The organism is Thermoanaerobacter siderophilus SR4 (assembly GCF_000262445.1).
GTDB lineage: Bacteria > Bacillota > Thermoanaerobacteria > Thermoanaerobacterales > Thermoanaerobacteraceae > Thermoanaerobacter > Thermoanaerobacter ethanolicus.
This window is the reverse complement of sequence record NZ_CM001486.1, coordinates 2,499,124-2,540,159: the sequence shown is the minus strand read 5'-3', so window position 1 is coordinate 2,540,159 and position 41,036 is coordinate 2,499,124. Positions and strand designations below refer to the sequence as shown.

General features: G+C 33.7%; 35 protein-coding genes, 2 tRNA genes, 7 pseudogenes and 1 riboswitch (1 of these 45 running past the window's edge). Of the genes and pseudogenes, 38 read left to right on the top strand and 6 right to left on the bottom strand.

What is annotated here, in order from left to right; all coding sequences use genetic code 11:
- The first annotated feature begins 236 nt into the window (after positions 1-236).
- The 8 genes and pseudogenes from nadD (at position 237) to asnB (ending at position 8,396) form a co-directional block, all read left to right on the top strand.
- A complete protein-coding gene (gene nadD / locus THESIDRAFT1_RS12645; RefSeq protein ID WP_003869551.1) occupies positions 237-872 on the top strand; it encodes a nicotinate-nucleotide adenylyltransferase in 636 nt (211 codons plus the stop codon).
- Positions 862-1,446, top strand: coding sequence for a bis(5'-nucleosyl)-tetraphosphatase (symmetrical) YqeK (gene yqeK / locus THESIDRAFT1_RS12640; protein WP_006570566.1), 585 nt, complete (start codon positions 862-864; stop codon positions 1,444-1,446). Before nadD ends, yqeK begins: the two co-directional genes overlap by 11 nt.
- Positions 1,443-2,630, top strand: a complete 1,188-nt coding sequence (locus THESIDRAFT1_RS12635) for an LCP family protein (protein WP_006570565.1) — start codon at positions 1,443-1,445, stop codon at positions 2,628-2,630. Before yqeK ends, THESIDRAFT1_RS12635 begins: the two co-directional genes overlap by 4 nt.
- A gap of 16 nt (positions 2,631-2,646) precedes the next feature.
- Positions 2,647-2,999, top strand: a pseudogene (gene rsfS, locus THESIDRAFT1_RS12630) (ribosome silencing factor).
- A 108-nt stretch (positions 3,000-3,107) separates the two neighbouring features.
- Positions 3,108-3,758 carry a helix-turn-helix transcriptional regulator gene (locus THESIDRAFT1_RS12625; RefSeq protein WP_003869547.1) on the top strand — a complete coding sequence of 217 codons (651 nt, stop codon included), beginning with the start codon at positions 3,108-3,110 and terminating at the stop codon, positions 3,756-3,758.
- A 62-nt stretch (positions 3,759-3,820) separates the two neighbouring features.
- Positions 3,821-3,952: riboswitch (cyclic di-AMP (ydaO/yuaA leader) on the top strand.
- Between the two features lie 101 nt (positions 3,953-4,053).
- Positions 4,054-5,154, top strand: coding sequence for an NAD/NADP-dependent octopine/nopaline dehydrogenase family protein (locus tag THESIDRAFT1_RS12620; protein ID WP_003869546.1), 1,101 nt, complete (start codon positions 4,054-4,056; stop codon positions 5,152-5,154).
- Positions 5,151-6,803: a cobalamin-dependent protein gene (locus tag THESIDRAFT1_RS12615; RefSeq protein ID WP_006570564.1), complete on the top strand. Its 1,653-nt coding sequence runs from the start codon at positions 5,151-5,153 to the stop codon at positions 6,801-6,803. The genes THESIDRAFT1_RS12620 and THESIDRAFT1_RS12615 overlap by 4 nt, the downstream gene beginning before the upstream one ends.
- Positions 6,804-6,884: 81 nt before the next feature.
- Positions 6,885-8,396 (top strand): asparagine synthase B, encoded by a 1,512-nt coding sequence (gene asnB / locus THESIDRAFT1_RS12610; RefSeq protein ID WP_006570563.1) that lies wholly within the window; start codon positions 6,885-6,887, stop codon positions 8,394-8,396.
- A 28-nt stretch (positions 8,397-8,424) separates the two neighbouring features.
- Here the strand turns inward: asnB and THESIDRAFT1_RS12605 are convergent, their stop codons facing one another.
- Positions 8,425-9,690, bottom strand: a complete 1,266-nt coding sequence (locus THESIDRAFT1_RS12605; RefSeq protein WP_006570562.1) for a D-alanyl-D-alanine carboxypeptidase family protein — start codon at positions 9,688-9,690, stop codon at positions 8,425-8,427.
- Between the two features lie 118 nt (positions 9,691-9,808).
- Between THESIDRAFT1_RS12605 and THESIDRAFT1_RS12600 the strand changes: the two genes are divergently transcribed.
- Positions 9,809-10,414, top strand: coding sequence for a helix-hairpin-helix domain-containing protein (locus THESIDRAFT1_RS12600; protein WP_006570561.1), 606 nt, complete (start codon positions 9,809-9,811; stop codon positions 10,412-10,414).
- Positions 10,415-10,470: 56 nt separating this feature from the next.
- Positions 10,471-11,529 (top strand): coiled-coil domain-containing protein, encoded by a 1,059-nt coding sequence (locus THESIDRAFT1_RS12595; RefSeq protein ID WP_006570560.1) that lies wholly within the window; start codon positions 10,471-10,473, stop codon positions 11,527-11,529.
- Between the two features lie 4 nt (positions 11,530-11,533).
- Here THESIDRAFT1_RS12595 and THESIDRAFT1_RS12590 read toward each other — a convergent pair whose 3' ends face one another.
- The gene (locus tag THESIDRAFT1_RS12590) at positions 11,534-12,007 is read right to left on the bottom strand and encodes a phosphatidylglycerophosphatase A family protein (RefSeq protein WP_004405273.1); all 474 of its coding nucleotides are present in this window, start codon (positions 12,005-12,007) and stop codon (positions 11,534-11,536) included.
- A gap of 129 nt (positions 12,008-12,136) precedes the next feature.
- Here THESIDRAFT1_RS12590 and gltX point away from each other — a divergent pair, with 129 nt between their 5' ends.
- Together gltX and THESIDRAFT1_RS13425 are read left to right on the top strand one after the other, a co-directional pair.
- Positions 12,137-13,576: a glutamate--tRNA ligase gene (gene gltX / locus THESIDRAFT1_RS12585; RefSeq protein ID WP_003869539.1), complete on the top strand. Its 1,440-nt coding sequence runs from the start codon at positions 12,137-12,139 to the stop codon at positions 13,574-13,576.
- A gap of 129 nt (positions 13,577-13,705) precedes the next feature.
- Entirely contained in the window at positions 13,706-13,867 is a 162-nt protein-coding gene (locus tag THESIDRAFT1_RS13425; RefSeq protein WP_164995797.1) for a hypothetical protein, read from the top strand.
- A 36-nt stretch (positions 13,868-13,903) separates the two neighbouring features.
- Here the strand turns inward: THESIDRAFT1_RS13425 and THESIDRAFT1_RS12580 are convergent.
- Together THESIDRAFT1_RS12580 and THESIDRAFT1_RS12575 are read right to left on the bottom strand one after the other, a co-directional pair.
- A tRNA-Glu gene (locus THESIDRAFT1_RS12580) sits at positions 13,904-13,979 on the bottom strand.
- 4 nt (positions 13,980-13,983) lie between these two features.
- Positions 13,984-14,057, bottom strand: a tRNA-Gln gene (locus THESIDRAFT1_RS12575).
- Between the two features lie 168 nt (positions 14,058-14,225).
- Between THESIDRAFT1_RS12575 and THESIDRAFT1_RS12570 the strand changes: the two genes are divergently transcribed.
- The 11 genes and pseudogenes from THESIDRAFT1_RS12570 (at position 14,226) to holA (ending at position 22,630) form a co-directional block, all read left to right on the top strand.
- Complete coding sequence (locus THESIDRAFT1_RS12570; RefSeq protein WP_006570559.1) at positions 14,226-14,396, top strand: DUF362 domain-containing protein; 171 nt, start codon at positions 14,226-14,228, stop codon at positions 14,394-14,396.
- A 112-nt stretch (positions 14,397-14,508) separates the two neighbouring features.
- Entirely contained in the window at positions 14,509-15,384 is an 876-nt protein-coding gene (ilvE, locus tag THESIDRAFT1_RS12565; RefSeq protein ID WP_003869537.1) for a branched-chain-amino-acid transaminase, read from the top strand.
- A gap of 51 nt (positions 15,385-15,435) precedes the next feature.
- Complete coding sequence (locus THESIDRAFT1_RS14460) at positions 15,436-16,086, top strand: alanyl-tRNA editing protein (protein ID WP_244262682.1); 651 nt, start codon at positions 15,436-15,438, stop codon at positions 16,084-16,086.
- 10 nt (positions 16,087-16,096) lie between these two features.
- Positions 16,097-16,639: a DHHA1 domain-containing protein gene (locus THESIDRAFT1_RS14455; protein ID WP_244262681.1), complete on the top strand. Its 543-nt coding sequence runs from the start codon at positions 16,097-16,099 to the stop codon at positions 16,637-16,639.
- 162 nt (positions 16,640-16,801) lie between these two features.
- Entirely contained in the window at positions 16,802-16,939 is a 138-nt protein-coding gene (locus tag THESIDRAFT1_RS15020) for a hypothetical protein (RefSeq protein WP_244262680.1), read from the top strand.
- 73 nt (positions 16,940-17,012) lie between these two features.
- Positions 17,013-17,198, top strand: a complete 186-nt coding sequence (locus THESIDRAFT1_RS12550; RefSeq protein WP_039929424.1) for an aspartyl-phosphate phosphatase Spo0E family protein — start codon at positions 17,013-17,015, stop codon at positions 17,196-17,198.
- Positions 17,199-17,313: 115 nt separating this feature from the next.
- Positions 17,314-17,814 carry an ECF transporter S component gene (locus THESIDRAFT1_RS12545; RefSeq protein ID WP_003869533.1) on the top strand — a complete coding sequence of 167 codons (501 nt, stop codon included), beginning with the start codon at positions 17,314-17,316 and terminating at the stop codon, positions 17,812-17,814.
- Between the two features lie 75 nt (positions 17,815-17,889).
- Positions 17,890-18,615 carry an HAD family hydrolase gene (locus tag THESIDRAFT1_RS12540; protein ID WP_003869532.1) on the top strand — a complete coding sequence of 242 codons (726 nt, stop codon included), beginning with the start codon at positions 17,890-17,892 and terminating at the stop codon, positions 18,613-18,615.
- Positions 18,612-19,334, top strand: a complete 723-nt coding sequence (locus THESIDRAFT1_RS12535) for an MBL fold metallo-hydrolase (RefSeq protein WP_003869531.1) — start codon at positions 18,612-18,614, stop codon at positions 19,332-19,334. The genes THESIDRAFT1_RS12540 and THESIDRAFT1_RS12535 overlap by 4 nt, the downstream gene beginning before the upstream one ends.
- A gap of 1 nt (position 19,335) precedes the next feature.
- Positions 19,336-21,609: a DNA internalization-related competence protein ComEC/Rec2 gene (locus tag THESIDRAFT1_RS12530; protein ID WP_006570556.1), complete on the top strand. Its 2,274-nt coding sequence runs from the start codon at positions 19,336-19,338 to the stop codon at positions 21,607-21,609.
- A 4-nt stretch (positions 21,610-21,613) separates the two neighbouring features.
- Positions 21,614-22,630 (top strand): annotated as a pseudogene (holA, locus tag THESIDRAFT1_RS14840) (DNA polymerase III subunit delta).
- A 26-nt stretch (positions 22,631-22,656) separates the two neighbouring features.
- Here the strand turns inward: holA and rpsT are convergent.
- Positions 22,657-22,941 carry a 30S ribosomal protein S20 gene (rpsT, locus tag THESIDRAFT1_RS12520; protein WP_003869528.1) on the bottom strand — a complete coding sequence of 95 codons (285 nt, stop codon included), beginning with the start codon at positions 22,939-22,941 and terminating at the stop codon, positions 22,657-22,659.
- 133 nt (positions 22,942-23,074) lie between these two features.
- On the opposite strand from rpsT, the gene THESIDRAFT1_RS12515 reads away from it, so the two are divergent.
- From THESIDRAFT1_RS12515 to mtaB, 15 genes and pseudogenes are all read left to right on the top strand, one after another.
- Positions 23,075-23,401 (top strand): phage holin family protein, encoded by a 327-nt coding sequence (locus tag THESIDRAFT1_RS12515; RefSeq protein WP_003869527.1) that lies wholly within the window; start codon positions 23,075-23,077, stop codon positions 23,399-23,401.
- Positions 23,402-23,406: 5 nt separating this feature from the next.
- Complete coding sequence (gpr, locus tag THESIDRAFT1_RS12510) at positions 23,407-24,372, top strand: GPR endopeptidase (protein ID WP_006570555.1); 966 nt, start codon at positions 23,407-23,409, stop codon at positions 24,370-24,372.
- Positions 24,373-24,442: 70 nt separating this feature from the next.
- Positions 24,443-25,636, top strand: coding sequence for a stage II sporulation protein P (gene spoIIP / locus THESIDRAFT1_RS12505; RefSeq protein ID WP_006570554.1), 1,194 nt, complete (start codon positions 24,443-24,445; stop codon positions 25,634-25,636).
- Positions 25,637-25,731: 95 nt separating this feature from the next.
- Positions 25,732-27,905: pseudogene (locus THESIDRAFT1_RS14835) on the top strand (hypothetical protein).
- An 11-nt stretch (positions 27,906-27,916) separates the two neighbouring features.
- Positions 27,917-29,035 carry a glycosyltransferase family 4 protein gene (locus THESIDRAFT1_RS12495; protein ID WP_006570552.1) on the top strand — a complete coding sequence of 373 codons (1,119 nt, stop codon included), beginning with the start codon at positions 27,917-27,919 and terminating at the stop codon, positions 29,033-29,035.
- 3 nt (positions 29,036-29,038) lie between these two features.
- On the top strand, positions 29,039-29,308 hold the full coding sequence (locus THESIDRAFT1_RS12490; RefSeq protein ID WP_003868082.1) for a hypothetical protein: 270 nt from the start codon (positions 29,039-29,041) through the stop codon (positions 29,306-29,308).
- Between the two features lie 33 nt (positions 29,309-29,341).
- Positions 29,342-31,152, top strand: a pseudogene (gene lepA, locus THESIDRAFT1_RS12485) (translation elongation factor 4).
- Positions 31,149-32,276, top strand: coding sequence for a radical SAM family heme chaperone HemW (hemW, locus tag THESIDRAFT1_RS12480; protein ID WP_006570550.1), 1,128 nt, complete (start codon positions 31,149-31,151; stop codon positions 32,274-32,276). The pseudogene lepA and the gene hemW overlap by 4 nt, the downstream one beginning before the upstream one ends.
- 94 nt (positions 32,277-32,370) lie before the next feature.
- Positions 32,371-33,402 (top strand): heat-inducible transcriptional repressor HrcA, encoded by a 1,032-nt coding sequence (gene hrcA / locus THESIDRAFT1_RS12475; RefSeq protein ID WP_003869520.1) that lies wholly within the window; start codon positions 32,371-32,373, stop codon positions 33,400-33,402.
- Between the two features lie 22 nt (positions 33,403-33,424).
- Positions 33,425-34,005 (top strand): annotated as a pseudogene (gene grpE, locus THESIDRAFT1_RS12470) (nucleotide exchange factor GrpE).
- Between the two features lie 17 nt (positions 34,006-34,022).
- Entirely contained in the window at positions 34,023-35,858 is a 1,836-nt protein-coding gene (gene dnaK, locus THESIDRAFT1_RS12465) for a molecular chaperone DnaK (RefSeq protein WP_006570548.1), read from the top strand.
- A gap of 55 nt (positions 35,859-35,913) precedes the next feature.
- Positions 35,914-37,074 (top strand): annotated as a pseudogene (gene dnaJ, locus THESIDRAFT1_RS12460) (molecular chaperone DnaJ).
- A gap of 27 nt (positions 37,075-37,101) precedes the next feature.
- Complete coding sequence (gene prmA, locus THESIDRAFT1_RS12455) at positions 37,102-38,028, top strand: 50S ribosomal protein L11 methyltransferase (RefSeq protein WP_006570546.1); 927 nt, start codon at positions 37,102-37,104, stop codon at positions 38,026-38,028.
- Positions 38,029-38,034: 6 nt separating this feature from the next.
- Positions 38,035-38,769, top strand: a pseudogene (locus THESIDRAFT1_RS14830) (16S rRNA (uracil(1498)-N(3))-methyltransferase).
- Between the two features lie 481 nt (positions 38,770-39,250).
- Positions 39,251-40,618, top strand: coding sequence for a tRNA (N(6)-L-threonylcarbamoyladenosine(37)-C(2))-methylthiotransferase MtaB (gene mtaB, locus THESIDRAFT1_RS12445; RefSeq protein ID WP_003869514.1), 1,368 nt, complete (start codon positions 39,251-39,253; stop codon positions 40,616-40,618).
- A gap of 222 nt (positions 40,619-40,840) precedes the next feature.
- Here the strand turns inward: mtaB and THESIDRAFT1_RS12440 are convergent, their stop codons facing one another.
- A protein-coding gene (locus THESIDRAFT1_RS12440; RefSeq protein ID WP_006570545.1) for a transposase crosses the window boundary here: on the bottom strand, positions 40,841-41,036 show its 3' end. Its footprint extends 1,082 nt past the window's final position; 196 of the gene's 1,278 nt are visible here — the last part of the coding sequence; its start codon lies beyond the right edge, outside the window; its stop codon occupies positions 40,841-40,843.

Genomic DNA, 41,036 nt, shown 5'->3' with positions numbered 1-41,036 from the left:
AAATACTTTGAAAGCATAGGTTATAAGAGTTTATCCCAAAGATATCTAATTGTACACAATTCCTAATGAACCGCCGTATACCGAACGGTACGTACGGTGGTGTGAGAGGACGCTGAATAAAATAATTATTCAGCTCCTACTCGATTTTAATGAGGGCTCATGGTAAGCTTGTGCAATTTACCTCTTTTGATGTATAATGTATAATATAAAAGAAATATAAATTGGGGGATAGTAACTTGGAAAGGGAGCTTAGACTTGGGATAATGGGAGGCACTTTTGACCCTATTCATTATGGCCATTTAGTTACTGCTGAAGCGGTAAGGTCTGAATTTAAATTGGACAAAGTGATTTTTGTTCCAGCAGGTAACCCGCCTCATAAAGTAAAGCGAAAGGTGACAGATAAAAAACATCGTTATTTAATGACTATACTTGCTACAATAACTAATCCTTTTTTTGAGGTATCGACGATTGAAATTGACAGAGAAGGGTATACTTATACTATTGATACTATCAAAGAGTTTAAAAAAATTTATGGGGAAAGTACGCAACTTTATTTTATAACAGGAGCAGATGCTGTTTTAGAAATTTTGACTTGGAAAAGCGCGGATGAGCTTCTGAAAATGTGTAATTTTGTTGCTGCAACTAGGCCAGGAGTTGAAGGTAGTAAAATAGATGAAGAATTAAAAAAAATTAGAAAACTTTATGGAAATGTCATTTACAAAGTGACTGTTCCCTCTTTGGCTATCTCCTCAACTGATATAAGGGAAAGAGTAGCAGGGGGACGACCTATAAAGTATTTGTTGCCGGAGTCTGTTGAAAGATATATTCAAAAATACGGTTTATACAAAGAGGATGACGAAAATGGGGTATGACATAGAATTTTTTAAAAAGAGATTAAAAGAGTTATTAGATGAAAAAAGATTTAAACACTCTATTGGAGTAATGGAAACCGCAATGCATCTTGCAATAAAATATGGAGCTGATGTCGAAAAGGCACAAGTAGCAGGATTATTGCATGATTGCGCTAAAAGCTATTCTGATGATGACCTTTTAAAACTTGCTAAAAAATATAGAATTGAGCTAGATGAGATTTTAATTCATGCGCCTTTTCTTTTACACGGTCCTATAGGTGCACATTTGGTAGAAGAAATTTTTGGAATAAAAGATCAAGAAATAAAAAGGGCAATTGCTCTTCATACTACTGGTGATGTCAATATGAGCCTTTTGGATGAAGTAGTATTTCTTGCGGATTATATAGAGCCTAATAGAGATTTTAAAGGAGTAGAGGAATTAAGGCGATTAGCTGAGGAAAATTTAGACCTTGCTTTGTTAAAGTCTTTTGATAGTACAATTTGTTATGTTTTAGAGAGGGGACTACTTCTTTATGAGAAAACAATAAAAGCTCGAAATCATATTCTTTTGAAACTTGGGAGTGGAGGTAAATGAAAAAATTTATAAAGATTGTATCAATGTTATTGTTGCTGAGTTTATTATCTGTAGGAGTAGGAGGATATATCTATTTAAAGTCTTTGAACCCCTTAGATGTTTCTTTGATGAATAAAAATAGTGAAAACAAAAATTCAGAGGCAATTCAGAAAATAAATATATTGGTTTTGGGAGTTGATGAAACATCGCCAACAGATCCAAGGCGTTCTGATACTATGATATTATTATCTTATAATCCTAAAACTAACAAAGCTTATATTTTATCTATTCCCAGAGATACAATGATTAAACTTGACAAATATGGGACACAAAAGATAAATGCTGCCTATCCCATAGGTGGACCTCAACTGGCGATGGATATGGTGTCACAGCTTATTGGAGAGCCCGTTGATTATTATGTAAAGATTGGATATGAAGGTTTTAAACAATTAGTAGACGATTTAGGCGGAGTAGAGATGAACGTACCGATGGACATGAATTATGATGACAATGCAGGGAATCTTCATATTCATTTAAAAAAAGGTGTTCAACTTTTGGATGGAGAGAAGGCTTTACAGTTGGTGAGATTTAGACATGGGTATGCAGAACAGGATTTAGAAAGGGTCAAAGTCCAAAGGGAATTTTTATTAGCGATGTTTCAAAAAGCTAAAGACCCTAGTACTTTGTTAAAAATTCATCGTATATTAAAAACCATAAATCAATACGTAGAAACAAACATACCACCTACTACTATGTTAAAGTATGCAGATTATCTTTTAAAACTTGACAAAGACAATATAAAAGCAGCTACTGTGCCTGGTACTCCTCAGTACATTGATGGGGTTGCTTATTATATCACAGATCCACAAGAAGTATTACAATTTATGGATAATTTAAATGATGAAAGAGATGATACTGCTATCGCAGCTAATAAAAAAGACATAAAAATAGAAGTTTTAAATGGCGGTGGTATACCAGGAGCTGCTACAAAGACTGCTGATTTGTTAAAACAACAAGGGTATGATGTAGTGAAGATAGGAAATGTAATAGGTACCACTTACAACACTACTCAGATAATCAATAGGACTGATGATAAAAAAATAGTAGAAGATCTGAAGAAAATTTTAAAAAACGCTATTGTAGTGGAAGATACGAATGGAGACAGTAATGTTGATATAACTATAATTTTAGGGAAAAACATATAAAATGGAGGGTGATTTAGTGATAGACGGAAAAGATAAGGTGTCTAAAATTTATAAAGTTTTAGAAGACAAAAAAGCTTATGATATAAAGATCTTGTATATAGGAGATTTAACGATTGTCGCAGATTATTTTGTTATTGCCACTGGCAGTTCGGATACTCACGTCAAAGCATTGACAGACGAAATTGAAAAAAACTTATGGAAGACGGCGTTTTTGTTGATCATATTGAGGGTTACAATTGGGGCAAGTGGATTTTGATGGATTATGGAGATGTAATAGTTCACATATTTCAACAACCCGAAAGGGAATTTTATAATTTAGAAAGATTGTGGGCAGATGCAAAGGAAATAGTGCTTGACAACCGCATTTAAGGTATGTATAATAACGTTAATAAATTTTTAATGCTGTTATCTCTTGTGTCATTTTTTACTCTCTACCGCATATATTTAATATTGTATGATTAGGGGGATTCAAAGCCAATGGGAACACATCCTATCTTAAAAAGCATGATCCCAGTACTGGAAGGTATAGCTAATACATTTGGCAAAAATTGCGAAGTGGCATTACATGACTTTTCTTCCCCACAAAATCCTATCATTGCGATCATAAATCCCCATGTTACGGGAAGAGAAGTGGGGGCTCCATTGCCTGAGGCTATATTAAAAGTATTGAAATCAGATAATATTGAGAATTTAATAAATTATAAAAACAAGAGCAATGATGGAAAAATTTTGAAGTCGTCCGCGATTTTTATAAAAGATGAAAATGGCAAGCCCATTGGGTGCCTTACAATTAATATCGATATTTCAGAATTTATTATGGTGAAAAATACCTTATCAGAATTCTGTGAAGTAGCTGATACTACAGAAGAAAATAGAGAAAGTTATACGGGCAGTGTAAGTGATGTTTTGGAAAGCATTGTGAATACTACATTAGAGAATTATGGTAAACCTGTAAATTTTATGACAAAAGAAGAAAAGGTTCAGATAGTGAAAATGTTAGATGCAAAAGGGACTTTCTTAATAAGGGGCGCTGTGGATTACGTAGCAAAAATACTCTGTGTTTCCAGATATACTATATATAATTATTTGGATGAAATAAGGGTAGGAGAGGATTTTGGTAAATATTAGTCTGTTTTCCTTTACAAATATTTGATTTTATGATATAATAAAAATAAATTGAAAATTAAATAAAATGCTAAACGCTGAATTCGTAAAGAAGCGGGGGAACCACTTTCTGGGGTGAATCCATCTTTTAAAAGATGGTAGGGTTATCTTTCGACCCGAACCCGTCAGCTAACCTCGTAAGCGTTGAAAGAGGAGGATGATAGCATTGGTGTCTTTTTGGGTTTTTACAGACACCGAAGGTTAAAGCTATAGATTTCCCTCTATAGCTTTTTCATTTCTTTAAAAGGGGGTAGTAAAAATGAAACAACTCTCTTTTGCAGTAATTGGAGCTGGGAATGGGGGTCAAGCGATAGCGGGGCATCTCGCTTTAAAAGGCTATAAAGTTAATTTGTACAATAGAACCTATCAAAAATTACTTCCTATTATAGAAAAAGGTGGAATTGAATTAGAAGGAGAAGTAGAAGGGTTTGGCAAGTTAAATGTGATAACTGATGACATGGAGAAAGCTATTAAAGATGTTGATATAGTTTTAGTTGTAGTTCCTGCTTCTGCCCATTATAAAATTGCCGAAGACATGCTGCCATATCTTAGGGATGGTCAAATAATTGTATTAAACCCTGGGAGAACTGGTGGTGCTTTAGAGTTTCATAATGTTACAAGAAAAAGAGAAGATTTAGATGTAGTTATTGCAGAAACAGATACTTTTATATACGCCTGCAGGTCTTCCATGGGAAGAGCTAAAATATACAAAATAAAAGAAGTAGTGTCTGTTGCTGCAATACCTAAAGAAAAAACAGAAATAGTGGTGGAAACACTTAATACTGCATTTTCTCAGTTTATTCCGGCGCAAAATGTTCTTGAAACGAGTCTTAACAATTTTGGAGCTGTTTTTCATCCCACCCCTACTCTTTTGAATGCAGCGAGAATAGAAACTACTAAAGGGAATTTTGAATATTATCGGGAAGGCATTTCTCCTTCTGTTGCAAAGATATTGGAAAAAATAGATAATGAGAGAATGATGGTGGCAAAAGCTCTGGGCGTAAATACTATTTCCGCTAAAAGATGGCTAAAAGAAAGTTATAATGCGGAAGGAGAAAATCTATATGAGGCAATTCAAAATACAAAAGCTTATGTTGGTTTATTAGCTCCTCAAACATTAGATTGTCGTTATATATTTGAAGATGTTCCTATGAGTTTAGTGCCTATGTCTTCTATAGGGAAAGAAATAGGCATTAAGACCCCCACTATTGATGCTGTTATACATCTTGCTTCAGTTATGCACGGAAAAGATTATTGGAAAGTTGGAAGAACGGCTGAAAAGCTTGGCATACAAGGTATGACAGTTGAAGAAATTATAGAATTGGTTGAAGGGAAAAGAAAGGAGGTAACGATAGCATGAAAAAGTTAATTGTAGCGGCAGCGATAGGTAATTGCGTCCATGTAGCAGGTGTGTATAACTTTTTGAGATTTGCAGAACAGCAAGGTTATGAGACTGTATTTTTAGGTCCTGCAGTTCCTATTAAAAAATTGATTGAAGCTGTTAAAGAACATAAGCCGGAGATTGTAGGAGTAAGCTTTAGACTAACTCCTTCAGCTCTTGAAAAACTTTTAGAAGAACTCAAGAGGGAAATAGAAGTAAATAATTTGCAACATATAAAATGGGTATTTGGAGGGACAGAGCCTACTGCAGAAGTAGCTCGTAAATCAGGAATATTTGCAGCAGTTTTTGATGGTAAAAATGGCGATGAAGCTACAATTAATTTCTTAAGAGGAGGAAGTTCAAACCATAGACAAAGAGTTTTTGCTGATACATTAATTGGAAGAATAGAAGATAAATATCCTTATCCTATAATAAGGCATCACTTTGGGCTTCCTTCATTGGAGGACACTATAGAAGGAGTTAAGAAGATAGCAGAAGCAGAAGTTTTAGATGTAATTTCTATAGCACCAGACCAAAATGCTCAAGAGCACTTCTTTGATAAGAAATATGACAAATCTTTGGACGGAGCAGGCGGTGTTCCTATAAGAAAGAAAGAAGACTTAATAAGAATATATGAGGCTTCAAGAAGAGGTAACTATCCTCTTCTCAGATGTTACAGTGGTACAAATGATGTTTTCAAGATGGCAGAGATGCTTCTAGAGACTATCCATAACGCTTGGGCAGCGATTCCCCTTTGCTGGTATAATGTATTGGACGGCAGAGGACCAAGGGATGTAAATACTTCCATAAGAGAAAATCAGCAGCTTATGAAATGGCACGCTGAAAAAGGAGTACCTGTAGAAGTAAACGAAGCACATCATTGGAGCTTGAGAGATGCTCACGACGTAATTGGAGTAACAATGGCTTATCTTGCAGCATATAATGCCAAAAAGATGGGAGTAAGAGACTATGTAGCTCAGTTTATGTTTAATGTACCTGCTTCTATTTCACCAAAAATGGATTTGGCAAAGATGTTAGCTAAGATAGAATTGATAGAAGAATTACAAGATGAAAATTTCAGAGTTATAAGGCAGGCAAGGGCTGGGCTTGCAAGTTTCCCTTCCGACCTTTTAGAAGCTAAAGGACAATTGGCTTCCAGTGCCTATCTCTCCATGGCTATAAAGCCTCATATCTATCATGTGGTAGGCTACTGTGAAGCTCATCATGCTGCAACGCCAGAAGATATAATTGAAAGCGTTAAAATAGTAAAAGCCGTGATAAAAAACTCTATGTTTGGAATGCCTGATTTGACTCAGGATAAAGAAGTAATTCAAAGAAAAGAACAGTTAAAGAAAGAGACAAGGATTTTATTGGAAGCGATAAAGAGTTTAGCGCCTCACAGTCCTGATCCACTTTCTGATCCAGACGTATTAGCATTGGCGATAAAGATTGGTCTATTAGATGCACCACATCTCAAGGGTAACAAGTATGCAAAAGGAGAATTGCAGACCAAAGTAATAGATGGTGCATGTTATGCTTATGACTATGAGAAGCATAGAATAATACCTGAACAAGAAAGGGTAGAAAAGATTTTACGTGAATATGAAAGATTAGTTATAACAGTATAAAATTTAGGAACGTAAGATCTATTCTTACGTTCCTTATTCAATTTTCTTTAAATATATATGAAGGGGAGGAATGATAATCAAATGTGTGGATTGGCAGGAATTATAGGAACTGGTGATAAGAGCAAAGTACAAAGGATGCTTGATAAAATACGACATCGTGGCCCGGATGAGTCAGGTATTTTTGCAGATGAAAATATTACATTAGGCCATAATAGGTTGACGATAATTGACCTTTATCATGGACGCCAACCTATAAAAAACGAAGATGGCAGGTATTGGCTTATTTATAATGGAGAAATTTACAATTACCAATTATTGCGTAAAGAGTTAAAAAACCATATTTTTTCCACAGATACTGATAGCGAAGTAATAATTCATTTGTCTGAAGAACTAGGTAAAAATTGTGTTAACTATATTGATGGAATGTTTGCTTTAGTTATTTATGACTCTAAAAAAAAGACCATATTTATTGCTCGCGATCCGTTAGGAATAAAGCCATTGTATTATGGTAAAACAAAAGAAGGTTATTTTGCCTTTGCTTCGGAGATTAAAGCACTTCAGGAAGTAACTGATGATATAAATGAATTTCCTAATGGATATATTTATACAACTGAAAATGGATTTGAGAGATATTATTCAATTCCACAGGATCCGATGTATTTTGCAGATGTTGATAATATTATTAATGGATTAAGGCTTAGATTAGAGGATTCAGTAAGAAAAAGGTTGATTGCTGATGTGCCTGTTGGAGTATTTTTAAGTGGCGGATTGGATAGCAGCCTTATAGCAGCAATAGCAGCAAAATACAAAAATCCCCTTCACTCATTTGCAGTAGGTGTCGAAGGAAGTAATGACTTAAAGAATGCAAGAGTTGTTGCTGATTATGTAGGTACGATTCACCATGAATTTATTTATACAGAGGAGGACATAAAAAAAGTTTTACCCAAAGTTATATATCATCTTGAATCCTGTGATCCAGCCTTAGTCAGAAGTGCTGTTGCAACATATTTTGTATCAAAACTTGCAAGCAATTACGTAAAAGTTATTCTTTCGGGAGAAGGTGCTGATGAGTTGTTTAGCGGATACCATTACCTCAAAAATTATACAAATCCTTGGAAATTACAATCCGAATTAAAATATATAACTCGAAATTTGCATAATACAAATCTTCAAAGAGTTGACAGAATGACAATGGCACATTCCATTGAGGGACGTGTACCGTTTTTAGATATAGAAGTGTTACGGTACGCATTTAAAATAACACCGTCATTTAAAATTAACGGCCGAGAAAAAACCGAAAAGTGGATACTTAGAAAGCTTGCAGAAAATTATTTACCAGAATCAATTGTATGGAGAAGAAAAGAAAAATTTGCAATAGGAACTGGTACATCTGAAATATTAAATAAAATAGCCGAATCAGAAATTAGTGATGCAGAGTATATAAAAAATAGATTCCTACCTAACGGTTTTGAAATAAAGTCTAAAGAAGAGTTGTATTATTTTAAAATTTTAAAAAGATTTTTTAATGTTGATTCTTTTATAAAGGACATGGGAAGAAGTAGAAGTCTCAATGACAACCAAATATATGCATAAAAAGAGGGCATTCTGCCCTTTTTTTAAATCAATATTTTGAGAAAATATATTTCTTTCTATTTCTAATTTTCCGTCTTCTCCAAAGGATAAAAGCTATTCCTAAAATTGTTGTTCCAGTAATGAATCTTACAGGGTTAGTATACATTGTATTTTTTACCCCAGAAGATTGTACATCCATATAATAATTTCCCCAAAAGTTTTTATAAACAGATTCGGTTGCAATAAGAGGATTTGTGCCTATTTCCTTTTCATTTAAAGTGTATTTAATGTATCCTAATGTATCTCCTTTATTTATTGGCGCTTTTATGTTTTTATTTAGTATTATTTGAGTTTCTATAGAATTTTCTTGCCCTTTAGGGACTTCATAGTAAAAGTCTTCTTTTGCAATAAGAGGAAGTTTAAAGTGAGATTTTCCCAAGTCGATATAAGTTACTACCTCACCTTTTTCTGTTTTTTTCACTAAAGTAAAGTTTTGAAATCCGTAGTCTAAAAGCTTTATAGTATCTGTCCAGATATTTGTTCCTTGGTCTCCCATTATGACGGATATAAGTCTGTGGCCGTCTCTTGTTGCAGAAGCTACTAAAACTTGACCTGCTGCAACCGTGTATCCTGTTTTTACTCCATCGGCGCCTTCATAGTGAAAACTTGAAGGTTTAATTAAGCGGTTGCTTAACCATAGATCTCTTACTTTATCAAACTTATTAGTAGGGGGAATTTGATAATGTATTGTAGTTACTATTTTTCTAAATTCAGGATTTTGCATTGCATACCTTGCTATTAATGCCATATCATAAGGGGTCGAATAATGATTTTCATCAGGAAGACCATTTGGATTTACAAAATGGCTATCATAAGCTCCAATTTCTTTAGCTTTTTCATTCATCATTTTAGCAAAGTTTTCTATGCTCCCACCAATGTGTTCAGCAATTGCTATTGCTGCATCATTGGCAGATTCTAACAAAAGCGCATAAAGTAATTGCTCTAACGTAAGTTGTTCACCAGGAGAAAGAAATATGGAATTTCCATCTATTTTTGTAACATTATCGCTTGCAGTTACAATATCGTTTAAGTTTCCCTTTTCTATAGCAATAATTGCAGTAAGAATTTTAGTTGTGCTTGCGGGGTACATTCTTTTGTGCATATTTTTGTCATACAATACTTGACCTGTTGTAAAATCCATTAAAACTGCAGTTGGGCCTACGATTTCGGGCGGTGGCGGTACGTTAGCGTATATAGGAGTTATTTGAGCTACTAAAATAAAGAGTGTAAGTAAACAAGCTATTATCTTTTTCATTGCCATGCCTCCAATTTATGCTCATACCTAAAGTATACCAAAAAAATGTGAAAAATAAAAAGGAATTTTTTAATTCATGTAGAAATAAATAAAGGAAGCTGTAAAAAGAGGTGTTAGTATGCCTTATTTTTCAAAAAAGCAGCAATATGCTATAGTTGCTATATTATGCTTTATATTGGCATTTTCAGGATATGTAATTTACAAAAATTATAAATTAAAAAATGAATTTGTCGTCAATGCAAGCAATGAGAGTGTGCCAGTGGAAAGAATTGTAGAGAGTGAAGAGAACAAAGAAAAGCCTTTGGAAATAAAAGTATATGTAACAGGATTAGTAAAAAATCCAGGAGTCTACACTATGAAAGAAGGAGAAAGGATTATAGATGCTATAAATAAAGCAGGAGGACCTTTGGAAGAAGCAGACCTCACAAATATAAATCTCGCGCAAAAAGTTAAGGATGAACAAATGATAATAGTTCCAAAAAAGGGTGAAACAAATAATATTTCTCCTACTAGTACAATACAGAAAAATGAAAAAATAAATATAAATACTGCGACTAAAGAAGAATTGCAAACTTTGCCAGGAATAGGACCTGTGACGGCTGAAAGGATAATCGAATTTAGAGAAAATAAAGGTTCTTTTAAAAAAATTGAAGACATAATGAATGTTCCGAGAATAGGTCCTAAAATGTTTGAACAGATAAAAGACAAGATTACTGTGGACTAGTTAATGTTAAATAGTTCCATGTAGAACAAAAAATGCTATATTAAATGAGGGGTTTTATGAAAAAGTTGATAGCTATTATAATTGGGAGTATATTTTTATTTAATTTTATACTAGTACCAGCGCAAAGTGATACTTCTTCGGATTTTGATAAGGCGAAGGAGGAGGAACAAAAACTTGTATTAGAGCTATTAAATCTTGAGGTAGAAAGGCTTAAAACCCAAAAGTCTTTAGAAGATTTAGCAATAGAGATTGAAAATTTAACTGTAGCTATTCAGGAAAAATCTAAAGAAATACAAATGGTAGATAAAGACATAGAAAAGGAAAAAGAAATAATAAAGACTTGGTTTAGGTTTTTGTATATGGATGGAACAAATGCTATATTATCACTTCTGCTTATGTCACAAAATTCCAGCGAATTATTGCATAGGCTTATTTACATAGACATTGTAACCAATTATTTTTACAATAAACTAGAAAATTTAAATAAGCTTGTAAACTATAAAAGAGAAGAGGAAAATAGATTAACCTCTCAAAGATTGCAGCTTATAGAAAAACAAAAAGAACAAATAGAATTGCTAAAAAAAATAGACGAATTAAAGTTAGCTAAAAGCCAAATGTTAGAAGAGATAAAAAAGAAAATTGCCAATTATCAAAAAATATTTGCAATGGCTGATAATTTGGACAAAATGTTTCCTTCTTTAGATTATTTATTAAGCCACCTTTCTCAATTTCCATGGGATACTTTGGAGTATAAGGATTTGAGTTTTTCCTTTTTTAGCGTATCAGCTTCTTTTACTGATGTTGATGTAACAAAGATGATACGCTCTTACAGTGACAAGTTAAAAGATGTAACAGTATCTTTTAGTAGAGAAAGTTTTGAAATAAAAGATGATGATTCATACACTTTAAAAGGCAATTTTGCGATAGAAGATAACAAAATTAAATTGTTAATAAATTCTCTAAATATAGGAGATATAAAAATTGGCGGCCAGTTGCTTCAAAAAATTCTTTATGGCTATGACACGACTATAAACATTAAAATTCCTGTTGAAGGATTTAAATTAAAAAAGGTGGAGGCAGAAAAAGGCTATGTAAAGTTTACTTTAGAAAAATAGTTTTTTATAAAACTTCTTTTTTAGAATGGGCAATTCTGGCACAAGCCGCGGCGATTATTGCAGCTACTAAGTCATCAATAAAAGTATTACACTTTTTTTCTTTATCTTCATTAAGTTTTCCTATTATGCCGGGTTTTACTTTATCAAGATATCCAAAATTAGTAAGACCTATAGAACCATAAACATTTGTAATGCTTAAGGCTAAAATTTCGTCAATGCCGTATAAGGGTTCATCTTTTTTTAAAATGGACAAAAGAGGTTCTTCTAACATGTCTTTTTCTGCTAATTTGTCTAAAGCGATTCCTGTCAAGATTGCATTTTGAACTTCCCTTTTCTCAAGTACATGATGTAAATTTTCTATACATTCCTCTATTGTTAAATCATCATAATACTTTTTTTGTAAGTCTAATACTAATACTGCCATATCTTCTAAAGTAACTCCTCTTTCTTCTAAAAGGTTTATAGCAATATCTTTCATTTTAACAGCTCCTTTTTTAAGTTTATAGTATGATTATATCACAAATTTTTGATGAAATACTTCTTTGTTGAAAAAACACTTCAATTAAAGTATAATCAAAATAGTTTAAACTTATGAAGAGGTGATAAGATGAGTGAAGTGAGAGTAAGATTTGCTCCAAGTCCTACAGGGAGTTTACATATAGGCGGTGCCAGAACTGCTCTCTTTAATTGGCTTTTTGCAAGGCACAATGGAGGAAAATTTATTTTAAGGGTGGACGATACTGACCTACAAAGGTCTACAGAAGAATCTATGAAAGGAATACTTGAAGGACTTAGATGGTTAGGTATTGATTGGGATGAAGGACCTATTTACCAATCGCAAAGGATAGAAGAATATAGAAAATTTGCAAATAAATTATTAGAGGAAGGAAAGGCTTACTACTGTTTTTGCACAAAAGAAGAGTTAGAGGAAATGAGAAAACAGGCAGAAAAAGAAGGTAGGCCTCCAATGTATACGGGAAAATGTAGAAATTTGACCAAAGAGCAAATAGAGGAGCATTTAAGGCAAGGGAGAAAACCTGTAATAAGGTTAAAAGTGCCTCAACAAGGGAAGACAGTAGTTCACGACGTAATAAGAGGGGATGTAGAGTTTGATAATTCCACCTTTGATGACTTTATAATTATGAAATCAGACAATATGCCTACTTATAATTTTGCTACTGTGGTGGATGATTACCAAATGGGAATAACTCATGTTATACGGGCAGAGGAACATTTGTCAAATACTCCAAAGCAAATATTAATTTATGAGGCTTTAGGCGTAGAAATTCCTCAATTTGCCCATGTGTCTATGGTTTTAGCTCCTGATAGGAGTAAACTTAGTAAAAGACATGGAGCGACTTCTGTGCAGGAGTTTAGAGACCAGGGGTATCTTCCTGAAGCAATTGTAAATTATATAACCTTGCTGGGATGGATGCCAAAAGATGGGGAAGAAATTTTTGATGTGTCAAAAAGCATAAAAGAATTTACTTTAGAAAGGGTATCAAAAAATCCAGCTGTTTACGATGTACAAAAGCTGACTTGGATAAACGGCCATTACATAAGGAATTATGATCTAGATAAATTAACTGAAGCAGTTATCCCATTTCTGAAAGCTAAAAACTTAATTAGGGAGGATTTCGATTATGATTATATCAAAAAAATAGTAAGTGCAGTAAGAGAAAGGGAAAAAACTCTTGTGGATATAGCTGATGCCATGAGCTATTATTTTACAGAAGTTAACGAATATGAGGAAAAAGGAGTTAAAAAGTATTTTACTAAAGAAAAAGTTGTGGATATCCTAAAAAAAGCAGTAGTGACTTTAAAAGAAATCGAGCCTTTTAATAAATTTACAACTGAGGAAGCCTATCGCAAACTTGTGGAGGAATTGCAAATATCCAGTGGTGAACTTTTCCATCCTACGAGATTAGCTATTTCGGGTAGAACTTTTGGACCAGGACTATTTGACATAATGGAACTTTTGGGAAAAGAAAGAACTATAGAGAGAATTGAAAAAGCCATAGATTTTATTGAAAAGATGAGGAAATAACAAAAATATTGCCATAGTGTATAATTTTTACTACTATAGACAATAGTATTACCCTTATAAGGGTGATACTATTATTTTAACCCATGAAAGGGTGATACCACGTGTATACAGTGATAACAGGCGACATAATTGGTTCAAGAAAACTGTTGGCAAAGGGGATTAAATTCCATCGCAAGATATAAAGAGTTAGATGATAAAAATTTTGCAGAATACTATTTAATAGGGACAATGAGTAGCATGCTTATAGCTATTTTTGGAGGTTTACTGATAAAAGCTATATTAAAAATATAAAAGGCATCCACAGATGCCTTTTTCTCAATTTGATATTGGTAGCCCCAAGGGGACTCGAACCCCTGTCTTCGCCGTGAGAGGGCGATGTCCTAGGCCGCTAGACGATGGGGCCAAAATGGCTGCCGAACTAGGACTCGAACCTAGACTAGATGATCCAGAGTCACCTGTGCTACCATTACACCATTCGGCAGCGCCTCGACGAAAGTAATTATAACATAGGTTTTATAATTTGACAATACCCCTCACATTTTTTTAAATTTTGTTTAATTCTTAAAATTTAATTTGATTATTTACAATTCTGTGTAAATGATTTATAATTTTTGTGGAGCTACATACTGTATACAGGGAGGGAAAATTGATGGCACATTATATCACTGATGAATGTATAAGCTGCGGAGCTTGTGCGGCAGAATGCCCGGTAGATGCTATCCATGAAGGGGATGGAAAATACGAGATTGACCCTGATACTTGCATTGACTGTGGTGCTTGTGAAACTGTGTGTCCAACTGGTGCTATAAAAGCTGAATAAATTTGAAGAAAGCCTCACTTTGTGGGGCTTTTTACATTTCAATTGACTAAAGCTATTTAAAGTGATAAAATCTTACTAAATTAATTTTGCGATAAAGGAGGAGTCATAAGTTATGGGGTTAGTATATGTGAATGGAGAATTTGTAGACAGTGAAAAAGCTTCAGTCTCGGTTTTTGACCATGGCTATCTTTATGGGGATGGTATTTTTGAGGGCATAAGGGCTTATGATGGAGTTATATTCAAACTTGATGAGCACTTAAAAAGGCTTTATAGTATGGCAAAAGCTCTTCTTCTCGACATTCCTATGACGATGGAGGAGATGAAAGAAAAAGTTGTTGAAACGGTAAGAGTTAATAATTTAAGGGATGCCTATATAAGGCTTGTAGTATCAAGAGGAAAAGGTGATTTAGGCCTTGACCCATATAAATGTCCTAAACCTACTGTTGTTATAATTGCTGATAAGATTACTTTGTATCCTGAATCTATGTATCAAAACGGTTTAAAAATTATTACTTCTACTTATAGAAGAAATTCTATTCAGGCTTTAGATCCCCAGATAAAGTCATTAAATTATTTAAACAATATTCTTGCAAAAATTGAAGCAGTAAAAGCAGGGTATCCTGAAGCTCTTATACTAAACCAAGAAGGATATGTAGCTGAATGTACTGGTGACAATATTTTTATAGTTTCAAATGGCACCTTGTATTCTCCTCCTTCGACAGTAGGAGCATTAGGAGGAATTACAAGGGCTACTGTAATTGATATAGCAAAGCAATTAGGAATCCCTTTTGAAGAAAGGTATTTTTCCTTGTTTAACGTGTATACTGCAGATGAATGTTTCTTGACAGGTACAGCTGCTGAAGCAATACCAGTGGTAGAAGTAGATCATAGGGTAATAGGAGATGGAAAACCTGGTCCCATAACGAAAAAGATAATAGAAGAGTTTAGAAAACTTACTCCTGTTTTAGGAACAAAAGTTTATGAATAAGAATTGCATGGATGACTTCCATGCAATTCTTATAAAGAAGGGATGATTTTTATGACTGAAAAGCTTTTTTATGAGGATAGTTATATTACTGAATTTGATGCTAATATCATAGATAAAAGAAAAATAAATAACAAATGGGAACTAGTATTAGATAAAACTTATTTTTATCCTGAAGGTGGAGGTCAACCAAGTGATACGGGCCTAATTGATGGTATTAAAGTTTACAAAATATACGAGGAAAATGATACAGTATACCACCTTGCAGATAAATGCCCTGAGGGTATAAAAGTTCATTGCCAAGTTGATTGGGAGAGAAGATTTGACCATATGCAACAGCACACCGGACAACATCTTTTATCAGCCGTTTTGGAGAAAAAATATGGAGCTCATACGCAAAGTTTTTCTATTGGGGATAAATCTTCCCACATAACTATAACAAAAGATACTTTTAACGAAGAAGAGGCTTTTGAAGTGGAGAAAGAAGTTAATAGCTTTGTTTATAAAAATATACCTGTTAAAACTTATTTTGCAGATGAAGAAATGTTAAAAAAGCTGCCCCTTAGAAAGCAACCACAAGTCAGTGAAAATATAAGAATAGTAGAAATAGAAGGGATAGATTATTCTCCTTGTGGGGGCACTCATGTTAAGACTACAGGAGAAATAGGAATTTGTAAAAATAAAGAAGTGGGAGAAAACGAATAAAGGCATAAGGTTGGAATTTGTAGCTGGATTTAGAGCACTTTATGATTATCACATAAAAAATAATTATGTGAATGCTCTTTGTCATCTTCTTTCCGAACAAGAAGAGAATATTTTAGAACATGTGTTAAAGTTACTTGAAGAGAATAAAGAGGTTAAAAAAGAAGTTAATATTTTGAAAGAAAACATATTGTTAGAAGAGTCTAGAAACCTGATAAAAAGTTCAGAGTTGCATGGAGGTATACACATAGTATACAAGCTTTATGAAAATAGAACGACAGAAGAGATAAAAATATTAGCTAAATACATAGTTTCTAATGACAAATGTATAGCTATACTTGGGAATAAAAGAGGAGAAACAGGAGATTTAGTGGTTTCAAGGTCTGGCGATGTAGACATTGTGGTGAATGGATTTTTTAAAGAGGTATTGAGGGTTTTTGACGGAAAAGGTGGAGGAAACGCTTATATGTGTCAAGGCGGAGTCTCCCCAGACAGATTAGAATTAGCAATGGACAAGGCGTTGAGTATTGTTATAGACGAAATAAATAAGAGATAAAAATTTTTAAAATTTTAGCAGGAAATTTATAACATATATAGAATATATTATAATAAATATTTAAAATGGGGAGAGTAGGGAGATGGGTGTAGTAAAAAAAGTAGATGAAGAATTAAAACGAAGCATGGAGAGTATTAAGGAAAAATAAAAAGTGACGATATCTTGAATAGGATACTAACTAATGAAGCTGGACAGGTAAATGAGGGAGAAAATGATTGGAAAGTAGAGTGTGGACGAGAAATTGTAGAAATTTATAAGAAATTGGTTAATATAGTAGATAAATTAAGGGTTGTTTCTTAATAAAGCCTATTGTAATTTTTGTATTATGATGGTAAAATTGTATATACGAACTCTCAAAAAAGGGGTAAACAAAATGAAAAGTAATGAAGCATTAGAAAGACAGATAAGTGTTTTGAGGAAAGAACTGGATAACCTCGTTACTAAGGAAGAGATTGACTATGAAAAAGTGCTTGATATAAGTCGTAAACTGGATGATTTGATTGTTTCATATATAATTACCAAAAAAGATAGGTATTCCACAGTTGGAAACTATATCTAAAGCCTTTTAAGAAACAAGGGCTTTTCTTTTTTTGTTATTATATTGTTATGATTGCACCATTACAATTGTATGTTATAATATAACTATCCTACATACATTTATTGGAGGTGGAAATATGGAACAAAACAATGTTAAAAAAATAGTATATGGGGCTTTTATGATGGCATTGGTTACTATTGGTACTATGGTAATTCAGATACCCACTCCGGCTACAAAAGGCTATATAAACGTAGGCGATTCTTTTATATTCTTAAGTTCTGCTTTATTTGGCCCTGCAATGGGATTTGTAACTGGAGGCATTGGTTCTGCTCTTGCGGACTTATTATCAGGTTATGCATATTGGTCTCCATGGACCTTTATAATTAAAGGGATAGAAGGGTTGATTGTTGGACTTATGTATAAAAAATATACTAAGGAATATTTAAAAGTTGTATCTCTTATAATAGGAGCTTTATGGATGGTGTTAGGATACTATATAGCAGGAGGAATCATGTACGGTTTTAAGGCTTCCTTAGTTGATGTGCCAAGTAATTTAGTGCAAGGTTTTGCAAGTATAATAATAGGGTATATTTTGATACGTTTGATATCTCGATTGGAACTATTTAACAAAGTGTAGCAGGGTTTTTTAAACCTTGCTTTTTTTATGTAAAAATATATCATTATATAGGAAAGAGAAATTGAGGTGATGAGAATGATTGATACATTTCTATTTGACTTGGACGGTACCTTACTTCCTGTTGATACGGACAAGATGTTGGATGAGTATTTTTTAAGTCTCACAAAAAAGCTTTCTTCTCTATTTGACCCCCATTTTTTATTTAAAAGTCTTTATAGTGCCAGTATGGACATGATAAATAATTTAGATCCAAACAAAACTAATGAAGAAGCATTTTTTGATTCTTTTTTAAAAAAAGTCAACTATCCAAAAGAGGAATTGGATGTACTTTTTGAAGACTTTTATTTAAATGATTACAAAGAGTTAGGAAAAAATATTAAGGCCAATGAATACGTCAAGAAATCCTTAGAAATTTTGAAAGAAAAAGGCTATACACTTGTTTTAGCAACCAATCCTGTATTTCCAAGAATTGCAATCTTAGAGAGGCTTAGATGGGCAGGCCTTAATGAAAGCTATTTTGATTTTATAACTACTTATGAAAATATGCATTTTTGTAAGCCCCATATACAATACTATGAAGAGATATTAAAAGTTATAAATAAAAAGCCGGAAAATTGTTATATGGTGGGAAATGATGTGGAAGAGGACTTGATAGCTTTTAAGTTGGGTATGAAGACTTTTTTGATTGAGGACTATATGATAAATAGAAATTCAAAAGATATAGTAGCGACACAAAAGGGTAGTTACAAAGATTTATATGAATTTGTCTGTAGCTTTAAGGAGGGAGGCAAAAATTTATGAAAGTCACAGTGTTAGGGTGTCATGGACCTTTCCCTGGGCCTTATGGGGCTACTTCCGGATATTTAGTAGAAGAGGAAAATACTCATATTTTACTGGACTGTGGCAGTGGAGTAATAAGCAGATACCAAAGGTATTACGAGTTAAATAAATTAAAATACATAATTTTGTCTCATTTGCACTCTGATCATGTGGCAGACATGATGGTTTTAAGATATGCTCTTGATATTATGGAGTCAAGAGGCATGATAACTGAACCTGTGAATGTATATTGTCCACAAACACCAGAAAATGTTTTTGAAGATTTTAAGTTTAAAGATGTTTTTAATTTACACATTATAAATGAAGAGGCTACTTTAAATTTAGAGGGAATAGAGATTTCTTTTAAAAAGATGACGCATCCTGTAGAGACTTATGCTGTGAAGATGAAAAAGGGAGAAAAAATCTTTGTATATAGTGGTGATACCACCTATAATGAAGATTTAATATCTTTTGCAAATAAAGCTGATTTATTCCTATGTGATGGAAATTTCTTGACAGGAATGCAAGGACCACACTTAACTGCTGCGGAAGCTGCTGAAATTGCTAAGAAAGCCGAGTGCAAAAGATTAGTTTTGACTCATTTGTCACCGCTTATTTCTATCAAGGATTATTATGATGAAGCAATTAAAGTCTTTGGAAATACAGAAATTGCAAGAGATTTTGAAGTTTATGTGATATAAAATGGAATTTCCATTTTTATATCTTACTGTAGCTTTTTCTTTAGGAATAATAATTGGAAGATATGTTTTTCATCCTTTTGCTTTTTTGCTTTTATTAGCAATTTCAGTGGCTATTTCTTTGTGGCGGTATTTGAAAAATAAAAATGTCAGTTTACTTCTTTTAATTTCTTTTATTTTTGTAGGTGCAATTTTAAGTGGCAATGCTTTTAATTCTCCCAATCCTTATCTAAAGTTTGAAGATAAATTTATAACTATAAATGGCAAGGTGTACGAGGTAAAAGAATATGAGGGATATGCTAAATACATAGTTAAACCGCCTAAATTACCTAAAGTATTGGTTACTCAATATGGGGGCAAATATCCTTCAGAGGGAGATATTGTAAGTATAAGAGGGATAATTTCAATTCCCCAAAAAGCTACAAATCCAGGAGGCTTTGACTACAAGCTCTTTTTAAAGAAAAAAGGAATTTATGCAGTTATGAGAGTGCAGGGGTATGCCGTTGACATTGTGGGCAAAGGCAATTTAAATTTTATTGAGAAGGTTATATATGCTGCAAAGCAAAAAACAGAAGTTAATTATATAAATTCAATGCCCGAAAGAGATGCTAAGTTTGTTATATCGATTTTTTTAGGAGATAAACTTGTTGACGATGAGACTTTGGGACAATTTAGGACAGCAGGTATTTCACATATTATTTCCGTATCAGGAATGCACGTAGCAATTATAACAGGTTTTATACTTTATATGTTAAGTCTTTTTAACATTAGAAGGTACAAAGTTCCTATCATTATAATTGTATTGACCTTCTATGCAATTTTAACAGGAGCAAATCCGCCAGTTATAAGGGCAGCTCTTATGGCTTCTATCGCTTTAATTGGCACTACTTATGGCAAAAAACATAATTCTATAAATTCTTTGTCTTTTGCGGCTTTTGTGATATTAATATTTAACCCTTTGATGCTGTGGGATGTAGGTTTTCAACTTTCATTTGTTGCCACTTTAGCCATTTTGTATTTCTATAAGCCGATACGAGAAAAATTATCAATGCTAAATCCCAAAATACGAGATTTAGTCGCTTTAACTCTTTCTGCTCAAATTGGCACAATCCCCTTTACCATGTATTATTATCATTATATATCCATAATTTCGCTTTTGTCCAACATTGTAATAGTGCCATTGGCGAATATAGCAGTTGTTTTGGGATTTTTATCGGCTATGATAGGGCTGATTTTTCCTCCCTTGTCCTATTTTATAAATTATATAAATATACCTGTAGTAGAAGCTATTTTGTACATAACGAAATTGTTCAATAGCTTTCCTTATGCCAGTATAAATACTATTGTTCCGCCTTTGTATGTGATTGTTTTGTATTATGGAATTTTAACAGTCCTACTTAGCAGTTTTGATAAAAAAACTAAAAAGATTTCTATTGCAATCGCCTTGACTTTTGTTATAGCAATTTTCTTTTATAATTATCTATTGCCTAAAGATTTAGAAGTGACTTTCCTGGATGTAGGACAAGGGGACAGCACGTTTGTCAGGACACCCCACGGCAAAACTTTTTTAATAGATGGAGGAGGCAAACCTTTATTTGCGACTTCTTCTTTTGATGTTGGAGAAGATCTAGTACTTCCATTTTTGTATTACAAAGGTGTTATGAAGCTTGATGGAGTATTTATATCTCATACAGATATTGACCATATCGGTGGAATAATTACTGTTTTGCAGCAGATAAAGGTAGATAAAGTTTTTATTGGAGTCCAAAAAGTTACTGATGAGAATTTTAAAAAGATGATTAAGGTTGCAAAAGAGAAAAACATCCCTGTTATTTTTCTGAAAAAAGGAGATAAGGTTGAAATAGATAATATTGAAATATACGTTTTACACCCTGACCCTCAAAATTTAATAGAGGAAAATCCTATAAATAACAATGCACTTGTTTTTAAGATGAAGTACAAGAAGATGGAATTTTTATTTACAGGTGATATAGAAAAGCCTGCAGAAGAGGTTTTGAAAAATTTAGACATAAAGACTGATATTTTAAAGGTGGCTCACCACGGGTCAAATACTTCTTCTACACAAGAATTCATTGAAAAAGCCAATCCGAAAGTATGTATTGTCCAAGTAGGTAAAAACAGTTATGGACTACCTGATGAGAGAGTGCTAAAATATCTTCAAGAGAAGGCGAAGGTATATAGGACGGATAAAAATGGAGCAATTATCGTAAAAACAAATGGAGAAAGGGCTTATATAACTACTTTTCTCAAGGAGTGAAATAATGAATTATAAAGAGTTAGTGGAGAGTTTAAAAAAGATAAGATTGACAATGTATATCTTTTTTATGGAGAAGAGAGGTTTTTATTGTTAGATGCTTTAAAAAGGATAAAAGCAAAAATATTAATGCCTGAGACTATGGATATGAACTATGTGGTTATTGAAAAAGATAGTCCAGAAGAATGTATGGAAGCTATTATCGAAAATTGTGAGACATTACCTTTATTTTCTGATTACAAATTAGTAGTAGTAAAAAATGAAGAGGAACAGCTTTCTAAGCTAGGGGATAAAGAGTTAAAAAGACTTACGAACTATCTAGAAGAAAAAGTTACTTCTCCTCAAAGCAGCATTGTACTAGTAATTATAGGAGGAGAAAAAATAGATTTAAGGAAAAAGCTTTATAAGTTTATTGAAAAAATAGGTAAAATAGTTTATTTTCAAAGACTTTCTTTTGAAGAGGCAGTAAATTACGCCGGCTATTTTTTAAAAAAGAGTGGCAAAAAAGTAAAAAAATCTGATGTGGAATATATTGTGAAGAGCGTTGGAACGGATTTATACGCAATTGTAAATGAAATACATAAATTAGTTTCCTATTCTGACAGTGAAGAAATAGAAATGGAAAAGATGAAAGAGGTTCTTACTATAAACCTGCAACAAAACATTTTTTAATCTTGTCAATGCTATAGGAATGAAAAAAGAAAAAGAGGCTTATAAAGTTTTACACACCCTTTTAGAAAAAGGAGAAGTACCCCTTATTATATTGTCGATGATTGTAAGACAAATGAGGTTGATTACTAAGATAAAAAGCTTTGAAGGTAAATTTGGCGATAAAAAGACTATTGCATCTTCTTTAGGAGTACCATACTTTGCAGTAGAAGAGTTAATGAGACAGAGTAGACTTTTTAAAAAAGAAGAGTTGGAAAGAGCTTATAAAGAGTGTTTGAAATGTGATATTGCATTGAAATCAGGAGCAGATAGTAGTTTGGCATTGGAGGGGCTTGTAAAAAAATTGTGCAAATGATAAAAAGCGTACTTTTAAGGTACGCTTTATTCATTACTTGCTGCTGATTTTAAAAGATTGTTAAATTTTGCATAAAGTCTGGACTTTTTTCTTGCCACTGTGTTTTTGTGGAGAACTCCTTTTGTGGCAGCTTTGTCCAATTCTTTGACAGCAAGTCTTAATTTTTCTTTTATTGTTTCTATATCTCCTGTAGCTAAACTTTCGTTAAACTTTTTAATAAATGTTTTAACTCTTGATTTTATCATTTTATTGCGTAAAGTCCTTTTTGCGATAACAGAAATCCTCTTCTTTGCAGATTTTGTGTTTGCCAAAAGCTTCACCTCCTCAATCGAATTTAATTTTACCACGAAAGAAATAGTTTTTCAAGGATTAATACACTTTTTACTTTACCACAGAGGTATAAAATTTGTCAATTTGTTCATCATAATTAAAGGAGGTGATTTAATGTTACAAACAGTTATTCGCTTTATTGTGTCAGCTATTGTGCTGTTAGTGGTAGGATATCTTGTTCCAGGGTTTAGCGTCGCAGGATTTTGGGGAGCTCTTATTTCAGCGGTGGTAATAGCTTTGTTAGGCTATATTGTAGAATTAATATTAGGGAAAGATATTTCACCAAGAAGCCGTGGCTTTGTAGGATTTATTGTTGCGGCGGTAGTGATATACGTTTCTCAGTTTATTGTTCCTACCATTCACGCAACAATAGTTGGTTCGTTGATTGCTGCTTTTGTGATAGGATTGGTTGACGCCTTTGTACCGACAGAGTTGAGGTGATGTAGATGTACAGTATAAGGACAGACCTTGCAGTAGAAGCGAGAGAATTATACAAAGGAAGAGAGATTCCAGGGGTGAGTGTGGAGGAAAAACACTTAGAGGGTATAAAAGTGACAAAGGTCAAAATTTTAAATGAAGAAGGAGAAAAAGCAATGGGGAAGCCAGTGGGGGACTATATAACTATTGAAGCCCCCGGCCTCATTGAAAGGGACTTGGATTTAGAGGAAGAAGTTGCGAAAGTTTTAGCAGATATAATTAAAGAAATAGCTAATTTGACGGAAAATACACAAGTTTTAGTAGTAGGGTTAGGCAATTGGAATGTCACCCCTGATGCTTTAGGGCCACGGGTGGTGTCTAACATTGTGGTGACAAGGCATTTAAAGGAATATGCACCTCAACAGTTTGGCGATGAAATTCGGTCTGTCAGCGCAATTTCTCCCGGAGTTTTAGGCATAACCGGGATAGAAACAGCTGAAATTTTAAAAGGTGTAGTTGACAGAATAAAACCTGACTTAATAATTACAATTGACGCTTTGGCTTCGAGAAGATTAGCGAGGTTGTCTACTACTATTCAAATTTCAAATACAGGTATAAGTCCAGGGTCTGGAATAGGTAATAGAAGGCTTTCCATTACTGAGCAAAGCTTAGGGATACCTGTAATAGCCATAGGAGTTCCTACAGTAGTAGATGCGGTCACAATTGCTAACGACACCATCGAATATTTAACAGAAGAGTTACTAAAACAGACCAAAGAAGAAAGCCCTTTTTATGAAGTACTTAAGAATATGAGTCAACAAGAGAAATACAGTCTCATTCAAGAAGTTTTAACACCTTATGTACATAATCTTGTAGTTACTCCTAAAGAAGTAGATTTATTGGTAAAAAATATATCTTCAATTATTTCCAGAGGGATAAATCTTGCACTACAACCTGGGCTTACGGAAAAGGAAATGAATCAATTGCTTCATTAAACATAAAGTACTAAAGCACCTCTTGATGGAATATTTATAAAATATAAAAACCAAAGAGAGGTGCTTCTTTTTGTACAGGTATTATAGTTTTTCAAAGATAAGCAGAATAATGTTTCTAATTTTGTTATTGATAAACGTTTTTCTTTATAATTGGATGACACAACCTTATAAGGGTGAATATAGACAAATAATTGGTGATTCTTTTTCAGAGGAGTATGATAAATTAAACAGTTTATTTGTAACTTCAATAAATTATACCCTGCCGATAATAGAAGTAGCATTTACTTCTCAAGGGTATACAGGAAAGGATTTAACCTTTTCCTCTTTGTTAAATGCTAAAGTTAAAGACCCTATTAATATATTGAAATTTCAACTTCCAATTTTAGCACAGATAGATTTGGAAAAAGTAAGTGCTAATAATATACAGAATAATGATGCACAAACAAATCCTCCTTCTAATAACAATGTGAATTTGTCTGATACTAATGCACAAAGTGACAAAAACACACCGCAGACACAAGGAGAGGAAGAAAAACCGGTTTCGAAAAATATAGATAATAGTAAACCCTATCTTTTGATATATCACACTCATACTATGGAAGCTTATGCTGCTACAGAAAAGAACAAATACATAGCAAGGTACGGCTATGATAGGACAGATGATTTAAATTATACTGTTGCAAAAGTAGCAGATTATCTTACGGAATATCTTAGAAAAGAAGGAATTCCTGTATTGCACGATAAAACTATCAATGATTACAACTATGACAAATCCTATGTAAACTCTTTTGCAACGGTCAGTAAAATTTTAAAAGAGTATCCTTCTATTAAGGCTGCAATTGACTTGCATAGAGATGGCTATGGTGCTGTTATGAAACCAGGGGTAGAAACTATTCCTGTTTTGAGCAATTTGCCAAACCAAGATTTTAGAAAAAAATATGTGATGGAAATAAACGGGGAAAAAGTAGCAAAAGTTTCTTTCATAATAGGTTCAAGAAGGACACCGGAAATGAAAGAAGATTGGAGAAGAAATTACGAATTTGCCAAAAGAATAAGTGATAAATTAAATGAACTTTATCCCGGCCTATCTTTAGGAGTACAGGTAAAGCCCTACAGTGAATATAATCAGCATCTTCTTGAAAAGTCGATACTGATAGAATTAGGAAGTAACTATAATACTTTAGAGGAGGCAATTGCAACTACAAAGTATCTGGCTAAAGCCATTAGTGAAGTGATAAAGCAGCAACAAGATTTTGGGCAGTGAAGACTGCTTTTTATTTTATAGCGATAAATGTTGATATTAATTTAAAAAAGGTTAAAATAAATTACTGTAATTATCAAAGATTTAGGAGGTTTTTTATGAAATTTGCAGCAAGGATAATGGGATTGGCCTTGGCGTTTTTAATCCTCTTTAGCACTGTTTCTTATGGACAAGTAAATAATATAAAAGATAGAAAAATAGTTATTTTTATTGTAGACAGGGTTAATTTAAATGACTATGTTGCAAATGACCTTCCTAATATAAAATACCTCATGGAAAATGGTACATATGGACTTATGACGGTAAATTCTGATGGAGGCAGGACCCCTGAAAACGTGTATATGACAATTGGTTGTGGGACAAGAGCTGTAGGTTCTGAAAAAGCTTCCCTTAATTTTAACGCTTCTGAAATAGTAAATGGAGAACAAGCCTCTATAATTTTCAAAAGAAATACAGGTATTAAGCCACAAGTATTTAATATAGTAAATTTAGATTTTGCGCAAATAGAGAGAAATAACCTAACTCGAAATCACATTGTAGTACCTGGCTTATTAGGTGCTCTTTTAAAACAAAATGGAAAAACTGTTGCTGTGTTTGGCAATGAAGATACTGATGTAGAACAAAGAAGATATGCGCCTCTTATAGTAATGGATGAAAAAGGAATCGTAGATTTTGGCGATGTGAGTGATAATATTTTAAAAAGAGACCCTTTAAGCCCTTTTGGCATTATGACAGATTATAATTTGCTTTATCAAAAATATACAGAGATGAAAGAAAAACCTGACTTAACTATTTTTCAATTGGGAGATACGATAAGAGCGAATGATTACCATAAATATGCGATGGATAAAATTAATGAGAGAAATAAAAAAGGGCTTTATACGAAGCAGATGAATTTATTGGCAAAGTCATAAGAGAAGGCAGTCCCAACACCTTATACATTGTCTTAACTCCACTTCCTCCATCTAAAGATATGGGGCAAAAGAGTTATTTAACCCCCATAATACTTTTTGGACCAGGCTTTACTAAAGGCTATGTTACTTCAGACACAACAAAAAGAGAGGGGATTGTCACAAATACAGATTTAATGCCAACAATTTTACAGTATTTTGATATTCCTATACCAACTTTTTTTGACGGGACATCCCCTTTATAATTCTGGTTACAAAGGAAATGTAGACAAATTATTAGCTGAGAGTCATAAACTAGTTTTTAATTACACTTATAGGCCTATTTTCTTAAAAACTTATGTGGTTTTAGAGATAATAATTTTAATTTTTGCCCTATTAGTTTTGCTGCTTTTGAAAAAGTATGCGGTCTATTTAAAACCTCTATTGTTTTTTGTTTCTACTATTCCTTTGACTTTTTTGCTATTACCTTTGTTTAATTATACTAGCCTATCAAATAGCATCGTGGGAATATTATTTTTGACAGCAGTGGCGATTATAGCGATTCATGAAATTAACCCTTATGGTTATTATTTCTATGCTATAATAGGTTTAATTACTTCCCTTGTTTTGCTAATTGACCTTGTGACAGGGCAATATTTGCTAAAAAATTCTTTTTTAAGCTATGACGTCATCGGAGGTGCCCGTTTTTATGGCATAGGAAACGAGTATATGGGGGTATTGATTGGAGCCGTCTTATGTTTTACTACAATGGCTTTTGAAATTTTTTCGAATAAAAAGCTGCTTTTAGCTATAACTACAATAATATACGCACTGGTATTCTACTTTATTGCAGCTCCAAGTATAGGTACAAATGTTGGAGGATCGATAACAGCCTTTGGAGCTTTTGCTGTTTCGCTGCTGCTTTTGTCTGGAAAAAAATTAACATAAAAAATTTAATATATATTGGTGCCGGGATAGTTTTAATGCTTTTGGGCTTGTTTTACTTGGATTCTTTAAGGCCAGTTTCACAACAAACTCACATAGGACAAACTTTTGCTTTAGTAAAAAGTCACGGTATAAAATCTTTATTACAAATTTTTGAAAGAAAGCTTTTAATGAATTATAAGCTCATAAAATATTCTATATGGTCGAGAGTATTGTTGACACTTATAGTTGTTTTACTAATTCTTTTCTTCAAACCTGTTGGAGTGTTGAGTGAAATTTTCAAAAAACACACCTACATTCGAATATGCTTTGTTGCGACGATTATAGGAAGCATTCTTGCTCTAATTTTTAACGATTCAGGAATTGTAGCGGCAGCTACAATGATGGTGTTTGTAGGACCTATGTTAATACATTTTGTTATTGATGAAATGTCTTAAAAGGTGGTTTTATGGGAAAAATGAAGGTATTGCAAATTGTAAGAAAATCAGAAGGAGGAATGAAAAAGCATTTATTATCACTGGTTAGATTGTTAGACAAAGATAAATATGAAATTGCTGTTTTGTGCTCTTTTGACAAAAAAACTCAAGAATATCTCAAAAAATTAGGGATTGCAGTATATGACATTGACATTGGGGACGGAATTAGTTTAAAAAAAGATTACAGGACAATTAATTTTATACGAAAGGTAGTAAATGAGTTTAAGCCAGACATTGTTCACATGCATGGGGCAAAAGCTTCATTGGTAGGAAGAGTCGCATGTTTTGCTATGCCTGTAAAAACAGTAGTGACAGTCCACAACTTTGCAAATTACAATAATATGAGTTTTTACAAAAAGAAACTTTTATTGAGTTTAACAAAAATTCTAGACAAAAAAACCCATCAGTTTATTGCTGTCTCTCAAGCATTAAAAGATGATTTAGTTCTAAATCAAAATGTAAAAGAAAATAAAATAAAAGTGGTGTACAATTGTATTGATACCTCTTTCTACGAGGAAACAACTCTTAATTTAAAAGAAGAATTCAATTTGCCACAAGATTCTTTTATTGTAGGAAGTGTAGCAAGGCTTATACCTGCTAAAGGTGTTCAAGATTTAATAAAAGCGGCTTCAATTTTAAAAAATGTAAATGCCTACTTTTTTGTAGCAGGAGATGGCCCTTTTAGAGAAGAATTACAAAAAATGATTGATAGTTTAAATTTAAAGGACAGATTCTTTTTATTGGGGTATAGAAATGACATCCCTTCTTTCTTGAGAAATCTCAATGTATTTGTGCTTCCCTCACATGAAGAAGGATTTGGAATTTCTGTAATTGAAGCTTTAAGTGAAGGAGTCCCTGTCGTAGCTACAAAAGTAGGAGGTATTCCAGAAATTATACAAGATGGCGTTGAAGGAATTTTGGTAGAAAAAGAAAGTCCTGAAGAGTTGGCAAAAGCTATAGAGAAATTTTTGAAAGATGAGGAATTGAGAAAAAATATAAGCTTAAGAGGAAAAGAAAGTGTGGGAAAATATAGTTGCAATAAAATGATTGAAGAAATATACAAGATTTACGATACCTTGAAGGGAAGATAAAAGATGAGGCTTACAAGGACAAGAGAGAGAAAGAAACAGATTCAAAGAAAGAGACTTGTAATCTTTGCTCTTTTATTGTACATTGTTATTATGGTAGTAGGACTTGTAATAGCTGATTCTTCCTTTAATGAAATTACTACTGGAGTGAGGAAAGTAAATATATTTGGTGTATATTCAAATAGCGAAAAGGTGATCGTTAAAATTTTTGGTAAGGAGTCAGTTATTGACATAGGAGGGTTAAGCCAATACTTTAAAGGGCGATTTTGGAAATGAGGTCTAAGTCTTTAATTTTTGAGGAGGTACAAAATGTCAGAGAGGATGCAGTATATTAGAAATTTTTGCATTATTGCTCACATAGACCATGGTAAATCTACTCTTGCAGATAGACTTATTGAGAAAACAGGTTTTCTTTCTGAAAGGGAAACAGATAAGCAAATTTTAGATAATTTAGAATTAGAAAGGGAGAGAGGAATTACTATAAAGTTAAAGCCTGTAAGAATGATTTATAAAGCTAAAGATGGAAATGAATATGAGCTTAATCTCATTGATACCCCTGGACATGTGGATTTTACTTACGAGGTATCCCGAAGTATTGCAGCTTGTGAAGGGGCCCTCCTTGTAGTAGATGCTACACAAGGGATTGAGGCGCAAACCCTTGCTAATGTGTATATGGCTTTAGAACATGATTTAGAGATAGTACCTGTGATAAATAAAATAGACCTTCCTTCAGCAAATCCTGAACTTGTAAAAAAGAAATTGAAGACGTGATTGGGATTGACGCAGAAGATGCTTTGCTTACCTCTGCTAAAGAAGGCATAGGTATAGAAGAAGTTTTAGAAGCCATTGTAAATAGAATTTCCCCTCCAAAAGGAGATGAAAATAAGCCTTTAAAAGCGCTAATTTTTGACTCTTTTTATGATAACTACAAAGGTGCAATAAGCTTTGTAAGGGTAGTAGATGGAATTGTTAAACCAGGAATGAGAATAAAAATGTTTTCTACTGGCAAAGTTTTTGAAGTTACAGAAGTGGGTATGTTTAGACCTAACCTTTATCCAGTAGAAGAGCTTAAAGCAGGTGAAGTTGGATATATTGCTGCCAGCATAAAAAATGTAAAAGACACTCGCGTAGGAGATACAATAACAGATGCAGATAATCCAGCCGATTCTCCACTTCCTGGCTATAAAGAAGTAGTGCCAATGGTCTTTTGTGGAATTTATCCTGCGGATGGACAAGATTATGAAAATTTAAAAGAAGCTTTAGAAAAACTTCAGCTAAATGATGCGTCACTTGTATTTGAACCTGACACCTCTGCTGCCTTAGGTTTTGGATTTAGGTGTGGCTTTTTGGGACTTTTGCACATGGAAATAGTTCAAGAAAGGTTGGAAAGAGAGTACAACTTAAATCTTGTCACTACTGCACCAAGTGTAATTTACAAAGTTTACAAAACTAATGGAGAGGTATTGGATTTGGACAATCCTACAAAAATGCCGCCTCCTACGCAAATAGATCATATTGAAGAGCCAATTGTGGAAGCTACTATTATGGTGCCTACTGAATATGTAGGGGCAGTTATGGAGCTTTGCCAGGATAGACGGGGAGCATATTTAGGAATGGAATATTTAGAACAAACTCGCATACTTTTAAAATATGAAATGCCTTTAAATGAGATAATATATGACTTTTTTGATGCTTTAAAATCACGAACAAGGGGTTACGCCTCTTTCGACTATGAGCTTAAAGGGTATAAAGAATCTAATTTGGTAAAGCTTGATATTTTAATAAATGGCGAATTGGTAGATGCTTTATCCATGATAGTTCATAAAGATAAAGCCTATGAAAAAGCGAGAAAAATTGTAGAAAAGTTAAAAGAAAATATTCCAAGGCATCTTTTTGAGATTCCAATCCAGGCTGCAATAGGCTCTAAGATTATTGCAAGAGAGACTGTAAAAGCTTTGAGAAAAAACGTTCTTGCCAAGTGTTATGGAGGAGACGTAACTCGTAAGAAAAAACTTTTGGAGAAGCAAAAAGAAGGTAAAAAGCGCATGAGACAGGTGGGAAGTGTTGAAATACCTCAAGAGGCTTTTATGTCAATATTGAAGCTAGATGATGAAAAATGAGGGAGATAGGACTATACATTCACATTCCTTTTTGTAAAAGAAAATGCTATTATTGTGATTTTAATTCTTATGCAGGCTATGATTATCTTTTTGACGACTATATTCGGGCACTACTTATGGAAATAGAATCAAATTCTACAAAAGATTATAATGTGGTTTCGGTTTATATAGGAGGAGGGACCCCTAACCTTTTGCCTCCTTCTTATATAGAGAGGATATTGAAGTCTGTATTTAAAAATTATAAAATACTTGATGGTTGCGAAATTACTATTGAAATGAATCCCGGCCTTATAACTGAAGAAAAACTAAAAATTTATAAAGACAACGGGATAAACCGAGTAAGTATTGGACTTCAAGCTTTTCAAAATAGGCTTTTAAAATATATAGGTAGAATTCATACAATAGAAGATTTTTTTGAAAATTATGAGTTAGTGAAAAAGTTCTTTGGCAATATAAATATTGACCTGATGTATGCTCTTCCTACTCAAACCTTTAAAGAGTGGCAAGAAACTTTAAAAGAAGTAGTAAAATTACAGCCGACGCATGTTTCTACTTATAGCTTGATTTTAGAACCTAACACCTCCTTTTACAGACTTTATGAAAAGGGTCAGTTGCCTATAGTTGATGAGGAAGAAGAGCTTAAAATGTATCATTGGGGTATAGAGTTTTTAAAAGAAAAAGGTTATCACCATTACGAAATATCTAATTTTGCATTGCCCACATTTGAATGTCGCCACAATATTTTATACTGGGAATGCAAAAATTATTTGGGATTTGGTGCAGGAGCCCATTCTTATATGGAGGGTGTGAGATATAGTAATATTGAAAATATAAAAGACTATATTAAGAGCATTTTAGAAAGAAAAAGTGCAGTTAAGGAAAAAATAAAGTTGGCAAAAGAAGATAGAATGGCTGAGTTTATGTTTTTAGGAATGAGAATGACAAAAGGAGTGTGTGACAAGGATTTTAAGAAAAGATTTGGTATCAGTTTGTTTGAATTTTACAAAAAAGTAATACAAAAATACTTAAATGAAGGTCTAATTGAGATTGATAATGAGTGTGCAAAACTTACCGAGAGGGGTATTGATGTCTCTAACGTCATTTTTGAAGAATTTCTGCCCTAAATGAGTATTGACAAAAAATTATAAGAGTGGTATTTTAAAAACATGAATTAGCACTCAATCGAGTAGAGTGCTAATAATACATGGGGTGGTGAAAATGCCGTTAGATGATAGGAAGAAAAAAATACTATATGCGGTTATTACTGATTATATTATGACGGCAGAGCCAATAGGGTCGAGAACAATAGCTAAGAAGTACAATATAGGACTAAGTTCTGCTACTATAAGAAACGAAATGGCGGATTTAGAAGAAATGGGATATTTGGAGCAACCTCATACTTCCGCAGGAAGAATACCTTCAGATAAAGGATATAGATTTTATGTAGACAGCATTCTTCGAAATTATATAAACAATGACCCTCCAATTAGCTATAATACTCGCGAGGAAATAATAGCAGAATTTGATGAAATTGTAAAGAAATATGCAAGAATTTTGGCTAACATAACTCACCATACTACAGTTGCTAAAATGCCAAAGTTGAACCCTGATAGAATAAGGAAAATCCAACTTATACCTGTTGCTTCTAATAAAATGATCTTTTTAGTAGTGACAGACACAGGAATTGTAAAAAATTACTTGCTAAATTTATGCCAAAATGTAGATAGAACTATCTTTGAGTTTTTAAACAATTTGTTAAATGACAAAATTGCTGGCAAAAGCGAAAAAGATATTTTTGAGTTTTTACAAAAAGATTTAAGGCAGATGTTGGGAGAGGTAGCTTTTATAGCCGACGAATTGATAAACACTATACTTTTGAGCTTGAAGCAGTTACAAGAAACGGACATTTATGCGGATGGAACTTTCCATATTTTAGATTTTCCTGAATACAAGGATTTAGGCAAAGCAAAAAATTTTTTCAATCTTTTGGACAACAAGTCGTTATTGAACGAAGTTTTAGAGCCTGAAGTAGATTTTATAGATGTGAGAATAGGAAGTGAAAACAAGTTTGAAGAGATGAAAGACTTAAGCGTAATAAAAACCACTTATAAGATTAACGGTCGTGTGGTGGGTACAATAGGAATTATAGGACCTACAAGAATGGATTATAGAAGGTTGATTAACGAAATCAATATGATGACAAAAGAGCTTTCAAATCTTTTGTCGAGTATATACAATGATGAAATATAACGAGGTGATATAAGTGGAAGAGATGGAAAAAGAAATTAACAAAGAGGAGGAAAAGGATGTAAATAATTTAGAATCAAATGAACAAATGGAAGGGCCTCCTGAAGAGGAAGAACAAACACAGCAGGAGCATAAGCAACAAACGGTTGATGAAATAGAGGAATTAAAGCAAAAACTTCAGCAAAAAGAGGCTGAAGCTCAAGAATATTTAGATATTGCACAAAGATTGAAAGCAGAATTTGAAAATTACAGAAAAAGAATAGAAAAAGAAAAAGCTGAGATGATCGATTACGGGCAAGAAACAGTGATTTTAGAACTTTTGACTATTATGGATAATTTTGAAAGAGCTTTGGCAAGCAGTGGAGATTATAATTCTCTAAAAGAAGGGATAGAATTAATTTACAGGCAGTTTAAAAAATATTGGATAAATTTGGTGTGAAAGAAATTGAAGCAGAGGGGCAGATTTTTGACCCCTATAAACACCATGCTGTAATGCAGGAAGAGGTAGAAGGAAAGCAACCAAATGAAATTATTGAAGTTTTCCAAAAAGGGTATTATCTAAAAGATAAAGTAATAAGACCAAGTTTGGTTAAAGTAGCAAAATAAAAAGGAGGTTGAAAAATATGGGGAAAGTTATAGGAATTGACTTAGGAACTACATTTTCTTGTGTTGCTGTTATGGAAGGAGGCCAACCTGTAGTAATACCTAACGCAGAAGGAGCTCGTACTACGCCTTCAGTCGTCGCTTTTACTAAAGAAGGAGAAAGGTTAGTAGGGCAAGTTGCAAAAAGGCAGGCAATTGTAAATCCTGACAGGACTATAATGTCTATAAAAAGACACATGGGAACTGATTACAAAGTAAAAATTGACGATAAAGAGTATACACCTCAAGAGATTTCTGCAATGATTTTGCAAAAGCTTAAGGCTGATGCAGAAGCTTACTTGGGCGAAAAAGTTACACAGGCGGTAATTACTGTTCCTGCTTATTTCAATGACAGCCAAAGGCAGGCTACAAAAGACGCAGGTAGGATTGCAGGTCTTGAGGTTTTGAGAATAATAAATGAGCCGACAGCTGCTGCTTTGGCATATGGACTTGACAAAGAAGGAAATCAAAAGATAATGGTTTATGACTTAGGTGGCGGTACTTTTGATGTTTCTATTTTGGAAATAGGAGATGGAGTATTTGAAGTTTTGGCTACAAGTGGCAATAACCATTTGGGTGGGGATGACTTCGACCAAAGGATAATAGATTGGCTTGCTGACAACTTCAAAAAAGAATATGGAATTGACTTAAGAAGTGACAGGATGGCATTGCAGAGACTAAAAGATGCTGCAGAAAAAGCAAAAATAGAGCTTTCTTCTGCAACGGTTACTAATATAAACTTGCCATTTATTACTGCTGATGCTACAGGTCCAAAACATATAGATGTAAATCTTACAAGGGCAAAATTCGAAGAGCTAATCTCCGACCTTGTAGAATCAACTGTAGGTCCTGTTAACCAAGCATTAAGCGACGCAGGTTTAAAACCTTCTGATATTGATAAAGTCATTCTCATTGGTGGTTCTACAAGAGTGCCTTTGGTACAGGAGACAGTAAAGAGAATAATGGGTAAAGAACCTCACAAAGGAATTAACCCAGATGAGGCAGTGGCTATAGGTGCAGCTATACAGGCGGCAGTATTGGCCGGAGAAGTGAAAGATATTCTCTTACTGGACGTAACACCTTTGTCCTTGGGTATAGAGACATTAGGTGGAGTATTTACTAAGATTATAGAGAGAAATACTACAATACCTACAAGAAAGAGCCAGATATTTACTACTGCGGCGGATAATCAGACTTCTGTTGAAATACACGTGTTACAAGGCGAAAGGCCTATGGCAAAAGACAACAAAACTCTTGGAAGGTTTATTTTGTCAGGGATTCCACCAGCTCCAAGAGGAGTACCTCAAATTGAAGTTACTTTTGACATAGATGCCAATGGAATTGTACATGTTTCTGCAAAAGACTTAGGTACTGGCAAATCTCAGGATATAACTATTACTTCTACAACTAATTTGTCAGAAGAAGAGATACAAAGAATGATTAATGAGGCTAAGCAGTATGAAGAACAAGATAGGAAGAAGAAAGAAGAAATCGAAATAAGGAATAAAGCAGATTCTCTCATTTATCAAGCTGAAAAAACAATGAAAGACCTTGGAGATAAGATGACGCAAGCTGAAAAAGATGAAATAAATAGAGAAATAGAAAATGTGAGAAAAGCTCTTGAAGGAAGCGATATAGAAGCGATTAAAAATGCTTCTGAGAAACTTTCACAAGCCTTCTACAAAGTTTCTACAAGAATATACCAACAAGCGGGAGGACAAACGGGAGGAGCTACAAATACTGGTAGTGCTGGACAAGGTACAACACAGGACAATGTTTATGAAGCCAATTACAAAGTGGAGGATGATAATAAATAATATAGAACCAGGTTTTACCTGGTTCTAATTTACGTAATGAAAGGCAGGTGAGAAAGTGGCTAAAAAAGATTTATATGAAATATTAGGAGTAGATAGAAATGCCACAGAAGAGGAAATAAAAAAGGCTTATAGACGGCTTGCTAAGAAATATCATCCTGACTTGAACCCAGGAGATAAAGAAGCAGAGCAAAAATTTAAAGAAATAAACGAAGCTTACGAAATTCTCTCCGACCCTCAAAAAAGAGCCCAATATGACCAATTTGGAGACGCAGCCTTTGAGCAAGGCGGTTTTGGCCAAGGTGGATTTGGTCAAGGAGGTTTTTGGAGAGGGCGGTTTTGATTTTGGAGGCTTTGGAGGATTTGGCGATATATTTGGCGATATTTTTAATGATTTCTTTGGTACTGGCAGGAGAAGAGCAGAAACAGGCCCTCAAAAAGGGAACGATATAAGGTATGACCTTACTTTAACTTTTGAAGAAGCTGCTTTTGGGGCAGAAAAAGAAATAGAGGTTGAACGATTTGAAGAGTGTGATACGTGTAAAGGAACAGGGGCCAAGCCGGGTAGTAAACCAGAGACTTGTCCTGTATGTCATGGAACTGGTGAAGTGAGAACTGCACAGAATACTCCTTTTGGAAGAATTGTAAATATAAGAACATGCCCTAAGTGCCATGGTGAAGGAAAAATTATTACTGACCCTTGCAACAAATGCGGTGGCACAGGTAAAATTAGGAGGAGGAGAAAAATTAAAGTTACTATACCAGCGGGAATAGACGAAGGACAAATGCTTACCTTAAGAGGAGAAGGAGAGCCAGGCTTAAGAGGAGGTCCAAGGGGAGACCTGTATATTGTAATTCACGTAAAACCCCACGAGTTATTTACAAGAGAAGGATACAATGTACATTTGAAAATGCCCATAAGTTTTGCTGATGCAGCTTTAGGTGGAGAAATAAAAATTCCTACGCTGGATGGAACAGTTAGCTTTACAATACCAGAAGGGACCCAGACAGGGACTAAGTTTAGGTTAAGGGGAAAAGGGATTCCTCACATAAATGGAAGAGGACGCGGAGACCAAATTGTAGAGGTTTATATTGATGTGCCTAAAAAATTGACAGAAAAGCAAAAAGAATTGCTAAGAGAATTAAAAAATTAGAAGGAAATACTACGACAGAATCAAAATCATTTTTTCAAAGGATGAAGGACGCTTTTGGCGGATAATAAATTTGAGTAAAGGTGTGGAAAAGAATGAAATGGATTGAAGTACAAGTGACAACTTCACAAGAGGCAGAAGAGGCTGTGTCAAATATCATGCACGAATTAGGGGCTGGCGGTGTAGTTATAAAAAACCCTAATGATGTAAAACTGTTGGCGCAAAGTGATAATTGGGATTACTTTGACCCTTCTCTTTTTGAAGAAGAGGGAAATATTAAGGTTTTTGCCTATTTTCCTATTGCTTCAGATACTATAGATAGAATAAATATTTTAAAAGATAGAATTGTAGAACTTAAATCTTTTGGAATTGATATAGGCAATTTTGACTTAAAAGTCTCAGAAGTAGATGAAGCGGACTGGGCAAGCAATTGGAAACAGTACTATAAGCCTTTAAAAATAGGGAAGAAAATAGTGATTAAGCCTTCTTGGGAAGAATATGTATCTCAAGGAGAAGAGATAATTATCGAATTAGACCCCGGAATGGCTTTTGGCACAGGCACCCATGAGACTACAAAGATGTGTCTGGAATTTTTAGAGGAGATTGTGATACCAGAAAGGATAGTTTTTGATGTAGGTTGTGGTTCAGGCATACTTAGTATTGCTAGTAGCAAATTAGGAGCAAAGGAAGTTTATGCGGCAGATATAGACGAAGTTTCCGTGGAAGTAGCCCGACAAAATGTAGAATTAAATAACTTACAAAATGTAAAAGTATTTAAAAGTGATTTATTAGGCGAATTTAGAGGAAAAGCGGATATTATAGTGGCAAATATAATTGCTGATGTGATAATTAAGTTGTCGGCAGAGGCTCCTAAATACTTAAAAGAAGAGGGCTTATTTTTAGCTAGTGGTATAATAAAAAGTAGAAAAGAAGAAGTTTTGCAAAAAGTTGAAGAATTTTTTGAAGTGTTGCAAATTAGAGAAGAAGGAGAATGGTGTGCAATATTATCAAGGAAAAAGTGAGAGCTTATGAGAAAAATTTTTATTGATAGGCAAAATATTAAAGGAGAATTTGTCTATATAGAAGGAGAAGACTTTCATCATCTGGTAAATGTCTTAAGGCTTAAAAGAGGAAATGAAATTGTTGCATCGGATGGATTAAAAGAATATGCTGCTCGCATTGAAGAGATAAAAAAAGACAAGCTTATTTTATTTTTAGAAAGAGAATTAGAATCAAATACAGAGAGTGCCTTAGAAATTTCATTATTTCAAGGCTTGCCTAAGTCAGATAAAATGGAATTGATTATTCAAAAATGTGCAGAAATTGGAGTTAAAAATTTATCCCAGTTGTGACTCGTTATACGGTTGTAGACATAACTAAAAGCAATATAAATAAAAAATTGCTAGGTGGAGAAAAATTAGTGAAGAAGCTTGTAAACAATCGGGCAGAACTGGGGTGCCCGAAATTTGTATGCCTATTTCCTTTGAAGAGGCTATAAATCAGGTTGATAAGTTTGATCTATGCATAATTCCATATGAAAAGGAACAAACTTCAAAATTAAAAGAGGTGTTGGAAAAGGCAAAAGGCGTAAAAAAATTGGAATTTTTATAGGCCCTGAAGGAGGTTTTTCTCAAGAGGAAATTGAATTAGCCTTAAACAAAAGTATTAAGCCTGTAAGCTTAGGCCCCAGGATTTTGCGAACTGAGACAGCAGCCATCGCAGTTTGTTCAATAGTAATGTATGAATTAGGAGATATGGGTTAAATTATTAATAAACAAAGAACAAAAAGATATTTTCTAATGCCCTTTAGGGCATGTCAAATTGTAGATAAACTTTCGTAAAGGAGATATTTTGCATAAGGAGCAACTTGTTACAAAGCGACCCGGCACTCAAGTAGGAGAGTTTGATAAAGCAAAAATAAAAAAACAACTATACTTACTTGAGTGCCGGGAAACTTAGCAAGACCGAGGGTGGAGGCAGGGCCGAAGCCAAGGAGGGCGGAGGCGGGCACCTTAAGGCATGGATGCCACCTGACGTAGGTACCCTGCCGGAACCTGAAGGGGAAGCTTATGTTTTGTCGCTTTGGAACATCGGAGCGACGATGCAAAATATCTCCTTTGAATATTTTTTTAACTTTGTCAACAAACTGAATGCCTTCGGGGCCTATTTTTTGTATGCAATAGCATGTTATAATATGTGATATAATATGAAAAAAAGAGATTTAATAGGAGGAGCATTTTTAAAGTGGCAAAAGTAGATTTAACTCTTAGTAATGAGGAATTTTATGAAAGATATGGTCATAAAAAAACTGTTGCTTTTTATACTTTGGGGTGTAAGGTAAATCAATATGAGACAGAAGTCATGGCTGAGCTTTTTAAAAAAGCTGGTTATGAAGTAGTTGATTTTAATGAAAAAGCGGATGTTTACGTAATAAATACCTGTACTGTAACAAATAGAAGTGATATGAAGTCAAGGCAGGAGATACGAAAAGCTAGAAAGAAAAATCCTGATGCGCTGGTAGTAGCTGCTGGTTGCTATGTGCAAGTAAGTCCAGAGGAAGCTTTTTCTCTTCCGGAAGTGGACATAGCGATTGGTACGAAAAATAAGGACAAAATAGTGGAATTAGTAGAGGAATTTACACAAAAAAATCAAAAGTTGAGTGTGGTAAATAATATAATGACTCAAAAGGAATATGAGGAATTTGGAGTAACAGCTTATACAGAAAGGACAAGGGCATATATAAAGATTCAAGACGGCTGCAATCAATACTGTACTTACTGCATAATCCCTTACGCCAGGGGACCTGTGAGAAGTAGAGACCCCAAAAAAGTACTAGATGAAGTAAAAAGGTTTGCTGATTCAGGGTATAAAGAAATTGTTCTCACAGGTATACACATAGCTTCCTATGGCAAAGATTTAAAAAATATTGGGCTTTTGGACATTATAAAGATGATTCATGAAATAGATGGCATAAAAAGGATAAGACTTAGTTCTATTGAGCCTACTTTTTTAACTGAAGAGTTTGTGAAAGAAATAGCTAACTTGCCTAAGATGTGCAGGCATTATCATGTATCCCTTCAAAGTGGATGTGATGAAACCTTAAAAAGAATGGGAAGAAGATATACTACAAAGGAGTACAAAAGTGTAATTGATAGGTTAAGAGAATACATCAAGGATGTGGCGATAACTACAGATGTTATGGTGGGATTTCCTGGTGAAACGGAAGAGGAGTTTCTCAAGACTTACAAATTTGTGGAAGAGATTTGTTTTAGCAAAATGCATGTTTTTAAATATTCAAGGAGAAAAGGTACAAGAGCATACAACTTTCCAAATCAAGTTGCAAATCATATAAAAGAAGATAGGAGTAAAAAGCTCATAGAATTGTCTAATAGGTGTGAATATAAATTTATGGAGAGTTTTATAGGGAAAACTTTGGAAGTCCTCTTTGAACAACCGGTAAAGAATATGGAGGGTTATGTGGAAGGCTTGACTGATAATTATTTAAGTGTAGCTGTTAAAGGAGATAGAAAGTTACTTAGAAATGAGATTTTCCCAGTGAAAATAAAAGAAATAAAAGATAATTTATTAATTGGAGAAATTGAAGGAATTTAAAGAGATTTGTAGAATATATAGGGATGTGCAAAATTAATAAAAATAATCACGACAAAAAACCAAAATATGTATGACATACAATATATAGTAATCAACACTGACAATCAAACATAAAGGAAGTGGTAAAGGAAAAAGAAAGACAAAAAGAGGAGCTAAAAAAGGGCATAAATATCCTGTAGAAGTCAAATGTTAAAAAATAGCATGAAATAGATTCAGTAAAAATTAGGCCGATTGCATCAAAGCAACAAGAGATCTAAACTCATCATATTTGCCCAATTTAATAGCTACAATAGCGACAGTAAGCAAAGTAATATGGCCAAAAGTATTAAGGTTGCTCACAGAATTAATATTTCTAACATAAGCCTTTTCAAAATCCAGAGCTTTAAAGCGGGAATTATATCTTTCTGATTCAATTCTC

Bases quoted from the DNA above. Each gene is read 5' to 3' on its own strand.
- THESIDRAFT1_RS12615 (WP_006570564.1), top strand. From the start codon at position 5,151: ATGAAAAAGTTAATTGTAGCGGCAGCGATAGGTAATTGCGTCCATGTA.
- gltX (WP_003869539.1), top strand. From the start codon at position 12,137: ATGAGTGAAGTGAGAGTAAGATTTGCTCCAAGTCCTACAGGGAGTTTA.
- THESIDRAFT1_RS12600 (WP_006570561.1), top strand. From the start codon at position 9,809: ATGCCTTATTTTTCAAAAAAGCAGCAATATGCTATAGTTGCTATATTA.
- gpr (WP_006570555.1), top strand. From the start codon at position 23,407: ATGTACAGTATAAGGACAGACCTTGCAGTAGAAGCGAGAGAATTATAC.
- asnB (WP_006570563.1), top strand. From the start codon at position 6,885: ATGTGTGGATTGGCAGGAATTATAGGAACTGGTGATAAGAGCAAAGTA.
- THESIDRAFT1_RS12540 (WP_003869532.1), top strand. From the start codon at position 17,890: ATGATTGATACATTTCTATTTGACTTGGACGGTACCTTACTTCCTGTT.
- ilvE (WP_003869537.1), top strand. From the start codon at position 14,509: ATGGGGTTAGTATATGTGAATGGAGAATTTGTAGACAGTGAAAAAGCT.
- THESIDRAFT1_RS12605 (WP_006570562.1), bottom strand. From the start codon at position 9,690: ATGAAAAAGATAATAGCTTGTTTACTTACACTCTTTATTTTAGTAGCT.
- yqeK (WP_006570566.1), top strand. From the start codon at position 862: ATGGGGTATGACATAGAATTTTTTAAAAAGAGATTAAAAGAGTTATTA.
- THESIDRAFT1_RS12495 (WP_006570552.1), top strand. From the start codon at position 27,917: ATGGGAAAAATGAAGGTATTGCAAATTGTAAGAAAATCAGAAGGAGGA.
- THESIDRAFT1_RS12515 (WP_003869527.1), top strand. From the start codon at position 23,075: ATGTTACAAACAGTTATTCGCTTTATTGTGTCAGCTATTGTGCTGTTA.
- dnaK (WP_006570548.1), top strand. From the start codon at position 34,023: ATGGGGAAAGTTATAGGAATTGACTTAGGAACTACATTTTCTTGTGTT.
- THESIDRAFT1_RS12620 (WP_003869546.1), top strand. From the start codon at position 4,054: ATGAAACAACTCTCTTTTGCAGTAATTGGAGCTGGGAATGGGGGTCAA.
- hemW (WP_006570550.1), top strand. From the start codon at position 31,149: ATGAGGGAGATAGGACTATACATTCACATTCCTTTTTGTAAAAGAAAA.
- THESIDRAFT1_RS12545 (WP_003869533.1), top strand. From the start codon at position 17,314: ATGGAACAAAACAATGTTAAAAAAATAGTATATGGGGCTTTTATGATG.
- prmA (WP_006570546.1), top strand. From the start codon at position 37,102: ATGAAATGGATTGAAGTACAAGTGACAACTTCACAAGAGGCAGAAGAG.
- hrcA (WP_003869520.1), top strand. From the start codon at position 32,371: ATGCCGTTAGATGATAGGAAGAAAAAAATACTATATGCGGTTATTACT.
- THESIDRAFT1_RS12490 (WP_003868082.1), top strand. From the start codon at position 29,039: ATGAGGCTTACAAGGACAAGAGAGAGAAAGAAACAGATTCAAAGAAAG.
- THESIDRAFT1_RS14460 (WP_244262682.1), top strand. From the start codon at position 15,436: ATGACTGAAAAGCTTTTTTATGAGGATAGTTATATTACTGAATTTGAT.
- THESIDRAFT1_RS12625 (WP_003869547.1), top strand. From the start codon at position 3,108: ATGGGAACACATCCTATCTTAAAAAGCATGATCCCAGTACTGGAAGGT.
- THESIDRAFT1_RS12570 (WP_006570559.1), top strand. From the start codon at position 14,226: ATGGCACATTATATCACTGATGAATGTATAAGCTGCGGAGCTTGTGCG.
- THESIDRAFT1_RS12635 (WP_006570565.1), top strand. From the start codon at position 1,443: ATGAAAAAATTTATAAAGATTGTATCAATGTTATTGTTGCTGAGTTTA.
- THESIDRAFT1_RS12595 (WP_006570560.1), top strand. From the start codon at position 10,471: ATGAAAAAGTTGATAGCTATTATAATTGGGAGTATATTTTTATTTAAT.
- THESIDRAFT1_RS12535 (WP_003869531.1), top strand. From the start codon at position 18,612: ATGAAAGTCACAGTGTTAGGGTGTCATGGACCTTTCCCTGGGCCTTAT.
- THESIDRAFT1_RS12590 (WP_004405273.1), bottom strand. From the start codon at position 12,007: ATGAAAGATATTGCTATAAACCTTTTAGAAGAAAGAGGAGTTACTTTA.
- THESIDRAFT1_RS12530 (WP_006570556.1), top strand. From the start codon at position 19,336: ATGGAATTTCCATTTTTATATCTTACTGTAGCTTTTTCTTTAGGAATA.
- THESIDRAFT1_RS12550 (WP_039929424.1), top strand. From the start codon at position 17,013: ATGAAAAGTAATGAAGCATTAGAAAGACAGATAAGTGTTTTGAGGAAA.